General features: G+C 62.2%; 55 protein-coding genes, 1 tRNA gene and 1 pseudogene (1 of these 57 running past the window's edge). 22 read left to right on the top strand and 35 right to left on the bottom strand.

From position 1 onward, the window contains the following. Positions 1–226, top strand: the 3' portion of a protein-coding gene (locus tag A9K68_RS06830) for a hypothetical protein (RefSeq protein ID WP_065007518.1). The gene continues 182 nt to the left of window position 1, outside the view; the window shows 226 of its 408 coding nt (coding positions 183–408); its start codon lies off the left edge, out of view; it ends in the stop codon at positions 224–226. A gap of 230 nt (positions 227–456) precedes the next feature. Continuing rightward, positions 457–2,112 carry a caspase domain-containing protein gene (locus tag A9K68_RS06835; protein ID WP_065007439.1) on the top strand — a complete coding sequence of 552 codons (1,656 nt, stop codon included), beginning with the start codon at positions 457–459 and terminating at the stop codon, positions 2,110–2,112. A gap of 177 nt (positions 2,113–2,289) precedes the next feature. Here the strand turns inward: A9K68_RS06835 and A9K68_RS06840 are convergent, their stop codons facing one another. Together A9K68_RS06840 and A9K68_RS06845 are read right to left on the bottom strand one after the other, a co-directional pair. Further along, complete coding sequence (locus A9K68_RS06840) at positions 2,290–4,377, bottom strand: PAS domain S-box protein (RefSeq protein WP_065007438.1); 2,088 nt, start codon at positions 4,375–4,377, stop codon at positions 2,290–2,292. A 57-nt stretch (positions 4,378–4,434) separates the two neighbouring features. Then, positions 4,435–5,214 (bottom strand): response regulator transcription factor, encoded by a 780-nt coding sequence (locus A9K68_RS06845; RefSeq protein ID WP_065007517.1) that lies wholly within the window; start codon positions 5,212–5,214, stop codon positions 4,435–4,437. A 47-nt stretch (positions 5,215–5,261) separates the two neighbouring features. Between A9K68_RS06845 and A9K68_RS06850 the strand changes: the two genes are divergently transcribed. Next, positions 5,262–5,948 (top strand): response regulator transcription factor, encoded by a 687-nt coding sequence (locus A9K68_RS06850; RefSeq protein WP_065007437.1) that lies wholly within the window; start codon positions 5,262–5,264, stop codon positions 5,946–5,948. Positions 5,949–6,002: 54 nt separating this feature from the next. Here A9K68_RS06850 and A9K68_RS31255 read toward each other — a convergent pair whose 3' ends face one another. Continuing rightward, a complete protein-coding gene (locus A9K68_RS31255; protein WP_082982279.1) occupies positions 6,003–6,170 on the bottom strand; it encodes a hypothetical protein in 168 nt (55 codons plus the stop codon). Between the two features lie 107 nt (positions 6,171–6,277). Further along, positions 6,278–6,613, bottom strand: a complete 336-nt coding sequence (locus A9K68_RS06855) for a hypothetical protein (protein WP_246811309.1) — start codon at positions 6,611–6,613, stop codon at positions 6,278–6,280. Positions 6,614–6,984: 371 nt separating this feature from the next. Here A9K68_RS06855 and A9K68_RS06860 point away from each other — a divergent pair, with 371 nt between their 5' ends. Continuing rightward, the gene (locus A9K68_RS06860) at positions 6,985–7,458 is read left to right on the top strand and encodes a L,D-transpeptidase (protein WP_065007436.1); all 474 of its coding nucleotides are present in this window, start codon (positions 6,985–6,987) and stop codon (positions 7,456–7,458) included. A gap of 88 nt (positions 7,459–7,546) precedes the next feature. On the opposite strand, the gene A9K68_RS06865 is transcribed toward A9K68_RS06860, so the two are convergent. Both A9K68_RS06865 and A9K68_RS06870 read right to left on the bottom strand, forming a co-directional pair. Next, on the bottom strand, positions 7,547–10,630 hold the full coding sequence (locus A9K68_RS06865) for an efflux RND transporter permease subunit (RefSeq protein WP_065007435.1): 3,084 nt from the start codon (positions 10,628–10,630) through the stop codon (positions 7,547–7,549). Further along, complete coding sequence (locus A9K68_RS06870) at positions 10,627–11,898, bottom strand: efflux RND transporter periplasmic adaptor subunit (protein WP_065007515.1); 1,272 nt, start codon at positions 11,896–11,898, stop codon at positions 10,627–10,629. Before A9K68_RS06870 ends, A9K68_RS06865 begins: the two co-directional genes overlap by 4 nt. A 143-nt stretch (positions 11,899–12,041) precedes the next feature. On the opposite strand from A9K68_RS06870, the gene A9K68_RS06875 reads away from it, so the two are divergent. The 3 genes from A9K68_RS06875 (at position 12,042) to A9K68_RS06885 (ending at position 13,287) form a co-directional block, all read left to right on the top strand. Then, positions 12,042–12,578: a TetR/AcrR family transcriptional regulator gene (locus A9K68_RS06875; protein WP_065007434.1), complete on the top strand. Its 537-nt coding sequence runs from the start codon at positions 12,042–12,044 to the stop codon at positions 12,576–12,578. 45 nt (positions 12,579–12,623) lie between these two features. After that, positions 12,624–12,770, top strand: a complete 147-nt coding sequence (locus A9K68_RS06880) for a hypothetical protein (RefSeq protein WP_156768256.1) — start codon at positions 12,624–12,626, stop codon at positions 12,768–12,770. A gap of 226 nt (positions 12,771–12,996) precedes the next feature. Beyond that, complete coding sequence (locus A9K68_RS06885; RefSeq protein WP_065007433.1) at positions 12,997–13,287, top strand: hypothetical protein; 291 nt, start codon at positions 12,997–12,999, stop codon at positions 13,285–13,287. Between the two features lie 11 nt (positions 13,288–13,298). On the opposite strand, the gene A9K68_RS06890 is transcribed toward A9K68_RS06885, so the two are convergent. From A9K68_RS06890 to A9K68_RS06955, 14 genes are all read right to left on the bottom strand, one after another. Next, complete coding sequence (locus A9K68_RS06890; protein WP_065007514.1) at positions 13,299–14,384, bottom strand: Gfo/Idh/MocA family oxidoreductase; 1,086 nt, start codon at positions 14,382–14,384, stop codon at positions 13,299–13,301. Between the two features lie 48 nt (positions 14,385–14,432). Beyond that, on the bottom strand, positions 14,433–15,197 hold the full coding sequence (locus tag A9K68_RS06895; protein WP_065007432.1) for an ATP-binding cassette domain-containing protein: 765 nt from the start codon (positions 15,195–15,197) through the stop codon (positions 14,433–14,435). Next, positions 15,194–16,195, bottom strand: coding sequence for an ABC transporter permease (locus A9K68_RS06900; protein ID WP_065007431.1), 1,002 nt, complete (start codon positions 16,193–16,195; stop codon positions 15,194–15,196). The genes A9K68_RS06895 and A9K68_RS06900 overlap by 4 nt, the downstream gene beginning before the upstream one ends. Then, positions 16,192–17,184, bottom strand: coding sequence for a substrate-binding domain-containing protein (locus tag A9K68_RS06905; protein WP_065007430.1), 993 nt, complete (start codon positions 17,182–17,184; stop codon positions 16,192–16,194). The genes A9K68_RS06900 and A9K68_RS06905 overlap by 4 nt, the downstream gene beginning before the upstream one ends. Before the next feature lie 344 nt (positions 17,185–17,528). Further along, positions 17,529–18,620 carry a sn-glycerol-3-phosphate ABC transporter ATP-binding protein UgpC gene (ugpC, locus tag A9K68_RS06910; RefSeq protein WP_065007429.1) on the bottom strand — a complete coding sequence of 364 codons (1,092 nt, stop codon included), beginning with the start codon at positions 18,618–18,620 and terminating at the stop codon, positions 17,529–17,531. Further along, complete coding sequence (locus tag A9K68_RS06915; RefSeq protein WP_065007428.1) at positions 18,613–19,650, bottom strand: ROK family protein; 1,038 nt, start codon at positions 19,648–19,650, stop codon at positions 18,613–18,615. Before A9K68_RS06915 ends, ugpC begins: the two co-directional genes overlap by 8 nt. After that, positions 19,647–20,372 carry a ribulose-phosphate 3-epimerase gene (locus A9K68_RS06920; protein WP_065007427.1) on the bottom strand — a complete coding sequence of 242 codons (726 nt, stop codon included), beginning with the start codon at positions 20,370–20,372 and terminating at the stop codon, positions 19,647–19,649. Before A9K68_RS06920 ends, A9K68_RS06915 begins: the two co-directional genes overlap by 4 nt. Next, complete coding sequence (locus A9K68_RS06925; RefSeq protein ID WP_065007426.1) at positions 20,369–21,202, bottom strand: alpha/beta hydrolase; 834 nt, start codon at positions 21,200–21,202, stop codon at positions 20,369–20,371. The genes A9K68_RS06920 and A9K68_RS06925 overlap by 4 nt, the downstream gene beginning before the upstream one ends. Beyond that, complete coding sequence (locus A9K68_RS06930; protein WP_065007425.1) at positions 21,202–22,020, bottom strand: sugar phosphate isomerase/epimerase; 819 nt, start codon at positions 22,018–22,020, stop codon at positions 21,202–21,204. Before A9K68_RS06930 ends, A9K68_RS06925 begins: the two co-directional genes overlap by 1 nt. After that, positions 22,020–23,096, bottom strand: a complete 1,077-nt coding sequence (locus tag A9K68_RS06935) for a Gfo/Idh/MocA family oxidoreductase (RefSeq protein WP_065007424.1) — start codon at positions 23,094–23,096, stop codon at positions 22,020–22,022. Before A9K68_RS06935 ends, A9K68_RS06930 begins: the two co-directional genes overlap by 1 nt. A gap of 10 nt (positions 23,097–23,106) precedes the next feature. Then, positions 23,107–23,928, bottom strand: coding sequence for a sugar phosphate isomerase/epimerase (locus A9K68_RS06940; protein ID WP_065007423.1), 822 nt, complete (start codon positions 23,926–23,928; stop codon positions 23,107–23,109). 4 nt (positions 23,929–23,932) lie between these two features. Beyond that, positions 23,933–24,769, bottom strand: a complete 837-nt coding sequence (locus tag A9K68_RS06945) for a carbohydrate ABC transporter permease (protein WP_065007422.1) — start codon at positions 24,767–24,769, stop codon at positions 23,933–23,935. Beyond that, the gene (locus A9K68_RS06950) at positions 24,766–25,698 is read right to left on the bottom strand and encodes a sugar ABC transporter permease (RefSeq protein WP_065007421.1); all 933 of its coding nucleotides are present in this window, start codon (positions 25,696–25,698) and stop codon (positions 24,766–24,768) included. The genes A9K68_RS06945 and A9K68_RS06950 overlap by 4 nt, the downstream gene beginning before the upstream one ends. 3 nt (positions 25,699–25,701) lie before the next feature. Then, positions 25,702–27,048 carry an ABC transporter substrate-binding protein gene (locus A9K68_RS06955; protein ID WP_065007513.1) on the bottom strand — a complete coding sequence of 449 codons (1,347 nt, stop codon included), beginning with the start codon at positions 27,046–27,048 and terminating at the stop codon, positions 25,702–25,704. 166 nt (positions 27,049–27,214) lie between these two features. Here A9K68_RS06955 and A9K68_RS06960 point away from each other — a divergent pair, with 166 nt between their 5' ends. Then, positions 27,215–28,363 carry a Gfo/Idh/MocA family oxidoreductase gene (locus tag A9K68_RS06960; RefSeq protein WP_065007420.1) on the top strand — a complete coding sequence of 383 codons (1,149 nt, stop codon included), beginning with the start codon at positions 27,215–27,217 and terminating at the stop codon, positions 28,361–28,363. Between the two features lie 16 nt (positions 28,364–28,379). After that, positions 28,380–29,357, top strand: coding sequence for an alpha/beta hydrolase (locus A9K68_RS06965; RefSeq protein ID WP_065007419.1), 978 nt, complete (start codon positions 28,380–28,382; stop codon positions 29,355–29,357). Here the strand turns inward: A9K68_RS06965 and A9K68_RS06970 are convergent. Then, entirely contained in the window at positions 29,345–30,367 is a 1,023-nt protein-coding gene (locus A9K68_RS06970; protein WP_065007418.1) for a LacI family DNA-binding transcriptional regulator, read from the bottom strand. The two genes, A9K68_RS06965 and A9K68_RS06970, sit on opposite strands and share 13 nt — an antisense overlap. Before the next feature lie 246 nt (positions 30,368–30,613). Here A9K68_RS06970 and A9K68_RS06975 point away from each other — a divergent pair, with 246 nt between their 5' ends. Genes A9K68_RS06975 through A9K68_RS06985 form a run of 3 tightly spaced genes read left to right on the top strand, consistent with a single transcriptional unit; the run spans position 30,614 to position 33,050 of the window. After that, positions 30,614–31,558 carry a sugar kinase gene (locus tag A9K68_RS06975; RefSeq protein WP_065007512.1) on the top strand — a complete coding sequence of 315 codons (945 nt, stop codon included), beginning with the start codon at positions 30,614–30,616 and terminating at the stop codon, positions 31,556–31,558. Further along, positions 31,555–32,841 (top strand): D-tagatose-bisphosphate aldolase, class II, non-catalytic subunit, encoded by a 1,287-nt coding sequence (locus A9K68_RS06980; RefSeq protein WP_065007417.1) that lies wholly within the window; start codon positions 31,555–31,557, stop codon positions 32,839–32,841. Before A9K68_RS06975 ends, A9K68_RS06980 begins: the two co-directional genes overlap by 4 nt. A gap of 2 nt (positions 32,842–32,843) precedes the next feature. Beyond that, positions 32,844–33,050, top strand: a complete 207-nt coding sequence (locus A9K68_RS06985) for a TOBE domain-containing protein (RefSeq protein WP_281409504.1) — start codon at positions 32,844–32,846, stop codon at positions 33,048–33,050. Positions 33,051–33,358: 308 nt separating this feature from the next. Here the strand turns inward: A9K68_RS06985 and A9K68_RS06990 are convergent, their stop codons facing one another. Both A9K68_RS06990 and A9K68_RS06995 read right to left on the bottom strand, forming a co-directional pair. Then, a complete protein-coding gene (locus tag A9K68_RS06990; RefSeq protein ID WP_348640724.1) occupies positions 33,359–33,892 on the bottom strand; it encodes a ribbon-helix-helix domain-containing protein in 534 nt (177 codons plus the stop codon). Positions 33,893–33,986: 94 nt separating this feature from the next. Beyond that, positions 33,987–34,195 (bottom strand): annotated as a pseudogene (locus tag A9K68_RS06995) (HlyD family type I secretion periplasmic adaptor subunit); the annotation flags it as partial. A gap of 338 nt (positions 34,196–34,533) precedes the next feature. Between A9K68_RS06995 and A9K68_RS07000 the strand changes: the two are divergent. Continuing rightward, the gene (locus A9K68_RS07000; RefSeq protein WP_065007414.1) at positions 34,534–35,073 is read left to right on the top strand and encodes a hypothetical protein; all 540 of its coding nucleotides are present in this window, start codon (positions 34,534–34,536) and stop codon (positions 35,071–35,073) included. A gap of 102 nt (positions 35,074–35,175) precedes the next feature. Here the strand turns inward: A9K68_RS07000 and A9K68_RS07005 are convergent, their stop codons facing one another. From A9K68_RS07005 to A9K68_RS07050, 10 genes are all read right to left on the bottom strand, one after another. Next, positions 35,176–35,766, bottom strand: coding sequence for a hypothetical protein (locus A9K68_RS07005; protein ID WP_065007413.1), 591 nt, complete (start codon positions 35,764–35,766; stop codon positions 35,176–35,178). Next, entirely contained in the window at positions 35,763–36,353 is a 591-nt protein-coding gene (locus tag A9K68_RS07010; RefSeq protein WP_065007412.1) for a L,D-transpeptidase, read from the bottom strand. Before A9K68_RS07010 ends, A9K68_RS07005 begins: the two co-directional genes overlap by 4 nt. After that, positions 36,337–37,500: an AAA family ATPase gene (locus tag A9K68_RS07015; protein WP_065007411.1), complete on the bottom strand. Its 1,164-nt coding sequence runs from the start codon at positions 37,498–37,500 to the stop codon at positions 36,337–36,339. The genes A9K68_RS07010 and A9K68_RS07015 overlap by 17 nt, the downstream gene beginning before the upstream one ends. Continuing rightward, positions 37,497–38,132, bottom strand: a complete 636-nt coding sequence (locus tag A9K68_RS07020; RefSeq protein WP_065007410.1) for a TadE/TadG family type IV pilus assembly protein — start codon at positions 38,130–38,132, stop codon at positions 37,497–37,499. The genes A9K68_RS07015 and A9K68_RS07020 overlap by 4 nt, the downstream gene beginning before the upstream one ends. A gap of 2 nt (positions 38,133–38,134) precedes the next feature. After that, positions 38,135–38,593 (bottom strand): TadE/TadG family type IV pilus assembly protein, encoded by a 459-nt coding sequence (locus tag A9K68_RS07025; RefSeq protein WP_246811310.1) that lies wholly within the window; start codon positions 38,591–38,593, stop codon positions 38,135–38,137. 74 nt (positions 38,594–38,667) lie between these two features. Continuing rightward, positions 38,668–40,200 (bottom strand): pilus assembly protein TadG-related protein, encoded by a 1,533-nt coding sequence (locus A9K68_RS07030; RefSeq protein WP_065007408.1) that lies wholly within the window; start codon positions 40,198–40,200, stop codon positions 38,668–38,670. Between the two features lie 60 nt (positions 40,201–40,260). Beyond that, on the bottom strand, positions 40,261–40,545 hold the full coding sequence (locus A9K68_RS07035) for a hypothetical protein (RefSeq protein ID WP_065007407.1): 285 nt from the start codon (positions 40,543–40,545) through the stop codon (positions 40,261–40,263). Beyond that, complete coding sequence (locus A9K68_RS07040; RefSeq protein WP_065007406.1) at positions 40,532–41,977, bottom strand: type II and III secretion system protein family protein; 1,446 nt, start codon at positions 41,975–41,977, stop codon at positions 40,532–40,534. The genes A9K68_RS07035 and A9K68_RS07040 overlap by 14 nt, the downstream gene beginning before the upstream one ends. Before the next feature lie 36 nt (positions 41,978–42,013). Beyond that, positions 42,014–43,060: a Flp pilus assembly protein CpaB gene (cpaB, locus tag A9K68_RS07045; RefSeq protein WP_065007405.1), complete on the bottom strand. Its 1,047-nt coding sequence runs from the start codon at positions 43,058–43,060 to the stop codon at positions 42,014–42,016. 103 nt (positions 43,061–43,163) lie between these two features. Continuing rightward, positions 43,164–43,382 (bottom strand): Flp family type IVb pilin, encoded by a 219-nt coding sequence (locus A9K68_RS07050; RefSeq protein WP_029348654.1) that lies wholly within the window; start codon positions 43,380–43,382, stop codon positions 43,164–43,166. A 526-nt stretch (positions 43,383–43,908) separates the two neighbouring features. Here A9K68_RS07050 and A9K68_RS07055 point away from each other — a divergent pair. The 6 genes from A9K68_RS07055 (at position 43,909) to A9K68_RS07080 (ending at position 49,156) form a co-directional block, all read left to right on the top strand. Continuing rightward, a complete protein-coding gene (locus tag A9K68_RS07055; protein WP_065007404.1) occupies positions 43,909–45,294 on the top strand; it encodes a CpaF family protein in 1,386 nt (461 codons plus the stop codon). Continuing rightward, positions 45,294–46,265, top strand: coding sequence for a type II secretion system F family protein (locus tag A9K68_RS07060; RefSeq protein WP_065007403.1), 972 nt, complete (start codon positions 45,294–45,296; stop codon positions 46,263–46,265). Before A9K68_RS07055 ends, A9K68_RS07060 begins: the two co-directional genes overlap by 1 nt. Positions 46,266–46,310: 45 nt before the next feature. Further along, positions 46,311–47,234, top strand: coding sequence for a type II secretion system F family protein (locus tag A9K68_RS07065; protein ID WP_246811312.1), 924 nt, complete (start codon positions 46,311–46,313; stop codon positions 47,232–47,234). A gap of 67 nt (positions 47,235–47,301) precedes the next feature. Continuing rightward, positions 47,302–47,835, top strand: coding sequence for a tetratricopeptide repeat protein (locus A9K68_RS07070; RefSeq protein ID WP_065007401.1), 534 nt, complete (start codon positions 47,302–47,304; stop codon positions 47,833–47,835). A gap of 9 nt (positions 47,836–47,844) precedes the next feature. Further along, positions 47,845–48,369 carry a prepilin peptidase gene (locus A9K68_RS07075; RefSeq protein WP_065007400.1) on the top strand — a complete coding sequence of 175 codons (525 nt, stop codon included), beginning with the start codon at positions 47,845–47,847 and terminating at the stop codon, positions 48,367–48,369. 373 nt (positions 48,370–48,742) lie between these two features. Beyond that, a complete protein-coding gene (locus A9K68_RS07080) occupies positions 48,743–49,156 on the top strand; it encodes a hypothetical protein (RefSeq protein ID WP_156768255.1) in 414 nt (137 codons plus the stop codon). Between the two features lie 1,388 nt (positions 49,157–50,544). On the opposite strand, the gene A9K68_RS07085 is transcribed toward A9K68_RS07080, so the two are convergent. After that, positions 50,545–50,621 (bottom strand) — tRNA-Arg (locus A9K68_RS07085). 150 nt (positions 50,622–50,771) lie between these two features. Here A9K68_RS07085 and A9K68_RS07090 point away from each other — a divergent pair. Next, positions 50,772–51,068, top strand: coding sequence for a DUF768 domain-containing protein (locus A9K68_RS07090; RefSeq protein WP_065007396.1), 297 nt, complete (start codon positions 50,772–50,774; stop codon positions 51,066–51,068). A 148-nt stretch (positions 51,069–51,216) separates the two neighbouring features. On the opposite strand, the gene A9K68_RS07095 is transcribed toward A9K68_RS07090, so the two are convergent. Next, positions 51,217–52,380: a M20 aminoacylase family protein gene (locus A9K68_RS07095; protein ID WP_065007395.1), complete on the bottom strand. Its 1,164-nt coding sequence runs from the start codon at positions 52,378–52,380 to the stop codon at positions 51,217–51,219. 230 nt (positions 52,381–52,610) lie between these two features. Here A9K68_RS07095 and A9K68_RS07100 point away from each other — a divergent pair, with 230 nt between their 5' ends. Next, the gene (locus tag A9K68_RS07100; RefSeq protein WP_065007394.1) at positions 52,611–53,780 is read left to right on the top strand and encodes a D-alanyl-D-alanine carboxypeptidase family protein; all 1,170 of its coding nucleotides are present in this window, start codon (positions 52,611–52,613) and stop codon (positions 53,778–53,780) included. 4 nt (positions 53,781–53,784) lie between these two features. Next, positions 53,785–54,885 (top strand): GTP-binding protein, encoded by a 1,101-nt coding sequence (locus tag A9K68_RS07105; RefSeq protein ID WP_065007393.1) that lies wholly within the window; start codon positions 53,785–53,787, stop codon positions 54,883–54,885. Positions 54,886–55,155: the final 270 nt, after the last annotated feature.

Raw genomic sequence — 55,155 nt, forward strand, 5'->3', positions numbered from 1 at the left:
TTCACTGAACCCGCCGGCAAATATCGTCGACGGCGCGCCGACCACGACAAAGACCGCGCGCCTGCCGATGCCGGAGATCGATTTTGTCTGCAAGGGGCAAGCCTGGGGCGCCGAAAGTGCGGACTGCCTGCGCGTCATCGCCGAGCAGTCCGGCATCCACAAGGCTCGCGCGGTCCGCGTGATCGCCAATGCCCCGCCGCTGACCGATATCCCGAACGTTTTTTGATGCCGCGATACGCCAAGAGCCCGGAGAAGGCTCGCGATGCGGCAATGGCCGAGCCCCGCGTGCCCAGAGGCTTTCGAGAGGCTTTCCGGCCTTGTGTTGACTGCATGCGCCTGAACGATCATCTTTATTGATCGTGGCCGCGATCCCTTCGGCTGGTAAGCTGACAGCGACAATCGGAGACGTGTCAGACGTCGGCTTCGGCAGGGGAGCAGGTTGGTGGGGCTAATTGTATGTATTGCCTTCGTGCCGCCGTTGCGCTCTGGCTGTTTTTTCTAAGTTCGTACGCTTGGGCCGAAAAGCGCATCGCGCTGGTCATCGGAAATTCGGCCTATCAGCACGCGCTACAGCTCGCGAATCCTCAAAACGACGCCGGCGACATCGCCTCGAAATTGACGGGGCTGGGCTTCGATGTCGTCACAGGCCGCGACCTCGACCTGACAGGAATGCGCCGGTCAATCCGGGATTTTGTGGGGAAACTCGAAGGCGCCGACATGGCGCTATTCTTCTACGCCGGCCACGGACTGCAGGTAGACGGGGACAACTTCATGATCCCAGTCGATGCTCAGCTGGTGTCGCACAACGACTTGGATTTCGAGGCCTTGCCGATCGAACTCGTGCTCTCCGCAATGGAGCGTAACGCCAAAGTCAATTTGGTGTTCTTGGACGCCTGCCGCGATAATCCGCTGGCCTCGACATTGGCACGCTCCATGGGAACTCGATCCATGGCAGTGGGGCGAGGATTAGCGAAACTTGACACCGGCGTGGGCTCGCTGATTGCGTTTGCAACACAGCCGGGAAATGTTGCCCACGACGGGTCTGGTCGGAACTCCCCATTCACGACAGCCCTGCTGAAACACCTTGGCACACCAGGGCAAAGCATAACCGATGACCTAATTGCGGTCCGTCGCTCCGTGTTAGACGCCACCGACGGCAAACAGATCCCCTGGGATAGCTCATCCCTGACCGGTCCCGTCGTTCTCAATCCATCCCCAATCCAAGACACGGCAACGAGACCAGCGGCGACGGCGGACACAGACAAATCTGTGGAACTTGCCTACTGGGACACCATCAAGAGCTCGACCGAAAAGAGCTACTTTGAGGCGTATCTACAACAGTACCCCAATGGCGCGTTCGGGGCCCTCGCGCGGCTGAAGATTGAAGCGATCGAACGGCAAGCGATCGAACGCCAGGCAGAGCGGCAGCAAGGGGGGGGCAAACCCGCCACAAATGCAGGTAACGACGCAAAAGAAGCAAAAGAAACAGCGATTGCTGCGCTTGATCAGTCCAATTCGCAAACCCAATCGCCAGTTTCGCCGACCGGCGCCCTGGCTATTGGCGAACTGGCGCTTGCCACCCAACGGGAGCTGGCTCGCATCGGATGCCTGACTGGTCGGGTCGACGGCAAATGGGGCGGCGACAGTCAGAAGGCTTTGCAAGCATATGCCGAGCGCAAGGGCTTCAAGCTCGCGTCGCTGACACCGACCCCTGAGCTCTTGGATGGATTGAAAGCGATCGGGGATCGTGTTTGCCCGCTCGTTTGTGGCAACGGAATGGAGGCGCGCGACAACCGTTGTGTGCCACTCGGCCTAAGTGCCTTCGACGGCAGATGGAGGATAATCAGGCGAGCCACGACGAACTGCGGCGCTTGGCGCGAACTGTCGTCAGATGTTCTCGTAAGTGACGGCAAAGTGTCGAATAACTATGGATGGTCAGGAAAAATCTCAAACAATGGCGCTTTCAATATTACGCAAACCTTTATTCATAAAGGAAGAAATGGTCTGAACATCCTGACAGGGACGATAAAGGCCGAAAGAGGAACCGGAAAGTTTAAGAGTACTGGAGCTGGCAGCGGGTGTTCAGGAAATGTTGTTATTAGCAAGATGTAGAACCTAAGGTGTAGGTTTGAATTCGCCTGCCTAGCGGCGGTGCTCTGAACCTGAATATCACTTCGTGCTGCGAAGGTGCTCCGTGAATGCCAAGGCCTGACGTTTGCAGCCATTGTCGACATGCATAAACCAACAATCTAAAGCGCGTCGCGTGAGGCCGGTCAAATGCGACGCGCTTTAGCTGCCCAATGCGGCCTGCTCGGCGATGGCCGACAGCACGCCGCGCACGTCCAGCGTGCTGAACGGCTTTTCCAGGATCTGCGGCCGCTGCGGCGCCGGCAACGCCTCGATTTCGGCTTTCGCTCCGATCAGGTCGCCGGTGACCAGAACGAAGCGCCGCGCCAGATCAGGCTTTTCGGCGAGCAGTTCGCGATAGATCGATATACCGCTGGTGCCGGGCATGCGCAGATCGGAAAAGACGATGTCCGGCGGCATGTGGCCGGTCAAGGTCGCGGCGGCCGACGCCCAGGCCGGCACGACTCGCGACTTGATGCCCATCAATTCCAGAATGTCGGACAGCGACGCCGCGACATCCGGCTCGTCGTCGATGATCAGCGCATGGCGCAATCCGCTCGAGCGCGACGGGGTTTCGCCGGCCGCGGCCGCGCCGCCGGAGATCGCCGGCAACTGGACGACGAAACGGGCGCCCCTCGGCAGAACTTCCTCGAACCAGACATTGCCATTGTGGCGTTCGATGATCGATTTCGAGATCGACAGGCCGATGCCGGTGCCGACGCCGACCGGCTTGGTGGTGAAATAGGATTCGAAAATGCGAGAGCGAATCGCTTCCGGCACGCCCAGCCCGTTGTCCTCAACCGAGAAACAGGGATTGCCGCGATCGCTGCGAAACGTGCGAACCTTGATCAGCCGGTCGCCGCCGATGCCGGCCAGAGCGTGCTGGCTGTTGATGAGGAAGTTGGCGGCCACTTGCGTGACATGGTCGGCGTCGGCCATGGCCAGCAGCGGGCCGCTGGCGAAATCGGTATTGATAATGATGCCGGTCGACCTGGCGCCGTATGCAGTCACTTCGAGTGCCGCGCGGACCACCTGGTTGAGGTCCGTCTCGGCCTGCGCCGCCGGGTGCAGGCGGACCATCGAGAGGAAGCTCTTGACGATGCGGCCGCAACGCTCGGCGGCGGCGCGCACCTTTTCGGCGCGCACCTTGGTCTGCGGGTCTGAAGCGAACTCGTGCAACAGCGTCGATTGTGCGACGACCACGGCAAGCGGGTTGTTGAGCTCGTGTGACACGCCGGCAAGCAGCGAGCCCATCGCCGCCATCTTCTCGTTCTGGTGCAGCTTTTCGCGCTGGCGGCCGATTTCCTCCTCGGCGCGCAATTTGTCGCGAAGGTCGCGGATCGAGCCGAAGATCAGGCGGCGGTCGGCGACCCGCATCTCGGTCGCCGTCAGTTCGATCGGAAAGACCTCGCCGGCCGCATTCTGGGTGACGGTCTCGATCCGCTGGCCGACCATCGGCGCGCCGCGGCCCGACATGTATTCGGCGCCCGACACATAGCCCTTGCGATAATATTCCGGAACGACGGTGTCGAGCAGGTCCTTGCCGAGGATGTCGCTGCGCTGATAGCCGAACATCTTTTCGGCGGCGGGATTGAATTCGATGATCGAACCCGTCTCGTCGATGACGATGATGGCGTCAAGCGAGGCCTGCAACATGGTGCGTCGGATGACTTCGCTGGCATGGGCATCGGAAAGCGATCGTTCGATGGCGTCGCCGATGGCCAATGCCACGATGTGCAGCGTTGCCTCTTCCTCGTCGGTCCATTCGCGCTCGTTCACGCAGTCGTTGACCGCCAGCGTGCCCCACAGATGGCCATGCGCAAAGACCGACACCGACAGGAACGACTTGATGTGCTGCTTTTCGAAGTCGGTTCTCAGAAATCCTTCGAGGTCGCGCGTGTGTCCCGCGAAGATCTTGCCTTGCCGCTCGTCCTCTGCCAACCGTTCCAGCAGTGGGTCCGAATTGACAACCGACTGCATGATTACCGTTGGCGATGCCAGTTCGCCACCAAATCGGGGGTTGATCCAGTAAGCCGCGACCGACTGGGCAAAGCCCTGGCCGGGCAGCTCGCGCAGCCGAAACAGGATGCCGCGCTGGCAATCCATGGCCCCGCAGAGCGTTTCAAGGATGCTGTCCATCTCGCGCTGCCAGTCGCCGGCTTCGCGAAGCCGGCGAACGACATGGACAGCCGCCATCGCCGCGCCCTGCCTGACGCCGTGCATATCGCTGCGTGCTGCTTCAGCCGTCATGGTCAGCCGTCATTTCACAGTCGTGCCACCGAGAGTGGTTACCAGTGGTCGCGCCGCTCAGTTGCTTTCGCCGGTCGGCAGCGAGAAGATATAGCCTTCGCCGCGGACTGTGCGCAGGAATTTCGGATTGGCCGGGTCCGCCTCGATCTTCTTTCTCAGCCGCATGATGCGGATATCGACCGCGCGTGACGATTCAGGATCTTCCGCGAAGCCGATCGCCTCGGAGATCGCCGCACGCGTCAGCAAACGGTTGGCACGCGTCAGGAAGACCTCCAGCACGTCGAACTCGCTCTTGGCCATGTCGATGACCGTCCCATTGGTGCCGGTGACGAACCGGCCGTCGAGATCGGCATGGAAAGGGCCGAAGCTCATAAAACGGCGGTTGGCAGTTGTTTCGGCCTTGGCGCCCTGTGGTTCGGCCGGCTGCGGCACGCGGCGCAGCACGCTGCGGACCCTCGCCAGCACCTCGCGCAATTCGTAAGGCTTGACGATGTAGTCGTCGGCGCCAAGTTCCAGCCCGACGATGCGGTCGAGCGCGGTGCCGGCGGCAGTGGCGTAGATGATGCCGATAGGCATTTTCGAGCGCAGCCAGCGGCCAAGCGACAGGCCGTCCTCGCCTGGCATGGCGATGTCGAGGATGGCCAGATGAAACGACTGCGTTTCCAGCAAAGTTCGCGCGGCGCTGGCACTCTCGGCCGTCGCGACATCGTAGCCGCTGGCGCCGAGATACTCGGCGACCGCGTCTCTCAGATCCGGCTCGTCCTCGACGATGACAATTCGTGCCCGCACTATGCTCTCGCTCCCGCTTTCAGCGGAAAGTAGATTGGGTATAAACATCATGTCCAGCACTCATCTTGGGTTGCCGGTTGCAGGGTGGAAAAAAAATGGCTGCACGATCCGTCATCGCGCTTGTTTCCGTCGCCGAAGTGGTCGCGACCGATCTCGCCGACCATCTCGAACGGCGTGGTCATGACGTGCGCGCGGTGCGGCAGCCGTGGGAGGCTGAATCCCTGCTTTCCGGAAAGGGCATCGATGTCGTCGTCGTCGGCGACAGCCTCAGCCAGGCGGAAGGGCGTGATCTGCTCAGGCGCCATGGCGGCGAGGGCGGGCCGGATTTCATCCTGATCTGCCGGCCGGCCGATCTCGTCGACAAGGTGCTGGCGCTCGAGCTCGGCGCCGCCGACGTCGTCGAGAGTCCGCTCAACGTCAGGGAACTCGCCGCCCGTATCGGCGGCTTGCTGGCACGGCGCGGCCGGAACGCCGGGGAATTGGTCGTGCTGGAGAACGCGACGGTCGACCTCCGGTCGGCCATGGTCATGCATCGCTCCGGCACGGAAGAACAATTGTCGCCGGGTCAGGTGGCGCTGCTCAGATTGTTCCTGGCCAGTCCGCGCAAGGTCTTGACGCGCGACGACATCATTGCCGCCGCGCCCGCCGAAAATGCCGATGCCTTCGATCGCTCGATCGATTCGCGCATCGTGCGACTGCGCCGCAAGCTCGACACCGAAACCATCACCACGATAAGAGGTGCCGGCTACCGGTTCGATCCGCCGACGCAGTTCGCCGACTGAGGCCCAGCCCCCAACCTTCGAGCCCCTCACCGTATTGCCCACAGGCCCAGGCGCTCAGCGGACCACAAGAACCGACGGACCTGACGGCATTTCGCTGGCGGCGACTAATTCGCTCGCATGGGCACGATCCCTAAGAAGCACGGTGGCGAGGCCGGCAAAGCCGAGCAGGCCCTGTGCGTAGAGCAGTGCGGAAAGCACCGAAGCTGCAAATTTCGTGTTCATCGTATCCGTTCCCCAAATTCAGATCTGCTGCGTATGGCCTGTTTTCGGGCACAATCTTTTCCCGAAAACCAGCACCACTTGTCGCGATGCGGTCTTTCGGTTCGGGATCATGTCTTCAGGGAAACCCCCGAAGCGCCCGCGCCGCCAGCGGAGCCCCCCGTCGCGGCGCGGGCCTTCGGTCCTCTCGGCTGCAAGTTGCCGGAGGGGCCGCGCATCGTCTTCAGCCCAAAACCGACCCGCCAGAGGGCCTTGAGCCGGTTGATGCGCAGACTGGACACGATCCAGACCGTGGCGAAAAACAGTGCGGCATGCAGCGTCGAAACTTCGCTTGAAGTCATCTCCGCAAGCTTCGTCGTCGGGCTGCCGGCGAAGGTGCCGACGCCGCCAATCATCGCTGCGGCTATGCTTATCCTGAAGAGCCAGGAGATCGCGTTCGATTGCATGTTCATCTTCGTTTGTGCCGGCTGTTTTCGTTCGGTCAACTCTGCGGGTGGCCTGTATCCAGATCATGCCGCTAGAGTCCGCGCTTTGTTGCAGATTGGTTTCGGGCCAAGTCAAATTTCTTTCATATGAGGGAAGAGCGCACTTTCACCTCGGAGATGGCAGTACCTTTTGCGGGTCCGGGTTCGAGCAGCCGAGGCTTCATGTCATTGGGCTCGCCCCTACAAATTCCTCGGATAGGCTTTGGGCTGTTAACCATAGGAAACAAATTCGAAACAGAAACGGCCGCCGTGCGAAATCGATCCGAAACGTGACCCAACGATAAGCCGGTCATCGAATTGGAGCCGGCCATATCCGGCAGACGGGGGACATCATGTACACTGCCAGTTCTGCCAAGCTCATCAACATCGCTGCCGCCGCCCTCACGGGTGCGGTTCTTCTGTTCGGCGCCGGTAACGGCATTGCCCATGCTGCCAATCAGGCCGCCAATCAGATAGTGGCGCGGATTTCGCTTTCGCAGCAGACGATGCAAGTCCTGGTCGACGGGCGGCCGACCTTCGCGTGGAAAGTCTCGACCGGCGCCAAGGGGCATGTCACCCCGACCGGCTCGTTCAAGCCGACCCGCATGCACCAAATGTGGTATTCGAGGAAATATGATAACGCGCCGATGCCGCATTCGGTCTTCTTCAAGGGTGGCTACGCTGTGCATGCGACCAATTTCGTCAAGCGCCTCGGCCAGCCGGCCTCGCATGGCTGCGTGCGGCTGCATCCGGTCGACGCCGCCGATTTCTACCAGCTTGTCGAGATTTTCGGTCCGGCCAACACCAGGATCGTCATCGTCAAATAGGTAAGCAAAGACGATCCGCTTGTTGAATACGTTGCGGTCGGACATCACTGCCCAAGAAAAAGGCCGGAAATCCCCGGCCTTTTGTCAATCAATCAACCGGGACCGGCATCAGCTTCGGGTCCGGCTTCTCGGCGTGATGCGGCAGGTCCTTGCTGGCAATGAAGGTGTAGAACATCGGCACCACGAACAGGGTGAACATGGTCCCCACCAGAATGCCGGTGAAGATCACCAGGCCCATCGAATAGCGCGCCGCCGCACCCGCGCCGCTGGAGATGATCAGCGGCACCACGCCGAGCGCCATCGCAGCCGTCGTCATCAGGATCGGCCTTAGCCGCACCCTGGCCGAGGCGACGATCGCATCGCGCCGCCGCATCCCGTGGAGCTCGCGCTGCTGGTTGGCAAACTCGACCAGAAGAATGCCGTGCTTGGTGATCAGACCGATCAGCGTGATCAGGCCGACCTGCGTGTAGATATTGAGCGTTCCCAGCCCCAGATTGAGCGGCACGATCGCGCCGAAGATCGACAGCGGCACCGACATCATGATGATCAACGGATCGCGGAAGCTTTCGAACTGCGCCGCCAGCACCAGATAGATGACCAGAACGGCTGCCGCGAAGGCGATGATGATCGTGTAGCCCTGTTCCTTCTCCTGCCGCGACTGGCCGGTATAGTCGATGAAGAACGTATCGGGCAGGCTTTCCCTGGCGATATCCTCGATGGTCTTCAGGCCGTCGCCGGTGGTTACGGTGGGCAATGGCAGAGCCGAAATCGTGGCGGAGTTCAATTGGTTGAACTGCTCGATCGCGGCCGGCGATGCATTGGTCGAGATCTTCACCACCGCCGAGAGCGGCACCATCTCGCCAGACGCGCTGCGCACGAAATACTCGGCCAGCTTTTCAGGGTTGTCGCGGAAGTTCTGCGGTACCTGCGGGATGATGTCGTAGCTGTTGGATTCGCGGTCGAATTGCGCCACCTCAGCGCCACCGACCAAGAGGGTCAGCGTCCGGCCGATGTCGGCGATCGGCAGGTTGAGCGCCGCGGCGCGGTCGCGGTCGATCGTCACCGTCACTTGCGGCGCGTCGTAGGACATCGAATTCTGCACGGCTAGGAAGCGACCGGAGGCCTGCGCCTTGTTCTTGATGTCCTCCGCCGCCTCGTACACCTGCGAGGCATCGCCGGTCGAGCGCACCACTATCGTGATCGGCAGGCCGCCGCCGGAGCCGGGCAGCGTCGGCGGGGCGAAGACGAAAGCTTCGACGCCCGCAACCTTGCTGAGGCGACCCGTGATGTCTTCCTGAAGTTCCTTCGAGCTGCGCGTGCGGTCGGCCCAATCCTTGAATGCGAAGCCGACGAAGGCGTTGTTCGTCGGGCCTTGGAACGCAACGGCGGAGAACCGCGCCCTGGTTTCGGGGATATCATTCATCAGCCCGAGAATCTGGTTCACATAGGTTTCGGTGTAGTCCGACGTGGCATAGCGCGGCGCATTCACAATAGACAGCAAGAAGCCCTGGTCTTCTTCCGGTGCCAGTTCGCTCGCCGTCTTGGTGAACATGAAGCCGGTCGTGGCGACCAGTGCGATGACGATCATCAGGGTCACCGGGCGATATTTCAACGAGCCGCTGACCAGCCGCTCATAGATGTTTTCGACGCGCCCGAACGTGCTGTCGACAATACGCTGGAAGCGGCTGTGCGAGCCGGCCCTCAGGATGCGTGCCGACATCATCGGCGTGACGGTGAGGGCAACGACACCCGAAAGCACCACCGAGCCGGCAAGCGTCACCGCGAATTCGCGAAACAGTGCGCCGGTCAGGCCGCCGGTGAAGGCCAGCGGCGCGAATACGGCGGCCAGCGTTATCGTCATGGCGATGACAGCGGACGAGATCTCCCGCATGCCGTTGAAGGCCGCCTGCATCGGCGACAAACCGTCTTCCTCCATATGCCGGTGAATGTTTTCTACCACCACGATGGCATCGTCAACGACGAGGCCGATCGCCAGCACCATGGCCAGCAAAGACAGAAGATTGATCGAATAGCCTAACGAAAACAGCAGGAAACAGACGCCGATCAGCGACAGCGGAATGGTCACAATCGGCATCAGCACCGAGCGGAACGAGCCGAGGAAGAGCAGGATGACGACGATGACGATGATGACCGCCTCGCCGATGGTCTTGAACACCTCCTCGATCGAGGCGCTGATCTGCTCGGTCGAATCGTAGACGATCTCGATCGTCATGCCTTGCGGCAGCGTCTCCTGAATCGTCGGCACAATGTCGTGGATCGCCTCCGCTGTCGTCAGCGGATTAGCGGCCGGCGTCGGGAAAATGGCGAGAAAGATGCCGGGCTTGCCGTTGAAAGTGACCCTGGTGTCAGTGTTCGCCGCAGCGAGTTCGACGCGCGCCACGTCGCGCAGTCTCACCACATTGCCGTCCTTCGAACGGAGCGGAAGGGCGGCGAAAGCCTCCGGCGTCTGCAGCGTCGAGCGAACGGTGATCGAGGAGGCGACGTATTCGTTTTCGGTGTTGCCGGGTGCTGACAGGAAATTCGATTCGTTGATGGCGGTCAGCACTTCCGACGCCGTCACGCCGCGCGCCGCCAGTTTGATCGGGTCGATCCAGACGCGCATCGAATATTCGGCGGCCCCGAAGATCTGCACGTCGGCGACACCCTTGACCGTCGACATGCGCGGCCGCACGACGCGCTCGATATATTCGGTGAGCTGTTCCGGCGTCATGTTCGGATTCTGCATCGAGATATACATCATCGCGAACTGATCGCCGGTACCCTTGACGATCACAGGGTCTTCGGCCTCGTCCGGCAGATCGCCGCGCACGCCTTGTACCTTCGACAAAACTTCGTTCAGCGCGACGTCGGGGTTGGAGCCGAGTTTCATCTGCACCGTCACGGTGCTTAGGGACGACCGGCTCGCCGACGTGACGTAATCGATGTTTTCGGTCGAAGCGACGGCACGGGCGATCGGCGCGGAAATGAATCCCTGGATCAGGTCGGCGCTGGCGCCGGGATAGGCCGTGGTGATCGTGATAGCCGTTTCTTCGACCTCCGGATACTGCCGGATCGAAAGGTTGAAGATGCCCTGAAAACCCAGAAGCAGGATCATCAGGGCGAGTACGGTCGAAAGGACCGGGCGGCGGATGAAGAGGTCGGAAAGGCTCATTTCTGGGCTGCCTGCTGGTTCGCCGGCTTGGTCGGATCGATCGTGTTGTCGACGGCAACGGACATGCCGTTGGAGAGCCGGTTCTGGCCGGCGGTAACAACCTCGTCTCCAGGCGCGATGCCCTCGAGGATCTCAACCAGGCCGGCGTTGCGACGGCCGGGCTTGACGAACACCTGGGCGAGCACGAGCTGCGGCTTCTGTTCTTCCGCTGTCGGTTCGGTCGACGTTGCCGCCGGTTCTTCGTTGGGTTTTGCCGCGGGCGCTTCGGCTGCGGGCTTCGCAGTATCCGTGGCGGGCTTTTCTTCCGGCTTTGCCGCAGCAGGAGGGGCGGCGCCATTGGCCGCGGCCGGCTTCGCCGGACGCACCACAAAGACAAAGTCACCGTAGAGGCTGGAGGTCAGCGCGGTCTGCGGCACCGTCAGCACGTTGTTTTCCTCGGGCAATTCGACGCGCACCTGCACGAACTGGCCAGGAGTCAGCTTGCCTTCGGGGTTGGCGACCTCGGCCCTGACCGTCACCAGCCGGCTGGTCGGGTCGATCTTCGGGTCGATACCGCGAATGGTGCCGGCGAACGGCAGCTCGCCGTCGCCAATGCCCAGCCGCACCGTCTGGCCGATCTTCAGCAGCGGAAGCTGCTGTTCGGGAACCGAGAAATCGGCCCGCATCGTCTCCAGATCCTGCAGGGTGGCTACGGAAGTGCCGGGTGAGAGATACTGGCCGAGATCGATCCTGGGGATACCCACTGTGCCGCCGAAGGGCGCGGTCAGCAGCTTCTGCTCGAGCACCGCCTGCAGCCTGTTGACCTGTGAAGTGGAGGCCGATGCGGCTGCCCGCGCCGAGTCGAGGGTCGATTCCGAGCCGACACCGCGTTTCTGCAATTCAAGGGCGCGTGTCAACGCTGTCTGGTCGAGCGCCGCTTGCGCCTTCGTCGCATCGAGATCGGCGCGCTCGGCGGCATCGTCGAGCTGAAGGAGAACCGCGTTGGCTTCAACCTTCTGATTGGCGTGAAACAGGATGTCCTTGACGATGCCGGCGGTTTCGACGGTTAGATCGACGCCGCGGACCGCACTAACAGTGCCGATCGCCTCGACGCCCGGCGTCCACTCCGTCGGCTTGACGATCATCGTCGACACGGTCGCGGCAGGCGGTTTCATCGTGGCGAAGAATTGCTGCATTGCATTGTCGCGGAACAAATTGAAGCCGACGATGCCGCCGCACACCAGCACGAGCAGAATGAGGGCAATGATGAAACGCTTGATCACGAACAGTCCCCTTGGCCATGGCCCGGCATAACAGTCGGATGACCGAAACACATACCTGTGACTGGTCCCGATTTCAAATGACGGCGATCTTACTGTACCGTCTGGACGGTCTTGTCAATTCCGCGTAGGCTAATGGATGGGAGCGACTGATGAAGGCCCGAAGAACAAATTCACGCGATAAAATTCTCGCTGCCGCCGCCGATGTGGCACGCGAGACAGGGCCCGGCAGCCTGTCGCTGGACGCCGTCGCCAGCCGAGCCGGCGTGTCGAAAGGCGGCTTGCTGTACAATTTCCCGACCAAGGCGAAACTGATGCAGGCGCTGGTGGAGGATTACCTGCGCGCCTTCGAGCAAGCGCTGGAGTCCGCCCGCACGGCCGGCGTCGGCGGCGAAAGCCCGCTTGCGACTTACATTAAGCTTTCGGCCGAACATGCCGAGGAATCGAAACCGTCGGCTTCCTGGATATTTTCGGCGATCGCCGAGGATCCCGATTTCCTGACACCGATAAAATCGTTCAGGCGGCAGGTTTTCGAGCGGCTCAAGGGAGAGACGCCGGACCTCAAGGCGCTGCTGGTCTGCTACCTCGCCATCGAAGGACTTCGCAGCATGAACCTCTTCGACTCGGACGTCCTTTCACAGGATGAACGCCGGTTGCTGGTATCGTCCTTGCTTGAGATCGCGGGATAGATTGCCGCGTAGGCCAGCGAAGCACCTGCGGCAAGGCAGATCACCGTGAACGACCTTGCTGATGATCGCCTGGATTATCCCGAGCACCTGAGCGTTTACCGCCAGGGCAACACACCGGCCGGAAACCGCCGCCCGATCCCGGTCGAGCACAAGCAGCAGGCCCGCGCTTACCGGCACGGACTGCCCGGGTAGGATTTCCGGCGCGCACGACACCACTGGCTACCGGGCTGGCTACTGGCTCATCACGGCGCCGAACTTTTCCTTGTTGGCGGCGTCGTTGGCGAGTGCGGCGGCCGCATCGTAGCCCAGCACCTTTGATGGATTCGCGCTGGGCCTAAGGCGCCGTTCAGGGAACTTTTGTTCGGCTGGCGATTTTGGTTATATGGTAGAAAGCCGAACTGCCAGAAGGGTATTGCCGATGATGACAAAACGCTTTGCGAATCGCGCGCTCGCCTTCGCGATAGGCTGCAGCATGTCTGCCTCGGCTTTCGCGGGGGACAAATACCGCGACCATCGGCACCGCGACTATCGGGTTCAATCGGAACGCTACGTTCCCGCCGAAGGCGACATCATCGACATTCTGTTCGGCGGCCCGCGCTACTACGACCAGCAGTTGGTCACGACAGCCGCCGGAGCCTGCTCCTACCACAGGGTCGGACCCGACGCGAATGCGTTGAACAAGATCAACGATCACCACTGCGGGAAATAGGCGGCAGGCATTCAGCGCCCGCCAGTCTCCTTCATCCGCGCGATGATGTGGGCCATCAGCGCCAGGTCGCGACGGGAGTCCGCGAGGTCGGTCAGCGGCTTTGTCCCGTCAGTGATGTGGCGATGGAAGGTCTCCAGTTCATTCGAGAAAGCGTCGCCATAGAGCGGCCCGAAGGTCCTGGTCACCGGGCCTAGTGGACCGGCTTCCGTCACTTCGAGCCGCGTCGGCAGGCTGCGGATATAGGGCGTGTCGTAGATGATGCGGACCCGTTTGGTGTTCGAGCGCACCTCGATCATGGCATCAAACAGGCCGAGGTCGTCGACGACTGCGTCGTAGCAGCAGGCGAAATGCCCATAGTCGAAGGTCGCGCTGGTGTTGGCGCCGCCATTGGTGCGATGCGCGGCGAGCACACGAACCGGCTCGCCGAGCAGCCCGCGCATCGCCGAAATGTGGTGCGAGCTCAGCGCCGTCAGGCCGCGATAGGCGCGTACGAGATCGGCGGGCGCATCGCTGCCCACCACTTCGCGGATCAGCGCCTCGCGTTCCCCGGCGCCGCGTGCCAAAAGAGCCGGATCGATGTCGGTGGGATAGAGAATATTCTGGCTCTTTTTCAGGAAATGCCGGCCCTCGGAGATCAGGTCGAAGATGCGGACATGGGTGATATCGGCGAAGTCAGGCAGTTCCTCCATCGCCGCCAGGTAGGCCGGAGCGTAGCGGCGCATGTAACCGACGAAGATCGTCTTGGCGTAGTTTGTCGTCAGAGCCAGCAATTCGTCGATTTCGCGCACCGTCAGGCAGGCGGGCTTTTCCAGCAGGACATGCTTGTTCGCCTGGACGGCGGCACGGACGAAACGGCCGTGGGTCTCGTCGGACGAGAGGATGAAAACCGCGTCGATATCCGGCGAACTGATCAGCGCCTCGGCCGAATCGAAGATTGCGGCGGTCGGGTATTCGGAGCGGCACAGCGTCACGAGGCTCGGCGAAACATCATAGACGCCCGATATCAGCCAGCGGTCGCGCTGGTCGCTCAGCACCGGCAGATGGATCGACTGTGCAACCTCTCCAAGCCCCACAAGTCCGACACGGATCATCGCCACGGCAAACTCCCTTTCCAATCGTTCAATTCGTAACGAGCCGGATCGTTTCTATGCCGCGCCGGTGACGAGCGCGACAAGTTCGTTCCCGGTGGTCTCTGACGATCGGACCGTCGCCACCATCCGTCCCGCCCGCATCACCCAGATCTGGTCGGACAAGCGCCGCACCTGATCGAAATTATGGCTGACCAGGATGACGCTGACGGCCTGTTCGCGCAGCCGCCGGATCAGGGCTTCGACATTGGCCGTCTCCTGCACGCCGAGCGCCGCGGTTGGTTCGTCCATCACCACCAGCTTGGCGCCGGAACCTGCGGCGCGGCAGATCGAGATCGCCTGTCGCTGTCCGCCCGAAAGGCGCCGCACGCGCTGGCTGACCGAAGGCATGTTGATCGACAGGCGCGACAGCATGGCGCGCGCCTGCTGCTTCATCCCCTTGCGGTCGAGCAGGGCGAACGGGCCGATCCGGCGCACGATCTCACGGTTGAGGAACAGGTTCTGGGCGACGGTCAATTCATCGATCAGCGCGAGGTTCTGGTGCACCGTCTCGATGCCGGCCTTGCGCGCCTCGTCGGGATTGGCGAAGGGGTGCAGCCGGCCGTCGAAGAAGATCTCGCCACCATCCGGCACATGGACGCCGACCAGGCAGCGTATCAGCGTCGACTTGCCGGCGCCATTGTCGCCGATGACAGCGGTGACCTCGCCACGGCGGGCCTGGAAGGCGACATCGGTGAAGGCGCGGATGCCGCCGAAATGCTTGCTTAGCCCTTCGCAGGCTAGGATCGCGTCGGCCGACGGCGAGTGATTGACGGCGCTCATTTCTGATACCGCATGATCAGTGCCGCCAGCACCACGATGGCGCCCACGGCGAGCGGTTGGTAGAAGGCCGAAACGCTGAGCAGCGTCAGCCCGTTGACGAGAGCGGTGAGCATCAGCGCCCCGATCGCCGGGCCGAGAATGCTGGCGCGTCCGCCGAACAGGCTGACGCCTCCCAAGACGACTGCCGCCACCGAATTGAGCAGAAGGCTGGTGTTGATCTGCGGTTCGGCCGAGCCGATGCGCGCCACCAGAAGCAGCGCGGCGATGCCGGCGCAGAATCCTGATATCGTGTAGGCGGCGATCTTGACCCGGTCGGTCCGGATGCCAAGCGAGCGGGCGCTTTCGGTCTGGCCGCCGGTCGCCAGCAGATGCACCCCGAAGCGGGTATGGAAGAGCGCGATATGCGCCACGAGAACGGCTGATATCGCCACCCAGACGGGATAGCCGAACGGCCCGAAGGAACCGGAGGCCAGCCGCAGCAGGAAGGTCGAGCCAACCATTATCGGCTCGCCGCCCGACAGGATCAGACCGAGGCCGGTGACGCCCGAAAGCGTGCCGAGCGTCACCACGAAGTCGGGTATTTTCCCGGCTGTGATGAGCACGCCGTTGAGGAAACCGACCGCGCTGGTGGCGGCGACGGCCAGTACGCAGGCGAAGAAGATGCCATAGCCCGCGGCATCCAGGAGGCCGAGGATGATGGCGCCCAGCATGACCGCGGCAGCCAGCGAGAGATCGATGCCGGCGGTGGCCACGACGAAGGTCTGGCCGATCGACAGCACCACCAGGATCGCCGCGGCCAGCAGCAGGGCCTGCAAATTGGCGACGCTGAGAAAGACCGGCTGGGCGATGCCGAACACGACGACGAGGCCGACGAGGCCGACGACGGATGCCCAGTCGGCCCAGAAGGAAGGATCCAGGAGGAGAGCCGCCAGGGAGGGACGGCTCTCCTCCGCCGCGCCCGCTTCCCGCGAGGACGCGTTCTCAGCGGGAGCGTTCACTGCTGCAACATCTCGCGGAAGGGATCGGGATAGTCTCCGCCGGGGCGCGGGAAGTTCTTCAGCGAGGCTTCCGCATTGTCCTTGTTGATCAACAGAACCGGCGCTGGCACGTTGGCCGGAAGTGTCTTGCCCTTGGCCGCCGCGGCGCAAGCTTCCACGCCCATGGCGCCGACGACATAGGGATATTGGGCGACGGTCGCAGCGAGTTCGCCGGCGGCAACGGACTTCAGGGCGTCGACTATGCCGTCAAGCCCGATCACCTTGACGTCCTTACCCGAGGTCCGGACGGCGCGCTGGACGCCGAGCGCCATGATGTCGTTGGCGGCGAAGAAGCCGGCGAGATCGGGATGCGCGGCCAGGATGTCGGTCGCGGCGGTCAAGGCCTTCTCACGGTCCCAGTCGGCGCTCACCATCACCACGACGTCGAGCTTGCCTTCGACAGCCTGCTTGAAACCCTTGATGCGGGCATTGCTGCCGACATCGCCGACGATGCCGGCCACCAGTGCAACCTTGGAGCCTGCAGGAACCAGCTTCAGCATCTCCTCGCCTGCCAGCACGCCGGCGGCGACGTTGTCTGTGCCGATATAGGTCGAGATGGTGAAGCCGGCGGCCTTGGCCTGCTCGGCGTCGATGGTGCTGTCGATGTTGACGATCGGCTTGTTCTTCTGCGCGACCGGCACCAGCGCCTGCACCAGGTTGGAGACGCTGATCGGGTTGACCAGGTAGCAGTCGAAATCCTGCATGGCCATGGCGGTCAGCCGGTCCGCCTGCCCGGTTGCGTCGCCCATATTGGCGGCCGCCTGCACGGTAACGCCGACGCCATCGGCCTTGGCTTGCTCCTCAATGCCCTTCTGCATGTACTGGAAAAAGGGGTTGTCGAGACCTTTGACGATGGCCGCGACTTTCGCCGCGTCTTGGGCCTGGGTGGGCATGGAGACGATGGTTGCAAACAGACCTGCGCCAAGCGCCAGGCCATTGAACATACGCATGCTTCTTCCTCCTCCTAAATGTTGGTTGTGTCGCAATTAACCCGTTCGGCGAACGGAATGGCTGTGCAGGGCGCGACGAAGGCCCGATCGGCGATTGCCGTGCAACTCGCTGCTTCAAGACCCGTTCCGGACCATTTTCCGTGTCAGGCATTTTTCCTCTCAGAGCGCTGGCCAAGGCCTCGCCAGAATTATCGTATGTTTTAGAAAAATTTGACATACGTCAAGTTTTTAAATGGTGTGCAGCGGTTTTTGATGTGCTGCGATGCAGCAGAAATCGACACTGTAGAAGCAGGCTCGATGCGCGGCGTCGTCAGTTCTCTGGTTTCAAACTATGAGCCCACGGCTCACGCCGATTGCAGAGACGCCAGCGCCGGACCATCGGTGCGAAACAGGTGGCAAGCCGATGGCGAGATGTCGAGCGCGATCGGGCTGTGCAACGGCGTCCTGTCGCCACCTTCCGCCTGCACCACCAGCGTGACCTCGGGCGCGACCTCGACATGCAGGATGGTCAGGCTGCCAAGCCGCTCCGCCAGCACGGCTCGCCCCTTGAATTGTCCGTTGGCCGAGATGCGGAGATGTTCCGGCCGCATCCCGAGCAGCAGCTCGTCGCCAGATTTGCTTGCACCGGCGGCAAGCGGGACGGTCAGCGCCTGGCCGTCCGGCAAGGTAACGGAGACGCCTTTGGGCCCAGTCGCGGCCACTTTCAGCTTCAACAGATTCATCTTCGGCGAACCGATGAAGCCGGCGACAAAAATGTTGGCCGGCCGGTTATAGAGTTCGAGCGGCGAGCCGACCTGTTCGATGCTGCCACCGTTCAGCACGACGATCTTGTCGGCCATGGTCATGGCCTCGGTCTGGTCGTGGGTGACATAGATCATGGTCGCGGCCAGGTGTTCATGCAGGCGCATCAGCTCGAACCGCATGCTCACCCGCAAGGCGGCGTCGAGATTGGACAGCGGCTCGTCGAACAGGAACACTTTGGGATTGCGCACGATGGCGCGGCCGATGGCGACACGCTGCCGCTGGCCGCCCGAAAGCGCTTTCGGCCGCCGGTGGAGAAGATGCGAAAGCTGCAGCACCTCGGCGGCCTCCCGCACCTTGCGTTCCTTTTCCGCGGCGGAGACGCCGGCGATCTTCAGCGCAAAGCCCATGTTCTCGGCCACCGTCATGTGCGGATAGAGCGCGTAGGACTGGAACACCATGGCGAGCCCGCGCTCGGACGGATCGATATCGTTGGCGCGCACGCCATCGATCAGCAAGTCGCCGGCGGTGATCTTTTCCAGGCCGGCGATCATGCGCAGCAGCGTGGACTTGCCGCAGCCGGACGGGCCAACGAAGACGACGAATTCGCGGTCCTCGACGTCCAGGTCAAGGCCCTTGATGATCTCGACGGATCCGTAGGACTTGCGCGCACCACGCAGCTTCAGCTCAGCCATGGCTTGTCTCCCTGGCGCCGGCACGCTCGGTCGCGTTGTCCTTGTTGTCCTCATCCTGCGCCATCGCCAACGGCGCGCCCAGTTCGCCTTCCCACAGGATCAGGCTGGCCGCGCCGATCAGTCCGGCGCGGTCGCCAAGCTGCGCCGGCACGATCGGCACGTCCCGGTAGGCCAGCATGGCCCGCTGCTCGACGGTTGCCCTGATGGTTGGAGCCAACAGGTCGAAACCGTTCGCAAGACCGCCGCCCATGACGATCAGGTCCGGCGAATAGAGGTGAAGCAGGTTCGTGAAGCCGATGCCGAGCCACCTGGCTTCCGCCTCGATCAGCTCGAGCGCACTGATATCGCCGGCACGTGCGGCCTCGACGACGTGCCTGGCCGAAACGTCGCCATCGGCCGAAAGGCGCCTGAGCAGGGAGCCGTCGCCTGGCGCTGTCAGCGCCGTGGCACGCCGCCCGAGCGCGGTTCCGGAGGCGACCGCCTCGAAACAGCCGACGGCGCCGCAGAAGCAGCGGTCGCCCTCGCCGGTGATGGTCATGTGGCCGATCTCGGCGGCAAGCCCGCGCCGGCCGTGATAGATGTGGCCGTCGGCAACGACCCCGCCGCCAATGCCGGTCGATACGGTGACGAACACCAGCGACCCGGTGCCCAGGCCGGCGCCGAAGCGCCATTCGCCCAGCGCGGCCGCATTGGCGTCGTTTTCCAGCCGCACCGGCAAGCCGAAATGCTTGCCGAGAATGTCTATCAACGGCACGTCGTGCCAGCCGGCCAGCGTCGGCGGTGCGATCACGATCCCAGCCTTGGGATCGAGCGGTCCCGGCGCGCCGATGCCGATGCCGACGACATCCGCTTGTGGGCGCTGTGTCAGAAGAGCCCCGGCCAGTGCGATGATCTGCCCGATCACCGCATCCGATCCCGCGATCGCCATCGTCGGCGCCGAAACCTGCGCGACAACGCGGCCGCCGCTCTCGACCAGCGCGCCGCGCAGCTCCGTTCCGCCGAGATCGAAGGCGAGGGCCAGTCTTGTCATAAGGCGGCGACCTCCAGCCCATGCAGCCAGGTCATGCGCTGCGCGAGGTCGGGGTCGCCGAATGCCAGCGATCCGAGCACCACCGTCTCGGCCCCGGCGGCGCGCAGGCGCGGCACCGTCTCCTGGCGGATGCCGCCGTCGGAAGCCAGGATGATGTCCGCCTCCCGGCCGGCTTGCCGCATCAGTGTACGCGCCTCTATCAGGCGTGGGCAGGCCTGGTCGGAAAGGCTCTGGCCCTTGACGCCAATGGATGTGCCAAGAAGCGTCACAAACGCGACTTCCGGCAGGAATGGGGTGACTGCAGCGACCGGCGTTTCCAGCCTGAGCGCCACGCCGGCCTCGGCGCCGAGCTCATGCGCCAGCCGCACGGCGCGCAGGCCGGCCTCGCCGTTTTCGGCGTGCACACTGATCAGGTCGGCGCCGGTCTCGATGAACTGACGCGTCTGCTCTTCGACGATCTCGGCTTCGACCATCAGGTGCACATGGATCGGCCTTGCCGTCAGCCTGGCGATCCGCTTCACCAGATCCGGGAAGAACAGGAAGCCGGGGGTGAAGCGGGCGTCTGCGACGTCGATGTGATGCAGGTCGACGTGAGGTTCTATGCGCTTCAGGTCGCGCTCCATATTGGCAAGGTCCGCTGACCACAGCGAAAACTCGCCGAGCAGCCGGTTGCGCGGCAAGGCGGCGATGGCAGCGGTGCCGGACAGGGTTTTCATCGTCATGACGGAATGAGGCTCCGGATGTTGAAGTGAGCGTGAAGGAAGGTGTTGATCTCAGCCTGCAGCTCGGCGAAATGCCTGACACTGTCGAGCGCCTTGGGAGAGATTTCGGCAAAGATCGCGCCGGGAATGGCGGCGGCAAGCGTGCGCGCAGCCGGCAGCGGATGCACTGCATCCATGGCGTTGCCGATGACCAGCGTGGGGATACCAAGGGCAGCGGCATTGCTTTCAGAAACGCCCGAGCCATCGGCAGAAATATCGGCGAGGACTTGCGCGAATGGCGCGGCGTCCGGCCGGTCGAAATAGCCGAACAGCGAGGCAAGGTTGTCGGGTGCTTCGCGCTTCAGGCGTGTGGCGGTTTCCGATTGCGCGAAGATCGTCCTGGCCTTGTCGGGGCCGTGACTGAGAATGAGGCCGGCAGCCTCGGCGATCGGCCGCATGTTGTCAGGCGCACTGTCGAACGTCCAGGCCGGCCGCACCAGCAGCAGGCCCGCGACACGGTCCGGATGACGGCAGGCGAGGCGGGTTGCAATTGCGGCGCCCATGGAAATGCCGCCGGCGACGAACCGATCGAGGTCGGCCCGATCGGCGGCGGCTAGAACATCATCCGCGAACATGCTCAGGGTGAACGGGCGACTGCTGCCGAGCCCAGAGGCACCGTGCCCGCGGCATTCCAGCGTGAGGCGCCGCAACCTCGGCCCGGAAGGGAAAGCCTGGGCGACCTGCGCCTCGCCACCGCCCAGCCCGTGCTGAAAGATGACCGCAAGCCCGTCGCCATGGTCGGAGACTTGAAGCGCGGCGTCATCGCGAAGCAGAGTTGCAAGACGCGCCATCAGATCAGCCCCTTGAGGAAGTGGGCAACCTCAGGCGCTTCGTCGGCTGAAAGGCCGTGCGTGACGAGCGCCCCGTCGAAGCCTGAGACCTTTAGGCGGGCAACAAAATCCGCAAAGTCGACAACGCCCCGGCCGGCCGTAGTGAAGCGGCCATCGGCTAAACGGTCCTTGGCATGGGCCATGGCGACATGGCCGGCTGTGTGCTCGACCGCAGCGGCCACGATGGCGCGTGCTTCGGCGGGGCTCGCCTGCTCGAACAGGTTCGCCGGATCGAGCACGATGCGCAGCCGTTTCGAGCCCATGCTGGCGATGAGGCGCATCGCGTCCGACGCCGAGGTGACGATGTTGGCCTGTTCGGGCTCGATGCCGAGATCGACGCCGTGGCGCTCAGCGAATTGCAGCGCCTTTTCGACCTCGCTCGCCATGTCGTCCCATGCCTCAGGGGCAGCATTCTCGGGGTGATACGCCCACTGATCGTCCGCGTTGCGTGTTCCCGTGCACAGCGTGACCAAGGGAACGGAAAGGTCTGCCGCAGCCTTGATCACCACGCCAAGCCGGCGCAGGCCGTCGTCGCGCACCGTCCTGTCGGGATGGGCCATGTTGTAGGTGCCCGAGAGCGCCACCAGGGTGACGCCGGAAGCATTCGACGCGGCCGCGATGGCGCTGATGCCATCGTCAGGGACCGCATTCGGCATCGACGGCAGGCCGGCGCAGGCCAGGTTGAACTGGGTGACGGCAAATCCCGCGTCGCGGACCGCTGCCAGCACGCCGGCCGGCTCGCTCCCAGGGAAGGTCTTGGCGAACACCCCGATCTGCATCAGACCGCTCCCGTGACGGAAGCGATCTCGACGCGATCACCGGTTTCGACCGAGCGGGCGATCGCCACCATGGCGCGGATCGAGGCGAGGCCGTCCTCGACGTTGGCGCCGCGCATCGGCTTGCCGTCAAGGACGGTCTCGGCGAGGCTTTCGAGCTGGCGCCTGAAGAAATGCCCGTCGGCGCCCAGCGGCTTTCGCGACGTCGCATCCTTCTCGTGAAAGATGTCGACCTCGCTCGCCCGGAAATACCACGGATTGAAGGTCTTCGCGATTACCGAGCCGTTCTCGCCATAGAGCTGGAAGCCCTCGTGCCAGTCCATGCGGACAGCCACGGTGAGATCGAGATGGCCAAGCGCGCCGTTGGCGAACTCGGTTTCGACGAACCAGCAATAGGCGCCGAAACGCTCGTTGAGGCGGGCGCGCACCGCGACGATCTCACCGCACAGGAAGCGCGCCGTGTCGACGAGGTGGGAGCCGTGCGCGAGCATGAAATACTGCCTGAGATCGGCTTTCGGATTGCCGCCAGGTTTCCTTGCCAGCTTGCTGGTGACGGGCAGCGGCTGGACCGCGTCGGTGTTGGTGTAGCGATGGGTGGAATCGCAATACCAGGCTTTTAGCGCCAGGATCTCGCCGATCTCGTCGCGGACGAAATCGCGCGCCGCTTCCAGCGCCGGGTCGAAGCGCTTCATGTGACCGACCTGGAGCACCCTGCCGGAGCGTTTAACCGCATCGGCGAGCGTTTCGCCTTCCTCGACCGAGACGCCGATCGGCTTTTCGCACAGCACGTGCTTACCGGCCTCGAGCGCCTTGATCGACATCGGAACGTGGTAGGCGTCGGAGGTTGCGACGATCACCGCCTCCAGCTGCGGGTCGGCGAGCATCTCATCGTAGTCGGCGTACATCTTCCCGGGTTCATAGGTCGCGCCCATGCGCGCCAGAAGGTCGGGGGCGGCATCGCAGATCGCATAGAGATCAGCGTTCCTGGCCTTCACGCAGGATTCGAGATGGGCGAACTGCGCGATCGGCCCGCAGCCGAGCACGCCGACACGAAGGCGACGGTCTTGCTTCCGGATCATGATCTCTTCCTCACGCGCCGTAGTCGCGCATGGTCTGGCGGTTGGTCTTGACCGCGGCGGCCGGATCGGCGGCGGCGGTCTCGGATTCCTCTTCCAGCACCAGCCAACCGTTGAAATGTAGCGCGGCACCGGCGACATCCATCACAGCTTGGGTGTCGCAGACGCCCTTGCCGAGCATCGCCCATTTGCCGCCGGCATCGACGTCCTTCAGGTGGATGTAGCGGATGCGGTCCCGGTATGTGGTGAGCGTGTCGATCATGTCTTCATGGCCGCGCAAGATGTGGCCGGTGTCGGGCACCCAGCCTACGAGCGACGGATCGATCAGTGCGAAAATCCGGTCGTAGTCGGCACGGTCGAATAGCAGCGTGTTGTGGTGGGAACTGGGATGGACGGCGATGTCGACGCCGGCCTTGCGCCCGAGTTCGCCGGCCCTGTTGTAGACCTCGGCCGCGATGGCAAACTTGTCGTCACGAGGTCCTTCGGAAACGGAGGTAGCCGAGCCCATCGAGACGAGCGCGCCAGGAAATGCGGCGGCGAAATCGATCCAGCGCTGCGCCGTTTCGAGGTCGGCGCCGATATTGTCCTTCAGCGTAAAGCCGCTATTCGAGCCGAAAGCGAAGGAGACGAGCGTCAAGCCAGCCGACTCCAGCGCCATGGCGAATTCCGCCGGCCTGTCGGCATAGCGGCCGATCATCGTGTCGGTGATCTCTATGCCGGCATAACCACCGTCAGCGATCGCTTTAAGCAGATCGTCCGGACCGCCGGCAAAACCGCCTCCGAGCATTTCCCACGTAAAAGTCTGGCAGCCGACTTTCAGGTCTTTCACGTTCATCCTTTCATTCCTTGATGCCGCCCTGCGTCAGCCCTTCGATGATGTGCCGCTGGAAGAACAGCACCAGCACGATCAAAGGGACGGTGACGACGGCCGAAGCTGCGGCGATGTCGCCCCAGGGCACATAATAGAGGTTGGTGAAGTTGGCGATGCCGACGGGGATCGTCTGGCGATCGATGTTGGAGGTGAAGGCGAGGGCGAACAGGAATTCGTTCCATGCGGTGATGAAGGCGAGCAGGCCTGTGGTCACCAGGCTCGGCAGCGACATCGGCAGGATGATGTGCCAGAGCAGGCCGGGAACGCTGACGCCGTCCATGCGCGCCGCCTCATCGATCTCGCGCGGCAGCGTCTCGAAATAGCCGAACAGCACCCAAGTGACGAGCGGCAGCCCGAGCGCCAGGTAGGTGATGATCAGCGCCGTGTAGGTGTCGAGCAGGCCGAGATTGGTCGCGACGAGATAGAGCGGCCCGACCAGCGCGATCTGCGGGAACATCGACACCGAAAGGATGACCATCAGGATGCCGAAGCGGCCCTTGACGTTGAGCCGCGACAGCGCGAAGGCGGCCAGCGATCCGACGAAGAGGCACAGGAATGTCGTGGCCAGCGAGACCACCAGCGAATTCCAGACATAGCGGTGCAGCTGCTTCTCGATGAAGGCGTTGTAGTAGTGCTCGAGCGTAAAAGGCGCGGGGATTAGCGATGGCGAACCTGATGTCAGCGCCTTGTCGAGCTGGAACGATGTCGAGAACTGCCAGAGGAATGGGCCACCCGACCAGACAAGGATGAGCAAGGCGCCGAGATAGATGGCGATCGTCTGCAGCGATGAACGCGTGTCGTTCATTGCGCCCTCCTGATCTGCCTGATGAGATAGAGGCAGAATACCAGTGCGATGATGCCTTCGGTGACGAACATCGCCGTCGAAACGGCGGAGCCATAGCCGAATTGCAGCGTCGAGAAGAGCACCTTGTAGGACAGCGTCGACAGCGTCTCGGTCGAATCGGCCGGACCGCCGCCGGTCAGCACGTAAACGAGGTCGAAGACGCGAAAGGCGTCGAGTGCGCGGAACAGGCCGGCAATCAGCAATGTCGGCATCAGCAGCGGCAGACGGATGTACCAGAAGGTGGTCCAGCCTTTTGCGCCATCCATGCGCGCCGCCTCGATCAGCGAATTGGGCACTGTCTGCAGCCCGGTCAAAAGCAATAGCGCCATGAACGGGGTGGTCTTCCAGACATCGGCGATGATGATGGTCATCATTGCCGTGTCGGGCGAGCCGTACCAGTTGATGTTCTGATCGATCAGCCCGGCATGCAGCAGGATATAGTTGATAATGCCGTTCTGGCCGTCGAACAGCCAGCCGAACATCTTGGAGGTGACGACGGTGGGCATCGCCCAGGGCACCAGCATGGCGGCGCGAACCAGGCCGCGGCCCTTGAAGGCCTCGCACAGGATGAGCGCCATGCCGAGCCCGATGACGGTCTCAAGTATCGTGGATGCCGTAGTGAACCACATCGTGTGCCACCAGGCATTCCAGAATTGGGCGTCACCCCATAGCTGCACATAGTTGGAGAAGCCCGAGAACTCGTTCTCCTGGGTGATCAGCGAGGTGTTGGTGAGCGAGAGATAAAGCCCGCTGATGATCGGGTAGAAGGAAACCGACGCCAGCGACACGAAAGCCGGTGTCAGCAGGAGCAAGGCCCACAATGAGACTGGAAGCGCCTTGCCAAACCGCCGCGGCCGGCCAATGCCAGAAACAGTGGCCGCCGCGGTCATGGTTCAGCCGACGATCTGGTCGATTTGCGTCGCCAGCGCGTCCATCTCGGCCTGGACGTTGCCTGAGACCAGCGCCTTGGAGATGCCCGATTGCAAGGCCAGCGTCACCTTCGCATATTCGGGCGTAATCGGCCGGGCGGTGGCGCCGGTGAACACTTTCTCGAGGCTCGCCATGAACGGCTGTTCGGTCTTGATCTTCTCGTCCTGGAACAGTGCCGACCGCGTCGGCGCGAGGCCGAAGTTTAGGGCGATGCGATGCTGGGTTTCGGTCGACGAAAGCCAGGTCAGCAACTCGATCGCGGCTTCGCGCTGCTTCGAGTTGGCGTTGACGCCTAGTTGGTAGCCGCCGAGACAGGCCGAGCTCTTGCCGCCGGGGAAGGACGGCAGCGGTGCCACGCCGATTTTGTCCACCACCTGGGAGGCCTTGGCGTCCTGGGCGATCGGATAGACATAGGACCAGTTGCGCATGAACATCGCCTTGCCCGAGGTGAACGGCTGGCGCGATGGCTCCTCGTCCCAGGACAGGACGTCCTGCGGGCTGATCTTGCTCGTGGCGATGGTGCCGTGCAGGAACTGGATCGCGTCGACTGCGGCCTTCTGGTTGATCAGCGATGACTTGCCGTCAGGCGCCAGGATCGCGCCATTGTTGGAGGTGATGATCTCGACCGCGTCGCAGACCAGAACCTCGGCCTGCTTGCCCTGCCAGAGATAGCCGAAATCGACGTCGCCGGCCTTCTGCGCGGCGGCGGCGATGGTCGCCATGTCGGCCCAGTTTTCCGGCACTTTGCCGCCATGCTTTTCCAGCACGTCCTTGCGGTAATAGAACATGCCCGAATCCATGAACCAGGGCAGGGCAGTCAGCTTGCCGTCATAGGTGCAGGCATTGAGGGGCCCGGAGAAGTAGGCGCTGCGCTTGTCCGCCGGAAAGTACTCATCGAGCGGCAGCGCCCAGCCGGCGGCGGCAAAGCCGGCGATCCAGATCACGTCCTGGCTGAAGACGTCGGGCGTGCCGGTACGCCGGGCGAGCTGCTGGACGAGGCCCTGATAGACTTCCGTCGATGAGCTCGGCGGCGGCAGCTCGATGTTCTTGACCAGAACGCGGTCCTGCGATTCGTTGAAGGCCTTGATCAGGTCGCCGAAGGTCTCCTTGCCGAAGAAGGCGGCGCTGGCAAAGCTGATTTCGGCCCGCGACTGCGCGCGAGCCCGGCGAACGCCCAGCCCGGTGCCGAGGCCAAGTGTCGCCGCGCCGAGCAGCCCGGCGCTGCCGATGAGAAACTGCCGGCGGTCGGCGATCGTCACATGCGCCACAGGCTTCGAGCCGGAGACCGGCCCTTTTTTGATGTCAGTCATTTTATCCTCCTTGCGCTGGCAGCCGCCCAGCCAGCATTTCCGCATGTTCCATAAAAATTTTACGCGCGTCAACATTTAAAATGCTGTAAAGCGGCTTTCGAATCTGGTCCGTTGCTGGTGCATTGGTTCAGCCAGAGCGTTGCGACGTCGGGAGGTGAATTAGAAAATGCAAGGAAAATCAGCAGCTAAGCTCGGCATTGGCGTTGTCGGGTGCGGCAACATCTCGATGACTTATTTACGCAATGCGGCTCTGTTCGGTGAGGTGGAGCTGCGCGCCTGCGCCGACATATCGCCCGACATGGCGGCGCTGCGTGCGAGCGAATACGGTATGCGGGCGGTCAGAGTCGAAGCGCTCCTGGCCGATCCTGAGATCGACCTCGTCCTCAACCTGACCATCCCGGCGGCGCACTTTGACATTTCGCTTTCGGCGCTTTCGGCGGGAAAGCACGTCTTCACCGAAAAACCGCTGGCGACCTCGGCCAGCGACGGCCGGCGCCTTGTCGCCGAGGCGGCGGAGCGCGGGCTGCTGCTGGGTTCGGCTCCGGATACTTTCCTCGGCGCCGCCGGACGGCGGGCACGCCGCCTCATGGATGAGGGCGCAATCGGCCGTGCGGTGACCGGCACCGCCTTCATGATGGGGCGCGGCATGGAGCACTGGCATCCCAATCCGCAATTCTACTATCAGCCGGGCGGCGGACCGGTCTTCGACATGGGGCCCTATTACCTGACGATGCTTGTTAATTTGCTCGGGCCGGTGGCCCGCGTGATGGCGATGGCGACGCGAGGCCAGGAGGAGCGGCTGATCACTGCCGAAGGCCCCTATCGGAACACCAGCTTCAAGGTCGGCACACCGACCAATATCCTGGCGCTGCTGGAGTTCCGCTCGGGCGCCACCGTCACCTTCGGTGCCTCCTGGGATGTCTTCAGGCACTCTAACCATCCGATCGAGCTGCATGGGACCGAAGGCTCGCTCAGGCTGCCCGATCCGGACACGTTCGGCGGCACCGTCTCGCTGTCGGAACGTGGGGCCGACTGGGCCGACTTCCACAGTGAGAGCGAACTCTATGGCGCGCGCAATTGGCCCTATGCCGCGCCGGACCGAGCCAACTACCGAATGCTCGGCGTCGCCGACCTTTCGCGCGCACTGGCAACCGGAAGAAAGCCGCGTGCGTCCGGCGATCTTGCGCTGCATGTACTGGAGATTATGGAAGCGATTCTTGCTTCGGGAGCGAGCCGCGAGTCCGTCGCCGTCAACGCAACCGTCGATCAGCCGCAACTCCTCCAGGAGGACGAAGCGGTTAGCCTGCTTGCCTGATATCGGAGCGCTTACGATGACGACATCGCTTTTGCCCTTGCTCGATCCGGAGGCCCGGCACGTGCTCGACCTCGACCGGCAGGCGGCTGCCCCGCCATTCGAAGCCGGCACGCCCGAAGAAGCGCGCCGCGCCTATAAGCAGGGCTTTCCGGCACTCCAGGGCGAGCGCGAGCCGGTCGACTCACTAACCGAGCACACCATCACCGGACCCGGCGGCCCGTTGACGCTCAGGATCTATCGCGGACACGGCGTGAGCGGGGCCGCTGCCCCGGCGCTGCTCTATCTGCATGGCGGCGGCTGGGTGATCGGCAATCTCGACTCCCATGACGAGATTTGCCGGTGGTTTGCCAATATGGCGGCCTGCGTAGTCGTCTCTCCCGATTACCGGCTGGCGCCGGAACACAAATTTCCGGCGGCCATCGAAGATTGCCGCGCCGCACTTTCCTTCATGCAACATGGCGCGGGCGATCTCGGCATCGACGCGAGAAGGATCGCTGTCGCCGGCGACAGCGCCGGCGGCAATCTCGCTACAGTGCTTTGCCTGCTTGTGCGCGGTGACGAGAACCCGCCGACCGCGCAACTGCTGTTCTATCCGAACACTGACGCCTCGCAGGCGGCGGACAGCTATCGCCGCTTTGCCGACGGTTATGGCCTGACATCGGCGACCATGGCCTGGTTCCGCGACCACTATATCAACCATGCCGGCGATATCGACGACTGGCGCGTGTCGCCGCTCAAGGCCGCAAGCCTTGCCGGCGCAGCGCCGGCTTTTGTCGCAATCGCTGGTCATGACATTCTCGCCGACGAAGGCGAGGCTTATGCCAAGCGTCTGGCGGATGACGGCGTGCCGGTCGTCGTGCGGCGCTGGCCCGGCCAGATCCACGGCTTCGTCTCGATGGGCCGCCATGGTCCGGCGGCGCGGCAAGCGGTCGGCGCAGCGGTTGCCGCATGGCGCGGCTTCGATCCTGTCTTTGGAAACGCTCAGGCCGACTGACGCATGACCAGCGTCGCGTCGAGACTGACCTTGGGGGAAACTGTCGCGTCGTCCTCGTCCAGCATGGCCAGCAGCGTCTCCACGCTGCGTCCTGCCATCGAAGCGAAGTCCTGCGCCATGGTGGTGAGGGCAGGGCAGGTGTAGCGGCTCAGCGGATGGTCGTCATGGGCTGCGACCCGCAGGTCGCAATCGCCCCTGCGGCCGACCTTGCGGCCTTGCGAGTAGGCGGCGGCCATCACGCCGAAGGCGAGACGGTCGTTGGCGCACAGAATGGTCTTGCCCGGCAGGCCGCCACGGGCGAGCATCGCCTCCATCTGCTCGTAGCCGATCCGTTCGAAATCCCAGGTGTAGTCATCGGTATTGCCGATGATGGCAGGCTCATGTCCGAGCCGCTGCATGGCGCCGACATAGCTGTCCAGGCGTTCGCGCGAATTGTGGTTGACGTGCGGGATGTCGAAATAGACCGGGGCATCACCGGAACGACAGAGATAATCGACGATGGTCGAGACGCTCTGGCTGTTGTTGTTGCCGACGAACGGCGTGTCGCCCTCCAGATAGGTGTCGAAATAGACGATCGGTATGGTCTGCGTCAGCTTCTCCAGCGTGCGATGGTCGGAGCGCAGGCCGAGCGGCGCGATCAGCGCGCCGGAAACTTTTAGCGAAAGAATGGTTCGCGTCGCTTCCACTTCGAGCTCGCGCGAGCCGTGCGAGGAGATCACGATCGGCCAGTAGCCTTCGTCGCGCAGCCTGAGTTCGATTCGGCTGACCATCTCGGAATAGAAGGGATCGGCGACCGTCGGCACCACAATGCCTATGCTGCGGGTCCGCTTGCGGTTCAGGTTGCGCGCAAAGAGATTGGGCTGGTAGTCGGACGAGCGCAGCGCCACCTCGATCCGCTGACGTGTCGCCGGCTTGACGCTGGTCGGATCGTCGAAATATTTCGACAATGTCGGCCTGGAGACGCCGCAAGAGCGAGCAAAATCCTCCATCGTCTTGTGCGTCATCGGCATTGATCCCTCGCGCCGTTCCTCAGCGCTGCCGGGTTCCCTACTTACTGTGCGCCAGCATGCAACCGCAAGTCGAAACTTTACAGATAATTCTATCAGTTTCCATGCGTAAATTTATTAATTGACGCGAAAAAGCACAACCCGTATTCACTTCCAGTGGGCGAATTCGAAATTCGTATCACCCGGAAACTGCTCGCGCGGTTCATCCGAAGCGAGGCCGGGGCGAAACGCCGGGAGGGATTCCGCGAGATGAAGAAGCTGGTCAGTGCCGGCGAGATTCTGGTCGAGATCATGGCCGAGCGGATCGACCAGAGCTTTCTCGAGCCTGGTCCGTTGCTTGGACCCTACCCGTCCGGAGCGCCCGCCATCTTCATCGGCCAGGCGGCGGCGCTCGGCCAGCCGGCCGGTCTCATAGGCGCCGTCGGCGATGATGTTTTCGGCAGGCTGAATATAGAGCGGCTGCGGGCGCTGGGCGCCGACGTGTCGGCGATCGCGGTTCACAAGGGCCATGCGACGGGCACCGCCTTCGTCGCCTACCGGGCCGATGCCAGCCGGCATTTTGTCTTCAACATCCGCAACAGCGCCTCCGGCCGGATCGAGACCGATGGGGCGGCAACAAAGCTGCTCGCCAGTGCCGATCACGTCCATGTCATGGGCTCATCGCTGTTTTCCGACCGCGCCATCGAGGTGGCGCTGTCGGCGATCGAGACCGTCAAGGCCGGGGGTGGAACCGTGTCCTTCGACCCGAACGTCCGCCGGGAGATCATGCAGGCGTCCGGCATGCTAGCGGCGCTCGACCATGTGCTGGCGCGAGCCGACATCTTCCTGCCGAGCGGCGAGGAGCTCTTCCTGTTTTCATCCGCGAAGGACGAGAAGAGCGCTGTCGACGAATTGCTGGCCCGTGGCCTGTCCTGCATCGTCCTGAAGAAAGGCGCCGCCGGCGCCGTTTACCATGATCGCCACGGTGCGGTCGCCTCGTCCGGCTTTGCCGTCGACGAGGTCGATCCGACCGGCGCGGGCGATTGTTTCGGTGCTGCCTTCGTCTCGTTCTGGCTGCGCGGGGCGGCTCCTGCCGAAGCCCTGCGGATCGCCAATGCCTGCGGTGCCCTTGCCGTCACCCGCAAGGGGCCGATGGAAGGCATTTTCCCGCTTGAAGCGGTCGAGGCATTCATCGCCACGGGCAACACGCAGTGAGTGACGCGACGCGAAGGTTTGCGAACATTGCGGCCAGGCGCGCCGCAGGCGAGAGAAGCGGCATCGCCTCGGTCTGCTCGGCGCATCCGCTGGTCATCGAGGCTGCCCTGCGCCACGGCGCGGCGCGGCACGCGGATGTGTTGATCGAGGCCACCTGCAACCAGGTCAACCACGAGGGCGGCTACACCGGGATGACGCCCGCCGGCTTCCGCAGCTTCGTCGAGGCGCATGCGCTGAAAGCGGGTTTCCCAGTCGATCGCCTGATCCTTGGCGGCGATCATCTCGGACCCAATCCGTGGAAGCACATGGCTGCGGCCGCCGCGATGAAGAAGGCGGGGGCGATGATCGACGCCTATGCGAGCGCCGGCTTCACCAAGATGCATCTGGATACGAGCATGGCCTGCGCCGACGATCCAGCCGTGCTTGCCGACGAAACGATCGCCGCGCGCGCGGCCGAACTTGCTGAAATCGCCGAGGCGGCGGTCGAGCGGGCAGGCGGCGAAAAACCGGTCTACGTCATCGGCACCGAAGTGCCGGTGCCGGGCGGTGCATTGGAGGCGCTCGACCGTCTGCATGTGACGGCGCCCGACGATGCCCTGCGAACGGTGGAGGTACACGCCCGAGCGTTTTCCCGCGCCGGGCTCGAGGCCGCTTTTGGCCGAGCGATAGGCGTCGTCGTCCAGCCGGGAGTCGAGTTCGGCAACACCGAAATCGTGCCTTATGCGCCGGCCAAGGCGACTGAACTCGTGGCCGTGCTCGACCGCATGCCGCAATTTGTTTTTGAGGCGCATTCGACCGACTACCAGCCGGCCGAAGCGCTTAACGCTCTCGTTCGCGACGGTTTTGCCATCCTCAAGGTCGGCCCCTGGCTGACCTTCGCGCTTCGCGAAGCGCTGTATGGGCTCAGCCACATCGCCGATATGCTCGCGCCGGACCCTTCGCGCGAAAGCCTGCCTGCCGCGATGGAACGCATCATGCTGGCGTCGCCGGACAATTGGCAGAAATACTATCCGGGCACGCCGGAAGAGCAGCGCGTGCAGCGGCATTTCTCGTTCAGCGACCGCATCCGCTATTACTGGCCGACGCCGGCGGCGCAGCGCGCGACACAGACGCTGCTGGACGTGCTGAGTGAGAAGGACATTCCCCGGCCTCTGATCAGGCAATATCTGGGGCAGCTCGATGCCGAGGTTGCGACAGGCCGGGTCAAGCCCATCGCGCACGACCTTCTGATCGGCAGCATCACCCGAGTTCTCGATCTCTACGCGGACGCGACCGGACAGTAGGGATCGCGCCCGCCCAGGGCATGGAAGGTACGGTCACGCTTCTGGAGGCCACGGGCTCGGAAATCTTCGCCAAGGTCGACTGCGCCGGCGAGGAAATTGCCTGCCTGTTCCGCGAGCGGCTGCCGCTCAAGCAAGGCGCGCAGGTGCGGATCGAAGTCGATCGCGCATGCGCCCACCTGTTCGACGCGAAAACCGGCCGGCGTGTGTGAGTGGCGCAGGCGCCCGGGTAATCAGCGTCAGCGAACCGACCCATTGGCCAGCAAGAAACATGTAACCGCTGGTTGCGGACACTGGTCCCAGCAGGAGAAGCCTGAGGAGGTCACCGCCCTCATGCTCGACTGGCTGAAGCGGCGGTTCCCCGCGTAGCGATCGAGCGGCTGGCTGGCGACTGTGAGGATTTTGGCCGACATCAAGGGCGTCGTCGTTGCTCCTGGCGAAGATTCGGAGCAGGCTATGATCCCCGTAAAATTACACAACGCGTCTTGCAGGATTGCCGCTCAGTACTGCCGGAACCGGTCTAGCCGAAGACGAACGCTATCAGCAGCTCCGGCTCGATCACCGGCGCCCGCACGGCGCTCAACTGACCACGGTACTGGCGTTCGCCGGCGCCGATGGCAAATCCGCTGGTCACCGGAGTGTCGCCGTCGAGGTCGAGGCGCGCAAAAATGTCGGCAACGTTGAGGTCCAGCGCCAGCTTGAGGTCGTGCCGCGCATCGTCGTTTGGTCCGGAAGGCAGTTGGCGCTTCACCAGTTGCTGGAACGGAACATTGAAAGTCAGGATCTTCTTCGATGACGTCAAGGCAAATGCAGGCGAGGGGCAGGCAACCAGTATGGCGTTGATCGTCCTTATTGACGCGAGCTTACTCAACGTTACGTTTTGCTCCGCCTGACCGCGTATGCAGGCTACCCGGATTGCCGATGTCAGGTTGCCGTTCTGTGCCTGAGTTCCGGCTATCTCATCGATCAGCATGCCGATCGTGCATTTCCGGCTCTCGGCCATCCGCTTCAGCGATATCCAAAAAGCCCGCTCCAGGCGGATCCCGCGGCGCATTCCGCCACGCGCCACAACTCGGAATTCCAGTGCAAAATCCTCGTTGGCGAGCGGCAGGAGTAGTGGATCAGGATTGGTGGGGGGAGAGGTGGCGCTAGCGCTCACTCATAGCCTCCTGACGCGCCTTGTTGATCGGCTTCAAAAGTGAACTCAGGATCGTCTTGCGTCCCGTCTTGATGTCGACTGAGCAGATCATGCCGGGATGATGGAACAAGCCTTTCCATCCCGTTCGAGCGTCGATTTGTCTGTCGTGACACGTACCTGGTAAAAGGGCCCACCCGTTTTTTGATCGACCAGGCTGTCGTATCCATTTCTGCCCCACCCACGCTTCTGCTCTGTACGTTTTATCTGGCCAAGCCTTCTCACCGAGCTTTGACAGATTATCCGCCAAATTCTTGGAATATGTGAGGGTTTATTGATTCAGCGCCGGCTTAAAACAGGTAAGTTTCGGGAATGTAGCGAAAATGGCACATAGCGGCGGCTCGCTACGTTGTGGCAGGACGCCTGCGCCTATGATCAATGTTGCTTGCCGCGACTCACCGGGGCCGTGGCTCAGAAGCGCCTCTATTCGGGAAGAGCGCGCCGTCCATTAAGCCTCGCGCAATCTTTGCAGCCTATTCTGCTTGGATTGTCGAGGGAACATGACGCGCAAGCCGCTACTGCTCTTTGCCTTTCCAGCTCTCATCCTTCTGATTCTGGCAGGGGAGCGAGCAGCGACGTTCCTGCTGGGAACCTATCCGGCCAGTCCCGTCATGTGGCGGATCTGGCTTGAACTACGCCCTTTGTCGACGATGTTCTGGCAGCAGGTCGACCTTTATCTGGGCGGTTCAATGGTCCTTGATGCCGCCATCGTGACCGCCGCGTCGATCGTCTGCTGGATGGCTTGCCGGACGAGAAAATCGGCCGCGTTCTTCTTCCTTACCAACCACGTCGCTCTGCTTTTCGTCGGGTTGATGATCGCTTCCAGCAGCCATTCTGAGACAGCGAGCACGATTGCGGCATTCACCGCGCCCAGCGGCCATCCATTCTCGCTGATCCTCGATTTCACATGGCAGAACAGCCTGGTGCTGCTTCTGGGCACTGCGGCCTGCGCCTACTGTCATGTTGCGTTTCTTGTCGAAGCGCGACAGCGTTCCCAAGCGCTCGCCATACGGCTTTGTGCTCTGCAGCGGGATCTCTAGCTCGGGGCACAGCCATCGCGCTCCCGATCGGCATTGCCAACAAGGCGACGGCAGCTCGGAATCCAGCTGAGCGCACAACCGATCTCTCGATGTCTGTCGCTTCTAATTGATTTTCTTGTAATGGACCTTGCCGTCAGGCTGCACTATGCGCTGGTAGGACGAGTTTGGGGCAGGGGGCAGCGCCGCCGCGATCCTCTTTTTGGGCGGGCGCGGCGCTTCGACGATACTGGGTTCGGTCGCTTCTTCGAGATCGGTGGCTGCATCCGCCATGGTGCTGGTCGTGACCACGGAAGGCTCCGCGATGCTCGACATGTCGTCGTCACTGGCCAGGGGCAGCTCCTGTTCAAGCCGGGCAATACTGCCTTTGACTTCGTTGAAGCTGCCCTGCAGTTGACCGTCCAGTTTTTCAAACCGGCTTTGAAAGCCGTTGTTGACCGTCTCAAGCCGGGCTGCGATCCGTTGCTCGAACGATCCGAGTTGTTCCAGCCGCCGTTCGACAAAGCGCAGATCGTTGATGCCGCGGTAGAAATAGACCGCGGCCGTTATGTTCACCGCCGTGATCAGCAAGGCGCCGACGGCGACAACGCCGATCATCTTTGCATTGCTTGGTTTCCCCACGACAGCTTGCCCTCCAGTGTGGGTTGCCGGCCCAATGTCGATCGCTGGCATATCCGGGTCGGTGATCATCGTCATTGGACCACCACCCTTGCGCCGACCGAGACGCGCTTGAAAAGATCGATCACATCGGTGTTGGTTAGACGGAAACATCCCGATGTTCCGTCGAAGCCGATGCCCTTGGGATCGTTGGTGCCGTGGATGCGGTAGAGCGTGTCGCGCCCGTCCCGCAGCAGATAGAGTGCCCTGGCACCGAGCGGATTATAGGGACCGGCGGGCACCATTTCCGGCAGCTCCGGCTGGCGGGCGCGCATTTCCTTAGGCGGGCGCCATTCCGGCCATTCCGTTTTCGCTCCGACCTTGACGATGCCGGTCCAGCCAAAGCCGTCGCGCCCGACACTGATCTGGTAGCGCAGCGCCCCGCCCTGCCGGGTCACCAGATAGAGTGCCTTCTCGTCCTTGCGGATGATGATCGTGCCGGGCCGTTCCGCGGTTTGGAGAGCAACCGCCTTGCGCAGGCTGGGCCCCATTGCCGGCAGCGGCGGCCGGTCCGACAGCGCGGACCGGGCATGGGCGAATTCCCAGGCCGGCATCCCCAACGCCAGGCCTATGATGCAGGCGCCGGCAAGCCTCGGGACGATGCGGTATCTACCGGGCTGCGTCATCGAGCCGCTCTTTGAACATCCGCTTCAGGTCCTTGTTGAAACGCGCCCGCCCAGCCACTTCGGAAGGCAGGATGGCTCGGTTCAGCGCGTCGGTCAGCAGCGCATTGTCCAAGCTGACCGACTTGATGTGCGGCGCCTTGAAGATCTTCTCGAGTTCGCTGCGCGAAAAGTGGTTGCCGAACCATTTGCGCTTATGCTTGTTGGCGACCAGCGTGATGCTCGCCGCATTGCCGCGCAGCTCGCGGATCTTCGTGTAGAGCCGCTTGCCTTGCCGCAGCGAGGCGACGTTGAGCTCGAAGACGATGAAGATCTCGTCGCTCGTCGAAAGCACGGAATTCTGCCAGGGGGTTTCGATATTCGGCAGGTCGATGACGATGTCGTCGAACCGGTAGGCGACGAGGTCCAGCAGCCGGAACACGAAATCGGCGCCCTGCGGCTCAAACGGCAATTGTGGCCTCTCGAATGAATAGAGGGTCAGACCGGACGGACGCGAAAGCCTGATGACGTCCATCAGTTCGACATCGAGTCTTTCCGGCTGGCCGATAATGCCGGCCAGGTCGAACTGGTTGAACAGGTTGAGGTAGGCGCCGCAATTGGCGCTCTGGAAATCGAGGTCGACGAGGCAGGTCGAAGCCGCGCGTTCGGTGGATTTCGACGCCAGGAATTCCGCCGCCGACAAAGCGAGCGTCGTGGCGCCGGCGCCGCCGCTGGCGCTGATGAAAGTGATGATGCGGCTCTTGGTGCCTTGGTTGCCGGTGTCGTGGAAAGTGACCGCGTTCAGCAGCTCCTTGGCGTCGAGCGGCTTGTGCAGCCAGTCCGAGGCGTTCATGCGGACCAGGATGCGCGTCTGTTCGGAAGTCAATTCGTCGGAGACCGCGATCAGCGGCACGGATGCCCACAAGGCGCGAGCCGCGACGATGCCGGGCATGCCGAGCAGCTCACCATTGGCCAGGTCGAGGATGACGATGCCCGGCCGCGTCTCGGGCGGCGGACCATTGAGGAAGTCAACCGTCTCGGAAATCCGGACGTCGTAGATGGCCAGCGCGTCCAGCCGCGTCGCCACCTCGCGCTTGAACTGCGGATCCGACGAAAACAGCGCCACCTGCTTTCGTTTGGTCGGGAGGACCTTGGTGTTGATGGCGTTCATGGCGATGTACTCCTCAGGTCTTCGCCCGTGACCGTGCTGAGCATCGAGGGCAGGGTGAGGTTTCCGTATCCGAGCAGGCCGCCGAGGAAGAAGAACTGGAAGGTCAGGTTCTGCAGCCTGACGGTGATTGTCGGCACCGGCCCGCCCAGCCGGGTCTGATAGCCCAAGCCGGTGGCGGAATAGGTGATGACGACATTGTCGCGCCGCAGGCCTGAAAAGAAATGGCACATACCCGGCCGCTGGTCTGTCGCCAGCGGGACACAGGCGTCGTCATTGGTGACTGCCGTATCGCCGCGGAAGATACGGCTGAAATTGGCGGCATTGAACGTGCCGCCATTGCTGCAAGCGCCCGTGCCGGCGGTATATGTGCAGGCGAAGGGTCCATAAGCGGCAGCAACCACCGGGGCGCCCGGTGCCGTCGTCGGTGCGGCTGTAGCTAGCGCGGTGGCAACCGGATCGGAAATCGAGGCCAGACGTGCGCCGAGCTGCACGGCCTTGTTGGCAGCGTTCCACTGATAGAGGGCGTAACCGAAATCGACGAAGCCGAGAACAAGGGCAAACAGCAGTGTCGATACGATGGCCATCTCCACCGTCGTCGCGCCGCCTTCCGATTTTGCGAAACCCCTGATCATGATCAGAACCGGATCAACCGCTCCTCGTGAGAGCTATTTAGCGTCATGGAGCCAATGCGGACCAGAGACAGCATTCCGATGCCACTATAGGCCAACGTCCCCGCCGCCCTGACGATGCAGACCTGTGCGGTGGTAGCGCGATATTGGGTGACACCTGCGACCACGGCGTCATGGCACGAGCCTGAAGCGGCAATGGTCACCGTCACATTCGCCTTCTGCCAGCCGACGATGCGCGCACTCCCTGTCCCCGCAGCATTGCCGAACACCGCGATGTTTGTGGCGATATCGGCGCAATTGATCGCCGCCAGCCCGGCCTTGGTATACAACTCGCTGTTGCAGCGCGCGGCAAAGCGTGCCGCGTCAGACAGGCCGGCCTCCATCAGCAGCTTTTGGTGGATCATATTGCCGAACTCGAACACGCCCGCCGACAGGATCAGCATCAGCGGCGCGATCAGCGCCATTTCGACGAGAGCCGTGCCGCGCTGCTCGCGTCGAAATCTGTGGAGACGATGGTACAGCGCTGCGATCATCGCCATCACCGGTAGAGCTGGGCTTCGTCGCGAAGGAAATTGTCAAGCGTGCCCTGGCCGGCACCGCCGGTTACGTCGACCAGTTCGACCATCACCGACGCGTCCTCTGATGCTGACGGCACGGGTTCAGTGAGGAAGAAACTGCCGAAGGCTTCGACCGGCAGATTGGTGCTATGGCCGGACAGGCCGTTGCCAGCAGCTTCGAGTGCAGTGCAGTTCAGGATCGCGCCATAAAGCAACCGACGATCAACTGTCGTGACAGGCGGTTGGCAAGCTGCGGCCGGCGTTCCGATCTCTCCACCGGTCGATGCGGTCGCTACTAACCCGTTCGATATCTCGTATCGATAAACCTCATAGCGCGTTGGCTTGGTCGTGTCCCATGCGGTTGGATAGGCAGCGGAACCGAAGTTGGTGCTCCAATAGCCGGAGAAGTTCCAATTTCCGTCGCCCATCCTGCCGCCCAGATACGGCGTTGTCGCATCGCGCGGAAGGCCCATCGTTCCAGCTTCGGTGAATGAAAGTTGGTTCATGGAAGGGCATTGATTGGCGCTGCCTGTGGTCCGTATCGCGCCTTTTCGGACATTGGCGGCCGGACCGTATTCGGGGCTGTCGAAGTGGTTGCCGTTAGCTCCAATCCCGAAACGAACGTTGAAGGCGTCTTGCACCGGGCCGGCATTCTGACCGGTCTTCGTCGTTACGTTCGCGGAATTGTAGCAGCCAATCGGCGTCGACGTTGCGATCGTCTGGGCCAGTGCTTGAGCACCATTTCCCACATCTGGCGGAGGCTCGAGGAAGCCGAAGTTGCCCGGACCGGCCGCAGCCCCGTTTCCGACCTTCCTCAGTTCGATCAGCCGGCGACGGACAGCCGGATTGGAAACGGCCTGCTCAAGCGTATAACCCCCGGCATTGTTTGTCCCGTTCACCATCTCATAGGGGTTGCACATAAAGACCGGTGTGAAATCGCAGACGCCTGAGGTGAAGCCCGCTACCGCGACTGCCCCGACATTGAAGCTGTCGCTGGCGCCGGATGTCACAAATGAGGCGGGAAAGATCGCGGCAAACCCTTGGGGAGCGACTGTCACCTGGATGAACCGTGTTTCCGCCTGTCCGACAGCCAGGTTGGCATCTGCAAGATAGTTGGCCTGATTGGCGGTTGTAATCTTGGTTCCGTCGTTGGCAGGGATCGCTTTGAGGAAGCACCAGGAAATGTTGCCAGCACTGTTGCAGCGCTGCGTGCCTCCCGGCTGACCGGAGGTGAGAGTGAACCTGCCTGCCGTTGAGAAGTTGCTTTGATTGTCCACGAGCGTCGCCATGGCGCGTTCGGCTCGCGCCCAGGAACCGCTGCTTCCGTCCAGTTCCGCTGCCGCCGCGAGCGCAAACGCGTCAGCGCCCTTCTGAAGATCGTTGTGGAGGTTGTTTACCCGGCTCATATCGATTGCGAGCAGCGAAAAGCCGATGATCGCCGGCAGCGTGACGCTGACCAGAATCAGCGCTATTCCCCTCTGATCGTGCCAGAACGCGCGAACAATCCGCAACATGGCCTTACTCTTAGCTCCCCTGACGCCAGTCGCCTTGCCTGACGCTGAACCCGCATCCTTCTATTCAACCCCGGTGTTGCCGACATTGACCGTAATGGCTGGCGGCGGCGGTGGTGGCGGTGGAATTCTGTAGCTCTCAGCGACAGCGGCGGCGCGCACGCCGTCGCCTTTGATCGTCGTGTTCCTAGAGGCCGGATTGAGCGGGTCGACCGTCTGCAGAAGCGAATTGTATTTCTGCGTGTCGCCTGCCGCCAGCGTCACCGTCTCGTAGCGATTCAGATAGTCGGCGCAGCCCGTCAGCACGCCGGCGCACAAAAGCAGGATCAAGGCGCTATTTTTTGACATAGATCATCTTGTCCTTGGATTTGAGGTCGAGCATGTGGCCATAGGGGCCGACGACACCTTCGCCGAGCTCATATTTGCGAACCATGTCCTTGGTCACTTCGAGCTGACCGAGGATGAAGAGTTCCGGGTCGTTGGCCGGCCGTGTCTTGTCGAACGGCGTCGCCAACTGCTCGCCAGGCTTTACCGGCCGCACGATACGTGGCGTCACGATCACGACCAGTTCGGTCTCTTCCTTCTGGTTGCTCGAATTCCGGAACAGCGTCCCGATGATCGGCACCTGGCCGAGCCAAGGCACCTGCCTCTGGAGCTTGGTGTTCTTGCTGGACAAAAGCCCGCCGACCGCGAAGCTCTGGCCGTCGCGCAGTTCGACGACGGTAGACAGCTTGCGGTTGGTGAAGATCGGGTCTCCGGCGGTGGTGAAACCGGTGAGGTCGCTGACTTCCGGCGCCAGCCTGATGTTGATCTTGTCGTCGTTGAGCACGACCGGCGTGAACAGCAGATTGACGCCGAACTGCTTGTACTCGATGCTGATCTCGCCGTCATCGTTCAGGGTGCGGATAGGCACTTCGCCGCCGGCATTGAAGCTGGCCAGCTCACCGGACAGCGTGGTGAGGTTGGGTTCGGCAAGGGTGCGCACCACGCCCTTGGCCTCGAGCGCCTCGATGATCAGGTCGACCTTGATGTTGCTGTCGATGACGCGGGTGATTAGCGCCGCGAACGGGTTGGTGTTCGAAAGAAGGCCGGTAAGCAGATTGCCCGGCCCCAGCACGACACCATCCTCGTCGACGGCGGCAATTCCGGTTCCGGTGCGGGTCGTGCCGCTGCCGTTGGTGCTCCTGATTGAGACGCCAAGATCGCGGCCGGCATTGCGCTTGGCCTCCAGTACGCGCACTTCCAGGTTAACCTGCTGGCTGTCGTCGACGGTCACTGCGTTTATGATCGCGTCAGGGCCATATTGCTGGGCAACCTGCATGATCGCCGCCAGCGTGGCGCCGTCCTTGACATGGCCGCCAAGCCTTACCTTGCCGTTGACCGAACCGATATCAATGCGCGCCCTGGGCGCCACCTGCCGGATCGCTTGCGCCATGTCGCTCACGTCGACGCCGACCTCGATCTGGATCACGCCAAGCGAGCGCTTGTCCTCGGAAAAGAGGTTGACGGTGGTGGTGCCGGCACTCTTGCCGATGACATAGAGCGTCCGGTCGGTCATTGGTTGGGCGTCGGCGATCTTCTCGTCGCCGACGACGATGTCGCCGAGCGTGGCGTTCACCTGGATCGTCACCGACTGGGACATGGGCAGGAAAATACGGTGGACGCTGGGGTTCGATACATCGATCCTGCGGTCGGCTGCATGAGCTGCAAGATCGATCGGCAATAGCATCACCGAACAGGCCAGCGCAGCAGCCGCCAGTGGTCCCCGAAACATTCGCATCTAGACTACCCCCCTACCGACTCGTTCGGTAATACCCTAGCGTAATTTTTGTCGCGGCACGTCGTAGGATTCGAGCTTCACACCCCTGAAAACGCCTATTGTCGCACGCGCCGGCGGCTCCGGCTGCACATATTTGATCACTTCCTTAACTACTTCTTGCACCTGGGGTGCTGAGGCCACTGCCGGAGCAGGTTTTGCGCTGCTCAACAGGTCGAGCCTGCTTCCCACACGTTCCACGGCCTGGGTCAGCCCATTGATCTTGTCGTCCGCGCGCTTGCGCTCGGCCGCGGCCTCAGCTTCGGCTATTGCCTGCTTGGCGAGCTCGGCCTCCCTGGCGGCGACGTCGGCCGGCGTGTCGCCGGTCAGGTCGGAAAGCGTGATGCGTTGGGTCGTCTCGCCCTCGCTGGCGGCTGCCTGGCGAAGCGCCAGCGACAGCTGGCCGGCACCGGCGGCCAAGGTAAGCTTCTGTGCATCCCTGGTGCTGGCCTCGAGCGTGACCGATTTCACCACCGTCGGGCTGTCGGTGCTTTCGTCGGCGACCTGGTCGACGGCGAGCACCTTCATGCTCTGCAGCAGCACGTCGACAAAGCTCTTATCCGCGCCGCCTTCGCCACGCGCCGTGCGCGTTAAAAGTACGTCGACACGATCGCCGGGAAAGACAAATCCGGCGACGCCGAGCACGTCGTTGACCCTGATAGAGACGGCTTTCATGCCTTCGCCGAGCACCGCGGAGAGCGTGGCACGCTGGCCGGGACCGGTGATCTTGGTGGCGAGAACAGGCTCGTTGGCGCTGATCGCCTGCAGCGCCTGCTTGGTGCCTTCGCCAGCCAGCGCCTCTTTCGTCGTCTTGAAAGCTCCGGCCGGAATGGCACCTGCAGGCCAGGCGATTTCACGCAGCTTGTCGGCCGACAGTGTGTCGCCGAATTTCAGCGCCACCGCTGCCACCACAAGCGTATCGCGCTGGATTCCGTTTGCTTCCGCCATGGCACTACGCTGGCTGGCGAGCCAGACATTGGCGAGCACCACCGCCAGGACGCCGAACACGCCCGCAAGAACGATCATGATAAGTGTGTTAGCACGCATAGCCCAAGCCCCACGCCCCAAGCCTAAAGTGCGGGAATTCGCCCGTCGCGATTGGATTCAGGCCCGGATCGGATGGGACCCGGGCCTGAGCGTGATCTGGCGATCAGGTTCCGACGCCCGTTCCCACGTTGCAGGTGCCGAGTGGCGATGCTTCCAGCGCGGCGCACAGGCCGGTAAAGCGACCGGTCACCCAACCGCCGATCGCCAGGATAGCAAGTATCGCTGCTGCGGCGATGATGCCGACAAGGATGGAATATTCGACCATGGCAGCGCCGTTTTCGTCGTCGCGGAACTGCCGGGTCATCGTCATGAGCTTCTTCATGCCAATCTCTCCCTTTGGAGTTTGAACCCGACGAGACGAGCCAAGGATGAAATCCATACCTGAGCATCCCCCGTCATCTCGAATCTAAGTCCCGGCGAAAACCAGAGTCAAACGGGATTAACGGATCCTTAACTATCAAGTACATGGCCGCGCCATAATATTGCCATTCTAACACTGATCAAGACATTGATTCGGCTGAATTTTCCATCCGCTTTAACCATTCGTTCACAATTTGGCCGCGGATATGGCGGAAGCGGGGCAGCATTAGTGATGATGCATATTCCTTTATATCTAAGGCCTTAGGTGAGCTCCATGACGCCTTTGTGGCAAAAAAGGCACTTTGCATTGAAAGGCGAGCCCCCGTGTTGCATTAGGACAGCGTCGCTGACCAAATAAACGTCGCATTTTCTGATGCTTGATCTTAACTATGTGTGAAGTATTAATTTGCATGGTGCGCAGCTGGCGCTTGTGCCATCCGTGGTTAACGCTTAGTTTCAGCGTGGGGATTAAACGGGGAAGAAGCGTGATGTTGGGCCGATTCACCAAGGGGCCAGGCGAACCGCGGGTCGAGCCAAGGGTTGAGCCGATCGTGACGTCGCCGGTAGCAGCGCTTCCCCCGGCAGCCGATGTCGAAGCGGCAGGTGACGATTTCCTGACGCTCAAGGTCGAGCTCCACCGCCATCTGATCGACCGGTTCAATCTTGCCGCGCTTGAAACGGCATCGAAGGACGAGATCCTGAACGAAATCCGGCCAATCGTTCGCGAGTTCGTTCGTGCTCGCGCCGTACCGCTGAACGCGCGGGAGCTCGACAGGCTGACCAGTGAGACAGCCGACGAGATGCTGGGCCTTGGCCCGATCGAGCCGCTGCTCAAGGACGACTCGATCACCGACATATTGATCAATACCCACAAGCGCGTCTTCATCGAGCGGCGCGGCGTGATCGAGGAGACGGCGATCCGCTTCCGCGACGAGGCGCACCTTCTGCGCGTCATCAACAAGATCGTCTCGGCCATCGGCAGGCGCGTCGATGAATCGGCGCCGATGGCGGATGCGCGCCTGGAAGACGGCTCGCGCGTCAACATCGCGGTGCGGCCGGTCTCGGTGGATGGCCCACTGGTGTCGATCCGCAAATTCTCCAAGAATCCCTATTCGCTCGAGCGCCTGATGGCGCTCAACTCCATTCGCCAGCCGATGATCGACCTCCTGCGGATCGCGGTGCAGTCGCGCAAGTCGATCCTGGTTTCGGGCGGCACCGGCAGCGGCAAGACGACATTGCTCAATGCGCTGTCTAGCTACATCCCGGCCAAGGAGCGCCTGATCACCATCGAGGATGCCGCGGAACTGCAATTGCAGCAGCCGCATGTCGGCCGCCTGGAGACGCGCCCCCCGAATGTCGAGGGCAAGGGCGAGGTTCGTCAGCGCGAACTGCTGAAGAACGCGCTGCGCATGCGGCCCGACCGCATCATCGTCGGCGAGGTTCGCGGCGAGGAAGCCTTCGACATGCTGCAGGCGATGAACACCGGCCACGAAGGCTCGATGACCACCATCCATGCCAACACGCCACGCGACGCGATCTCCCGCCTCGAGCAGATGGTCGGGATGGCCGGCATGCCGATGACCCATGAGTCCATCCGAGCGCAGATTGCGTCGGCCATCGACATCATCGTGCAGACGCAGCGTCTTTCGGACGGTGGAAGGCGCGTCGTTTCAATCTCCGAACTGACCGGCATGGAGGGCAATGTCGTCCAGCTTCAGGAGATTTACCATTTTGTCCGCCGGGAGGTGACGCCGGAGGGCAAAATCATCGGCGATTTTCGCGCTACCGGCGTCCGTCCACGCTTTGCCCCGGAGGCGGCGACGCTTGGCCATCATTTTGCCAAGGACGCCTTCAATCCGCAGGTTGCGCTCTGATGCCCACCGGTCAGACTTTGCTCTACTTCATTTATGTGCTCGCGGCCGCCTCGACGATTCTCGCTGGCGAGGCCCTGTACTTTTCCTTTGCCAAGCGCCGCTCGCGGGTCAGCACGATTAACCGCCGGATGAAGCGTCTGGTTGATGAGGTTCCGGCCGAACTGACCTTGCAAGGATTGCTGCGCGAACGCGGGCTGACGGATTCGGGCGACTTTGTGTTTGGCCTGATCGGGCTAAACAGGCTTTATACCCAGTCCGGTATCACCGGGAACCCGCTGTCTTTCGCCGCGACCTTCCTGCTCGCTGGCCTGGCATTGGCGTCGGTGTTGTCGATCTTTTTGGGTTTCTCGACCTTGGTATCGCTCATCGTTTTTCTGGTGGTCGGATTTGTGCTGCCGCTTCTTGTTCTTCGGCGCGCCCGCAACAAGCGAATCCAGAAATTCGCGAAACAGCTCCCGGATGCACTGGACATGATCGTTCGTTCACTGCGCGCCGGACATCCGGCTTCGGTGGCGATTGGTCTCGTCGCCCGCGAAATGCCTGATCCGCTCGGCACCGAATTCGGCATCGTTTCCGACGAAATCACCTTCGGACTCAGCATTGAGCAAGCCGTTCGCAAACTTTCCCAACGCGTCGGCTTCGAAGGTCTTCATCTGCTATCGGTGTCGCTGTCCATTCAATCCAAGACCGGCGGCAATCTCACCGAAATTCTACACAATTTGTCGTCAGTTTTGCGCGAGAGGCAGAAATTGCGCATGAAAATCAGGGCGCTTTCGTCCGAGGGCCGAGTGTCGGCATGGATCATCTCACTGTTCCCGGTCGCGATGTTCCTGATCCTTCAGATACTTGCCCCAGCCTACTACGGAACCGTCTGGAACAATCCGGTTATCCTGCCGGTGTTCCTGATTTTCGGGTCGTGGGCGCTGTTAGGCGATTTCATTATGTATCGAATGGTGAATTTCGATTTCTGAACAGGGGCGAAGCGTAACTTGTTTTCGAACGTCCAGAACCTGAGCATGTTGGTTTCCATTGCCGTCTTCGTGGCAGCGGTTGCACTTTTTCTGTTCGGCGCTCTCGTCTTCTTGCCGGCGCTGCAGACGCGCAAGCTGGTCGCAAAAAGCCTGATGGCCGAAGGTATTTCCGATCGCCGTTCGCTCGTTGGACAGGAGCAGCTTGCCAAAATCGCAGCGCAGCGGCCAGTGGAGGCATATTTTCGATCGATCGAAAAGGAGCGGGACGAGCCCAGCGCCTTGGACGCGAAGCTCTTTCGCGCCGGCTTTTATCAGTCGAGCGCGCCACTCATTTACACCTTGTCGCGACTTGGCGCGGTCTGTGTCGGCTTTCTGGCTGCCTATGCGCTGCTGTCACGAGTCCTGCCGCCTGAATTACCCGGCTTCATCGCCTTTGCCGGTTCTGCTTTGTTTGGGCTCGCCTGCATCGTGGTTCCAAGCGTCCTGCTCGATCGCTTCGAAAAGGCACAAAAGCGGATCTATCGTCGTGGCTTTCCCGATTTCATGGACATGATGATAACCTGCGCCGACGCAGGCATGAGCCTCGAGGCGGCCGTCGAGCGTGTAAGCGGTGAACTGGCCGGCACCCACAGATGGCTGGGCATCCAGCTTTCGATCATGACCTTGCAGTTGCGCGCCGGCAAGCCATTGCGCGAGGCCCTGCGCGAACTCGCCGACCGCATTGGTCTTGACGAGGCGCAGGCGCTGGCTGTGCTTTTCAGGCAGTCGGAAGAACTTGGCACTAGTCTCACGGAGGCCTTGCGCGTCTACAGCGACGAAATGCGGAGCCAGAGAATCCTGAGTGCCGAAGAGCGCGCCAATGCTTTGCCGGTCAAGATGATGATCCCGTTGGGGCTCTGCATCTTTCCAGTCGTGTTGATGGTCATCATGTTGCCGGTGATCATTCGAATGAGGGGCATTTTCTTCTAGGCGATCATGTGCTTTGGTCGAAATACAGAGTCGGAGGACTCTTTTGGGGGACGAAATGACAGGGCCAATGCGCCTCGCAGCCATAGCCGGTTTGCTGCTTATCGTGCTTTCCGGCTGCCAGACGGCTGATAGCAGCGGCGTCGTCCGCACCAACGAGCCCTCAAAAGGTGACATGACAGCCTTTGGCGATGCCTTCGACGGGCTGAAGACGGTCAGCGACGTCGAGTACTATGCCTCGGACCAGGCTATTGCCGAAGCCAAGAACCAGTTCCGCGCGGAAAATTACGGCAATGCCGGCGCCCTGTTCTACAAGGCGACGCAACTGGCGCCCAATGATGGTGGTGCCTGGATGGGCCTGGCCGCCTGCAGCGATCGCATCCGCCGCTTCGACCTCTCCGACTACGCCTATCGCCAAGCCTTCCGACTGGTTGGCGGGACGCCCGAATATTACAACAATGTCGGCTATTCCTATCTGCTGCGCGGCAAGCTGCAGGACGCACGCAGCAACTTCCTCAAGGCTTATGAGCTGGTGCCCAACGATCCGACCGTGGCCAACAATCTGCTGCTCCTTTCGTCGAGCGTGAAGAATCTCGAGCGGTAAGGCGATAGCATGTTGCTCGCCGCATCGCTGCTGCTGAAGGGACTAGCCATTCCTTTGCTGGCAAGGATCGCCTGGCTCGACCTTACAACCCAGAAGATATCCAACCAGAATGTGCTGCTGCTGCTTTGCCTGGGTTTGGGCTCGCTGCAGCTCCTATCGGTGCAAGCCGGGTCGTGGTGGGACATGGGCCTGAGCGCGCTTGCCGGTCTTTTGCTGTTTGTTGCGCTCTTTCCGTTCTGGGCCATGCGCAAGATCGGGGCCGGCGATGTCAAGCTGATGGCGGTGCTGCCGTTGCTGATAGGCGGCAGCGGCCTCGTCGTATTTTCAGTGCTGCTGCTGGTTTTCGCTCTCGCCACGGCGATGGTCGTCAAAAATCCGCTCATGCTGCCGCAAGGCGCTTTCCGCCTCTACGTTCAGCACCTGGACCGCAAAGGCGTCGTGCCGTTTGGCGTGCCGATCTCGCTCGCAGCGATCTGCACGATAGTGTTTCAGATTTATACCAACATGATGGTTCTAGCCGGGCTATCGGTTTGACGGAGGGCGGCTTTGGACCCTTGCGGGGGCAGGCGATGAAGGTGAAGAACTAGGCGCTTACGCGCGAGCCAAGCGGAGGGTTGCATGAAGCAGCTCGAACTTCTGGATTGGAACCCGCCTGTCTGGTGATCGCCTTCCCGATGGCGAAGCGTGTCGGCAAAGTCCGACGTGTTGCCGAGGTGCTTTCGGTCAAGCGCGGCGCCGCCACGACGAACTACTGGAAGCAGGTGGTTGCGACCTTGGGCGGACAGACGCAACGTGCCGGGTTCAATCGGGATACTATCAACCGCGAACCGCGAGCGCTTCATGACGCTGTTCAGCGCGAGCTTTGCTTGCAAAGTGGGCACGGGCAGCGGCCAGGAGGTGCTGCCGCATGACCCCGAGCTATAGCGGCGTCGACGGGCGAGATGGTTCAACCCGTGCGAAAACCGTCAGCGCTGGTTGGATCGATCTTCATCAACCGCGATCTGGCCTCGGCCACGCGACGTTGCGCAGCCCGTATCCTGCTGCACAACGCAATATTGATGCCGACACCGCAGTCTTCATCCAGCATTTCATTCGCACGCCTAAGGGAGAGCTCCGCTCGCCTGAGCCGCTGTCGGGCTCTCGCCAATTCCAAATCCAGAAATTCCATTATCCTGCATCCATTGGAGTCCCTTCGATTGGTAAACCATTTGTCGTCGCCGTTGGTTCCGGCTGTTCGCGAAGGTGCAGCCTAGGCGTCGATTTGGTTGGCACAGTCTGGAACGCCAGCGGTGGCGCTGCTGGCCGGAAGGCCGAACAATGAGCCGTATCCCTGCCAACAGAGAGATCGTCCGTTGCTGCTGCTCACTCGACCTGCTCAATCTCCGGACCCGGTTCAGTCGGCGGAGCTGGCATGCAATCTTGTCCGGTGCATTCCTGCACAGGGTTATCCGCCGGCGGGAGGCAGTTTTGCCCCTCGCAATGAACTGGCGGCTGCTCTGTTGCTGCTTCGCTGTTCGGCAGAGCCGGCTGATCCTCAGCTCGAACGGGAGGCATTCCAAGGCCGATCATGGCCGTGCACAGGAGCGCAATTCGAAGCAACTTCATTTCCGCCTCCGCGGCTGACAGCTAAATGCAGACTACACTTTCGAACTGCGGCCTACATCCTGTCACCCGCGAACGGCGTTAACAGCGCGTTTCGTTGCTGGTCAGAAGGTCGCGAGGAATGAGAGCGAGCGTTGTTCGTCTTCCTGCCAAAACAGCGCCAAAAACAGGCGTGCGTCTTCGACCGCTCAATATACCCGGCACCGAGGCCCTTACAGTCAAGCAGGCGCAGGGTGTTCAAAGACTATCGATTGTCAGAGGACACGTTGCGACGCTTGGTGACGCGATGGCGCTTGAGGGTGATCATTGTGCGCTGAACTGCCCCAGGCAGGACGACCGCGAACATCCGGACGTGCAACGGTATTTCCGAAGGTTGGATGTACCTCTAAGTTAGTGAAAAGCTGCGACGATCCCCTTCACCCAATCTAGAAGTTCTGGACTGGCAAGGGATGCGGCTAATGCGCTGGCCACTGTAGCAACTATCACCCCCGCAGGCATAACACTCATCAGACTGTTCATCTTGCTCACGTGGCGTTCAGCAGCTGCCCGCTGTTTTTCGTTGCTGTCGCGAAATTCGTCTGGACGTTCAATCCGTACCGATCGTAGTCGACATCATCATGATTGATGCTCTACCGGCGGAGGATTGCATCGTAATCTCGGCTAGTCGCTCGGTCTATGGATGATGCCTTGGTCGCGCTCTGTGCAGCACGTCCTACAACTGAGGACGAGCAGAAACTTCGACGGAGATACCCCTCGATCGACATTGCTGCCAGGTTTAACGGATGCGAGGACCCGACTGAGCGTGTCATCAAGGCACTGATCGAGGGCGTAGTGTCATGAGGCTTATCGCCGGCCTCCGCGCCAGCGCCTTGCTCGACGTCATTCGGGCAAGGCGCGATAGGCGGAGGTCAACCGGCCCGCTGATGCCTCGCCGGCGTCAGCTGTAACGGCCCGCTGCCTCAAACCAGTCCCATAGCCTCCCCATGTCACGTCCATGTCGCGTGGATCCGCCGATAGTCGCAGGAACCTTTGGAAATCAACGGTAGCCAATTGCAACATGGCGCGACATGGCCGCCGCCCAAATGATCACCAAGCTTTTGATTTTGTTGGTGATCCCGACAGGAATCGAACCTGTGACCTACAGATTAGGAATCTGCCGCTCTATCCTACTGAGCTACGGGACCACGCGGCCCGACACATAACCGCTTCGGACCGTTTCGCCAAGAGGCAGGCTCGATGCAATCGGCCGGTTGCGAGGTGGATCGCAAAGATGAGCTGGGGATAGCGGAACTTCGGACCACCGCCGCGCTTTAGTGTGCCGAAGGAGATGCCGCATGAGTGCTACGAAAGAGTTCTTTGAAACCTGGCTCCAGGAGAACGTCGGTAACCTGCCCGCTGAAAGCGAGGTGAGCGTGGCGGTCCTGGCGCAGCAATTCGAACAAGATGCCGACGCGGCCGGCTATGGTCACGAGGTACGCGAAGACGAGATCGGCGACATTGAAGAGGCGATTGAGAAAGCTCTGGACAAGGCCCGGACCGGCGAACAGCAGCAGGCCGATCCGGTCGAAGAGAGTGATCTGGCGCCCGTCATGGAAGCGCTGGAGGTCGACGACCCGAAGAGCGGACCATAGGGGTCCAGGCACCATCCATTGATTTTCGAATAGATTCCCAGCCGGTGCTCCTCCACCCTACATGACCGCCCATCATAGATGCGTGGGTATCGGCGTCGCGTTGGCTGCGTACCTTCGGGGGGCAAGCCCGAGGTAGGCATTGTATGCATTAGGCGGCCAGCGCCGTCTCCGCGAGCTTCACCCAATAGCTCATGCCGTGCGGGATGACTTCGTCGTTGAAGTCGTAGGCCGGATTGTGGAGACCGGCGGTGTCGCCATTGCCGATGAAGATGAACGCGCCCGGCCGCGCTTCCAGCATGTAGGAGAAATCCTCGCCGCCCATCACCGGCTGGATGGCGCGATGCACATGCGCCTCGCCGGCGACATCAGCGGCGACGTCGCTGGCAAAGACCGTCTCTTCCGGATGGTTGAAGGTGACGGGATAATTGGCATTGTAATCCACCTCGATCGTTGCTCCGAAGGCCGCGCCCACGCCCTCGCAGAGGGCGCGCACGCGCTCCTCGGCCTTCCTGGCGACCTCCTTCTTCAGCGTGCGCACGGTGCCGGCGATCTCGGCGCTCTCGGGAATGACGTTGTAGGCGTCGCCGGCGTGGAATTTCGTCACCGACACCACGACAGCCTCGACCGGATCGGTGCTGCGCGAGGCAATCGTCTGCAGGGCGCCGACGAGCTGGCTGGTGATGACGATCGGGTCGATCGTGCCGTGCGGCATCGCCGCATGCCCGCCTCGGCCGTTGACGGTAATGGTGAATTCGGCGGTCGCCGCCATGATCGGGCCCGGCTTGATGGCGAACTGGCCGACCGGCAGGCCCGGCATGTTGTGCATGCCGAACACCTTGGATATGCCGAAGCGCTCCATCATGCCCTCCTTGACCATCTCGTTGCCGCCGCCGCCGCCTTCTTCGGCCGGCTGGAAGATCACCGCGAGGGAGCCGGCGAAATTGCGCGTCTCGGCAAGATATTTGGCAGCACCGAGCAGCATTGCGGTGTGGCCGTCGTGGCCGCAGGCGTGCATCTTGCCCGGAATGGTCGAGGCGTAGGATTTTCCGGAGATCTCGTTGAGCGGCAGCGCGTCCATGTCGGCGCGCAGGCCGATGGTCGTGCCTTCGCCCAGGCGGCCGCGGATGATGCCGACGACGCCGGTCTTGCCGAGCCCGGTCACCACGTCGTCGCAACCGAAGGCCTTCAGCTTCTCGGTGACGAAGGCGGCGGTCTTGAAGACGTCGAAATTCAGCTCTGGCGTCTGGTGCAGATGGCGGCGCCAGCCGGCGACCTCGTCTTGCATTTCGGCGGCGCGGTTCAGGATCGGCATGATGGTTCCATCTCGCTGTTGGAGCAGACGGGCTCTGCCTGCTGCTTTGCAAATTGTGCCTGCTGTTTTACAATTGTCATTCAGGCACTTTGCCATCTTGACGTCACATAGGCTAAATAGCACCGCAAGATTGCGATCCGGATAGGGGCCGGATCACCATGCTGGCGATCGCGTAACAAATCTTACGGAGCCAGAGGCGACTGCGGCAAGAGGCGATTTCGGATTCCACCATGCGGTACAGGCGTTTCCTCAAACTATTGCTGGCGGGCGCCGTGGCGTTTCCGGTGCTGGCCGGACCGGCTCTCGCCAATCCGACGATCGTGTTCGATCTGGGGAATGGCAAGATCCTCCAGCACCAGGAGGCTTTCAAGCGCTGGTATCCTGCCTCGCTGACCAAGCTGATGACCGCCTATGTGACGTTCCGCGCGATTGCGGCCGGCGAGGTCCAGCTCGATTCGCCAATCAAGGTCTCGAAACGTTCCGCCGGCGAGCCGCCGAGCAAGATGGGCTTCAAGCCGGGTTCGGTCATGCGGCTCGACAACGCGCTGAAGATGATGCTGGTCAAATCGGCCAACGACGTCGCCATGGCCGTCGGCGAGAACATCGGCGGTTCGCAGGCCGCTTTCGCCGAACGCATGAACACCGAGGCGCGCCGGCTCGGCATGACCGGAACGCATTTCGTCAACCCGAACGGGCTGTTTTCGCCGGACCAGTATACGACGGCGCGCGACCTCGGCTTGCTGGTGATGGCGATCCGCACGGAATTTCCGCAGTATGCCCCATGGTTCTCGATCGAGGGCCTGGCCGTCGGCAAGAAGCAGATCCCGAACTACAATCTCCTGATCGGCCGCTATCCCGGCGCCGACGGCATGAAGACCGGTTTCGTCTGTCCTTCGGGCTTCAACATGATCGGCTCGGCAACACGCGACGGGCGCACGCTGGTGGCGGTGGTGCTTGGCGAGAAGTCGGCCGTCACCCGCGCCGAGACCGTCGCCAGGCTGCTCGACCACGGCTTTGCCACGCCGACACCGGGCTGGTTGACGGTGGCGGCGCTGCCTTCCTATGGCGACACCACATCGGTCAACAACCTGAATGACGAGATTTGCAGGAAGAAGCCGGCTAAGGAGCAGTCGGAAGCGGTCACTGTCGGCGATAAGAATGCGCCAAAATCTCCCTATCGGAAAAAGCTCGACCATGTGCCGACATTGGTCGCCGTCGGCCTTGGCGGCGCCACCGGGCCGAAGCCGAAGGCGATGCTCGATGCATCGGGCCGGGAATATGCCGACGTGCCGCTGCCGAACTGGCGGCCCGACCTGCCGCCGCCGCCCGGCGCCGAGCCGGCAGTGATCGGTTCCGCCACCACGGCCCAGGACGACCAGCCCGCCAAGGCCTTGAACTAGCCTGATGAGCAGCGGCTTTCCCGTCGCCGTCTCGGTGCTGACCGGCTTTCTCGGCGCCGGCAAGACGACGCTGCTCAACCGGCTGCTCAGGGATCCCGCACTTGCCGACACCGCGGTCATCATCAACGAGTTCGGCGAGGTGGCGATCGACCACCTCCTGGTCGAACAGGCCTCAGACGGCATCATCCAGCTTTCCGACGGCTGTCTCTGCTGCACGGTGCGCGGCGAACTGGTCGATACGCTGGCCGATCTCGTCGACCGGCTGCAGACCGGCCGCATCGCCCGGCTCGCCCGTGTCGTCATCGAAACCACGGGCCTCGCCGATCCGGCGCCGGTGCTGCAGTCGATCATGGCGCATCCGGCGCTGGTCCACGCCTTCCGGCTCGACGGCGTCATCACGTTGGTAGACGCGGTCAACGGCAATGCGACGCTCGACGCCCATGTCGAGGCGGTGAAGCAGGTGGCCGTCGCCGACCGCATCGTGCTGACGAAAGCCGATCTGGCCACCGATCCGCGCGACGTCGAGGCCTTGCGGGCCCGGCTGCGGCAGATCAATCCGGGTGCCGAGCTGCTCGATGCGGGTGACAGAAGGACCGATGTGGCGGCGCTGTTCGATTGCGGCCTTTACAACCCGGCCACCAAGTCCGCCGACGTGCGGCGCTGGCTGGGCGAGGAAGCCGCCCATGATCACCATGGCGATCATGACCACGGCGACCATGATCACGACCATCGGCACGATTCCCGCGTGCGCTCCTACTCGTTGGTTCATGAAGGGCCGGTGCCGTTTTCGGCGATCGAGATGTTCTTTGACCTGTTGCGATCGGCGCATGGCGAGCGCCTGTTGCGCATGAAGGGCGTCATCGAATTGCTGGAAGACCCGTCGCGGCCGCTGGTCGTCCACGGCGTACAGAAGATCCTTCATCCGCCGGCGCGGCTGCCGTCCTGGCCGGACGGTCAACGCGGCACAAGGCTGGTGCTGATCACGCTCGACATGCCGGAAGACTACGTCCGCCGGCTGTTTGCCGCCGTCACCAGCCGGCCGTCGATCGACACACCGGACCGCGCAGCGCTGGAAAACAACCCGCTGGCCATCGCCGGGCGGTAGCTTCAATTTCCGAACGCCGCACTGTCCTCTAACGGAATTGCAAACGTTCCCGAGCTGGCGGCGTCCGTGCAGCTACCAATCTCCCTCCTTGAGGGGGAGATGTCGCCGAAGGCGACAGAGGGGGGTCGCCTCGGCTGGTGCGACGCCCCGCAGGACGAAAGAAAAGGTTGGCGCTTCACGCGCGGCAACCTCTCTGGCCTGCCCTCTTTGCCAAAACTTGGCATCTCCCCCTCAAGAGATTGTCCGCTCAGCCGCTTTCGCCAGAACGAG

It is taken from the genome of Mesorhizobium sp. AA22, assembly GCF_001672375.2.
Classification (GTDB): Bacteria; Pseudomonadota; Alphaproteobacteria; order Rhizobiales; family Rhizobiaceae; genus Mesorhizobium; species Mesorhizobium wenxiniae.

Bases quoted from the DNA above. Each gene is read 5' to 3' on its own strand.
- A9K68_RS07070 (WP_065007401.1), top strand. From the start codon at position 47,302: ATGCGCCTCGCAGCCATAGCCGGTTTGCTGCTTATCGTGCTTTCCGGC.
- A9K68_RS07050 (WP_029348654.1), bottom strand. From the start codon at position 43,382: ATGAAGAAGCTCATGACGATGACCCGGCAGTTCCGCGACGACGAAAAC.
- A9K68_RS06975 (WP_065007512.1), top strand. From the start codon at position 30,614: ATGAAGAAGCTGGTCAGTGCCGGCGAGATTCTGGTCGAGATCATGGCC.
- A9K68_RS06925 (WP_065007426.1), bottom strand. From the start codon at position 21,202: ATGGCGCGTCTTGCAACTCTGCTTCGCGATGACGCCGCGCTTCAAGTC.
- cpaB (WP_065007405.1), bottom strand. From the start codon at position 43,060: ATGCGTGCTAACACACTTATCATGATCGTTCTTGCGGGCGTGTTCGGC.
- A9K68_RS07040 (WP_065007406.1), bottom strand. From the start codon at position 41,977: ATGCGAATGTTTCGGGGACCACTGGCGGCTGCTGCGCTGGCCTGTTCG.
- A9K68_RS06905 (WP_065007430.1), bottom strand. From the start codon at position 17,184: ATGCGTATGTTCAATGGCCTGGCGCTTGGCGCAGGTCTGTTTGCAACC.
- A9K68_RS06845 (WP_065007517.1), bottom strand. From the start codon at position 5,214: ATGTTTATACCCAATCTACTTTCCGCTGAAAGCGGGAGCGAGAGCATA.
- A9K68_RS06950 (WP_065007421.1), bottom strand. From the start codon at position 25,698: ATGACCGCGGCGGCCACTGTTTCTGGCATTGGCCGGCCGCGGCGGTTT.
- A9K68_RS06915 (WP_065007428.1), bottom strand. From the start codon at position 19,650: ATGACAAGACTGGCCCTCGCCTTCGATCTCGGCGGAACGGAGCTGCGC.
- A9K68_RS07005 (WP_065007413.1), bottom strand. From the start codon at position 35,766: ATGACGATGATCACCGACCCGGATATGCCAGCGATCGACATTGGGCCG.
- A9K68_RS06895 (WP_065007432.1), bottom strand. From the start codon at position 15,197: ATGAGCGCCGTCAATCACTCGCCGTCGGCCGACGCGATCCTAGCCTGC.
- A9K68_RS06955 (WP_065007513.1), bottom strand. From the start codon at position 27,048: ATGACTGACATCAAAAAAGGGCCGGTCTCCGGCTCGAAGCCTGTGGCG.
- A9K68_RS07060 (WP_065007403.1), top strand. From the start codon at position 45,294: ATGCCCACCGGTCAGACTTTGCTCTACTTCATTTATGTGCTCGCGGCC.
- A9K68_RS07055 (WP_065007404.1), top strand. From the start codon at position 43,909: ATGTTGGGCCGATTCACCAAGGGGCCAGGCGAACCGCGGGTCGAGCCA.
- A9K68_RS06940 (WP_065007423.1), bottom strand. From the start codon at position 23,928: ATGAACGTGAAAGACCTGAAAGTCGGCTGCCAGACTTTTACGTGGGAA.
- A9K68_RS07025 (WP_246811310.1), bottom strand. From the start codon at position 38,593: ATGGCGCTGATCGCGCCGCTGATGCTGATCCTGTCGGCGGGCGTGTTC.
- A9K68_RS07035 (WP_065007407.1), bottom strand. From the start codon at position 40,545: ATGTCAAAAAATAGCGCCTTGATCCTGCTTTTGTGCGCCGGCGTGCTG.
- A9K68_RS06965 (WP_065007419.1), top strand. From the start codon at position 28,380: ATGACGACATCGCTTTTGCCCTTGCTCGATCCGGAGGCCCGGCACGTG.
- A9K68_RS06990 (WP_348640724.1), bottom strand. From the start codon at position 33,892: ATGCGCCGCGGGATCCGCCTGGAGCGGGCTTTTTGGATATCGCTGAAG.
- A9K68_RS07075 (WP_065007400.1), top strand. From the start codon at position 47,845: ATGTTGCTCGCCGCATCGCTGCTGCTGAAGGGACTAGCCATTCCTTTG.
- ugpC (WP_065007429.1), bottom strand. From the start codon at position 18,620: ATGGCTGAGCTGAAGCTGCGTGGTGCGCGCAAGTCCTACGGATCCGTC.
- A9K68_RS06855 (WP_246811309.1), bottom strand. From the start codon at position 6,613: ATGCAATCGAACGCGATCTCCTGGCTCTTCAGGATAAGCATAGCCGCA.
- A9K68_RS07095 (WP_065007395.1), bottom strand. From the start codon at position 52,380: ATGCCGATCCTGAACCGCGCCGCCGAAATGCAAGACGAGGTCGCCGGC.
- A9K68_RS06960 (WP_065007420.1), top strand. From the start codon at position 27,215: ATGCAAGGAAAATCAGCAGCTAAGCTCGGCATTGGCGTTGTCGGGTGC.
- A9K68_RS06935 (WP_065007424.1), bottom strand. From the start codon at position 23,096: ATGATCCGGAAGCAAGACCGTCGCCTTCGTGTCGGCGTGCTCGGCTGC.
- A9K68_RS31255 (WP_082982279.1), bottom strand. From the start codon at position 6,170: ATGAACACGAAATTTGCAGCTTCGGTGCTTTCCGCACTGCTCTACGCA.
- A9K68_RS06885 (WP_065007433.1), top strand. From the start codon at position 12,997: ATGATGACAAAACGCTTTGCGAATCGCGCGCTCGCCTTCGCGATAGGC.
- A9K68_RS07100 (WP_065007394.1), top strand. From the start codon at position 52,611: ATGCGGTACAGGCGTTTCCTCAAACTATTGCTGGCGGGCGCCGTGGCG.
- A9K68_RS06920 (WP_065007427.1), bottom strand. From the start codon at position 20,372: ATGACGATGAAAACCCTGTCCGGCACCGCTGCCATCGCCGCCTTGCCG.
- A9K68_RS06970 (WP_065007418.1), bottom strand. From the start codon at position 30,367: ATGCCGATGACGCACAAGACGATGGAGGATTTTGCTCGCTCTTGCGGC.
- A9K68_RS06930 (WP_065007425.1), bottom strand. From the start codon at position 22,020: ATGCAGATCGGGGTGTTCGCCAAGACCTTCCCTGGGAGCGAGCCGGCC.
- A9K68_RS07030 (WP_065007408.1), bottom strand. From the start codon at position 40,200: ATGTTGCGGATTGTTCGCGCGTTCTGGCACGATCAGAGGGGAATAGCG.
- A9K68_RS06945 (WP_065007422.1), bottom strand. From the start codon at position 24,769: ATGAACGACACGCGTTCATCGCTGCAGACGATCGCCATCTATCTCGGC.
- A9K68_RS06850 (WP_065007437.1), top strand. From the start codon at position 5,262: ATGGCTGCACGATCCGTCATCGCGCTTGTTTCCGTCGCCGAAGTGGTC.
- A9K68_RS07090 (WP_065007396.1), top strand. From the start codon at position 50,772: ATGAGTGCTACGAAAGAGTTCTTTGAAACCTGGCTCCAGGAGAACGTC.
- A9K68_RS07000 (WP_065007414.1), top strand. From the start codon at position 34,534: ATGACGCGCAAGCCGCTACTGCTCTTTGCCTTTCCAGCTCTCATCCTT.
- A9K68_RS06835 (WP_065007439.1), top strand. From the start codon at position 457: ATGTATTGCCTTCGTGCCGCCGTTGCGCTCTGGCTGTTTTTTCTAAGT.
- A9K68_RS07080 (WP_156768255.1), top strand. From the start codon at position 48,743: ATGACCCCGAGCTATAGCGGCGTCGACGGGCGAGATGGTTCAACCCGT.
- A9K68_RS06860 (WP_065007436.1), top strand. From the start codon at position 6,985: ATGTACACTGCCAGTTCTGCCAAGCTCATCAACATCGCTGCCGCCGCC.
- A9K68_RS06875 (WP_065007434.1), top strand. From the start codon at position 12,042: ATGAAGGCCCGAAGAACAAATTCACGCGATAAAATTCTCGCTGCCGCC.
- A9K68_RS07015 (WP_065007411.1), bottom strand. From the start codon at position 37,500: ATGAACGCCATCAACACCAAGGTCCTCCCGACCAAACGAAAGCAGGTG.
- A9K68_RS07020 (WP_065007410.1), bottom strand. From the start codon at position 38,132: ATGATCAGGGGTTTCGCAAAATCGGAAGGCGGCGCGACGACGGTGGAG.
- A9K68_RS07105 (WP_065007393.1), top strand. From the start codon at position 53,785: ATGAGCAGCGGCTTTCCCGTCGCCGTCTCGGTGCTGACCGGCTTTCTC.
- A9K68_RS07010 (WP_065007412.1), bottom strand. From the start codon at position 36,353: ATGACGCAGCCCGGTAGATACCGCATCGTCCCGAGGCTTGCCGGCGCC.
- A9K68_RS06840 (WP_065007438.1), bottom strand. From the start codon at position 4,377: ATGACGGCTGAAGCAGCACGCAGCGATATGCACGGCGTCAGGCAGGGC.
- A9K68_RS06865 (WP_065007435.1), bottom strand. From the start codon at position 10,630: ATGAGCCTTTCCGACCTCTTCATCCGCCGCCCGGTCCTTTCGACCGTA.
- A9K68_RS07065 (WP_246811312.1), top strand. From the start codon at position 46,311: ATGTTGGTTTCCATTGCCGTCTTCGTGGCAGCGGTTGCACTTTTTCTG.